At 50.2% G+C, this 57671-nt stretch carries 54 protein-coding genes, 2 pseudogenes and 2 riboswitches (2 of these 58 only partly in view); of the genes and pseudogenes, 48 read left to right on the top strand and 8 right to left on the bottom strand.

All coding sequences use genetic code 11. The features are described 5' to 3' along the window. Nucleotides 1–169, top strand: the 3' portion of a protein-coding gene (locus tag BLR64_RS09205; RefSeq protein WP_090713829.1) for an aspartyl-phosphate phosphatase Spo0E family protein. Its footprint begins 74 nt before the window's first position; 169 of the gene's 243 nt are visible here — the last part of the coding sequence; its start codon lies off the left edge, out of view; the stop codon is at nt 167–169. Nucleotides 170–309: 140 nt separating this feature from the next. Here the strand turns inward: BLR64_RS09205 and BLR64_RS09200 are convergent, their stop codons facing one another. Continuing rightward, nucleotides 310–753: a hypothetical protein gene (locus BLR64_RS09200; protein ID WP_090713828.1), complete on the bottom strand. Its 444-nt coding sequence runs from the start codon at nt 751–753 to the stop codon at nt 310–312. Between the two features lie 272 nt (nt 754–1025). Here BLR64_RS09200 and BLR64_RS09195 point away from each other — a divergent pair, with 272 nt between their 5' ends. From BLR64_RS09195 to BLR64_RS09180, 4 genes are all read left to right on the top strand, one after another. Continuing rightward, on the top strand, nt 1026–1589 hold the full coding sequence (locus BLR64_RS09195; RefSeq protein ID WP_090713827.1) for a cob(I)yrinic acid a,c-diamide adenosyltransferase: 564 nt from the start codon (nt 1026–1028) through the stop codon (nt 1587–1589). Between the two features lies 1 nt (nt 1590). Next, complete coding sequence (locus BLR64_RS09190) at nt 1591–2667, top strand: RluA family pseudouridine synthase (protein ID WP_090713826.1); 1077 nt, start codon at nt 1591–1593, stop codon at nt 2665–2667. 315 nt (nt 2668–2982) lie between these two features. Next, a complete protein-coding gene (locus BLR64_RS09185) occupies nt 2983–3348 on the top strand; it encodes an arsenate reductase family protein (RefSeq protein ID WP_090713825.1) in 366 nt (121 codons plus the stop codon). Between the two features lie 28 nt (nt 3349–3376). Beyond that, nucleotides 3377–4312: a 5'-3' exonuclease gene (locus BLR64_RS09180; RefSeq protein WP_090713824.1), complete on the top strand. Its 936-nt coding sequence runs from the start codon at nt 3377–3379 to the stop codon at nt 4310–4312. 66 nt (nt 4313–4378) lie between these two features. Here the strand turns inward: BLR64_RS09180 and BLR64_RS09175 are convergent, their stop codons facing one another. Next, nucleotides 4379–4789, bottom strand: coding sequence for a peptide deformylase (locus BLR64_RS09175; protein ID WP_090713823.1), 411 nt, complete (start codon nt 4787–4789; stop codon nt 4379–4381). A 184-nt stretch (nt 4790–4973) separates the two neighbouring features. Here BLR64_RS09175 and BLR64_RS09170 point away from each other — a divergent pair, with 184 nt between their 5' ends. Further along, nucleotides 4974–6470, top strand: a complete 1497-nt coding sequence (locus BLR64_RS09170) for an alpha-N-arabinofuranosidase (RefSeq protein WP_090713822.1) — start codon at nt 4974–4976, stop codon at nt 6468–6470. Nucleotides 6471–6486: 16 nt separating this feature from the next. After that, nucleotides 6487–6774, top strand: a complete 288-nt coding sequence (locus BLR64_RS09165) for a DUF6171 family protein (protein ID WP_090713821.1) — start codon at nt 6487–6489, stop codon at nt 6772–6774. A 201-nt stretch (nt 6775–6975) separates the two neighbouring features. Here the strand turns inward: BLR64_RS09165 and BLR64_RS09160 are convergent, their stop codons facing one another. Further along, nucleotides 6976–7908 (bottom strand): ArsR/SmtB family transcription factor, encoded by a 933-nt coding sequence (locus BLR64_RS09160; RefSeq protein WP_090713820.1) that lies wholly within the window; start codon nt 7906–7908, stop codon nt 6976–6978. 137 nt (nt 7909–8045) lie between these two features. Further along, nucleotides 8046–8234: riboswitch (cobalamin riboswitch) on the top strand. Between the two features lie 179 nt (nt 8235–8413). On the opposite strand from BLR64_RS09160, the gene BLR64_RS09155 reads away from it, so the two are divergent. The 15 genes from BLR64_RS09155 (at nt 8414) to BLR64_RS09085 (ending at nt 24310) form a co-directional block, all read left to right on the top strand. Continuing rightward, on the top strand, nt 8414–9178 hold the full coding sequence (locus BLR64_RS09155) for an energy-coupling factor ABC transporter permease (protein ID WP_090713819.1): 765 nt from the start codon (nt 8414–8416) through the stop codon (nt 9176–9178). Next, nucleotides 9178–9474, top strand: a complete 297-nt coding sequence (locus BLR64_RS09150) for an energy-coupling factor ABC transporter substrate-binding protein (protein ID WP_090713818.1) — start codon at nt 9178–9180, stop codon at nt 9472–9474. The genes BLR64_RS09155 and BLR64_RS09150 overlap by 1 nt, the downstream gene beginning before the upstream one ends. Then, nucleotides 9458–10240, top strand: coding sequence for a cobalt ECF transporter T component CbiQ (cbiQ, locus tag BLR64_RS09145; protein ID WP_090713817.1), 783 nt, complete (start codon nt 9458–9460; stop codon nt 10238–10240). The genes BLR64_RS09150 and cbiQ overlap by 17 nt, the downstream gene beginning before the upstream one ends. Before the next feature lie 76 nt (nt 10241–10316). Then, the gene (locus tag BLR64_RS09140; RefSeq protein WP_244157649.1) at nt 10317–11192 is read left to right on the top strand and encodes an energy-coupling factor ABC transporter ATP-binding protein; all 876 of its coding nucleotides are present in this window, start codon (nt 10317–10319) and stop codon (nt 11190–11192) included. Between the two features lie 30 nt (nt 11193–11222). Beyond that, nucleotides 11223–13886, top strand: a complete 2664-nt coding sequence (cobJ, locus tag BLR64_RS30535) for a precorrin-3B C(17)-methyltransferase (protein WP_090713816.1) — start codon at nt 11223–11225, stop codon at nt 13884–13886. Between the two features lie 5 nt (nt 13887–13891). After that, on the top strand, nt 13892–14713 hold the full coding sequence (cobK, locus tag BLR64_RS09130; RefSeq protein ID WP_090713815.1) for a precorrin-6A reductase: 822 nt from the start codon (nt 13892–13894) through the stop codon (nt 14711–14713). Nucleotides 14714–14715: 2 nt separating this feature from the next. After that, a complete protein-coding gene (locus BLR64_RS09125) occupies nt 14716–15393 on the top strand; it encodes a precorrin-8X methylmutase (RefSeq protein ID WP_090713814.1) in 678 nt (225 codons plus the stop codon). After that, on the top strand, nt 15390–16502 hold the full coding sequence (locus BLR64_RS09120; RefSeq protein ID WP_090713813.1) for a cobalt-precorrin-5B (C(1))-methyltransferase: 1113 nt from the start codon (nt 15390–15392) through the stop codon (nt 16500–16502). The genes BLR64_RS09125 and BLR64_RS09120 overlap by 4 nt, the downstream gene beginning before the upstream one ends. Further along, nucleotides 16495–17757 (top strand): precorrin-6y C5,15-methyltransferase (decarboxylating) subunit CbiE, encoded by a 1263-nt coding sequence (gene cbiE / locus BLR64_RS09115; RefSeq protein ID WP_090713812.1) that lies wholly within the window; start codon nt 16495–16497, stop codon nt 17755–17757. Before BLR64_RS09120 ends, cbiE begins: the two co-directional genes overlap by 8 nt. After that, the gene (gene cobI / locus BLR64_RS09110; RefSeq protein ID WP_244157648.1) at nt 17758–18510 is read left to right on the top strand and encodes a precorrin-2 C(20)-methyltransferase; all 753 of its coding nucleotides are present in this window, start codon (nt 17758–17760) and stop codon (nt 18508–18510) included. A 5-nt stretch (nt 18511–18515) separates the two neighbouring features. Beyond that, the gene (cobM, locus tag BLR64_RS09105; RefSeq protein WP_090713842.1) at nt 18516–19310 is read left to right on the top strand and encodes a precorrin-4 C(11)-methyltransferase; all 795 of its coding nucleotides are present in this window, start codon (nt 18516–18518) and stop codon (nt 19308–19310) included. Beyond that, nucleotides 19303–20424 (top strand): cobalt-precorrin 5A hydrolase, encoded by a 1122-nt coding sequence (locus BLR64_RS09100; RefSeq protein WP_090713811.1) that lies wholly within the window; start codon nt 19303–19305, stop codon nt 20422–20424. The genes cobM and BLR64_RS09100 overlap by 8 nt, the downstream gene beginning before the upstream one ends. After that, nucleotides 20417–21931, top strand: a complete 1515-nt coding sequence (locus BLR64_RS09095; protein WP_090713810.1) for a cobyrinic acid a,c-diamide synthase CobB — start codon at nt 20417–20419, stop codon at nt 21929–21931. Before BLR64_RS09100 ends, BLR64_RS09095 begins: the two co-directional genes overlap by 8 nt. A gap of 229 nt (nt 21932–22160) precedes the next feature. After that, entirely contained in the window at nt 22161–23042 is an 882-nt protein-coding gene (locus BLR64_RS09090) for an ROK family protein (RefSeq protein ID WP_090713809.1), read from the top strand. A 248-nt stretch (nt 23043–23290) separates the two neighbouring features. After that, on the top strand, nt 23291–24310 hold the full coding sequence (locus BLR64_RS09085) for an HRDC domain-containing protein (RefSeq protein ID WP_090713808.1): 1020 nt from the start codon (nt 23291–23293) through the stop codon (nt 24308–24310). A gap of 76 nt (nt 24311–24386) precedes the next feature. Here BLR64_RS09085 and corA read toward each other — a convergent pair whose 3' ends face one another. After that, nucleotides 24387–25322 (bottom strand): magnesium/cobalt transporter CorA, encoded by a 936-nt coding sequence (corA, locus tag BLR64_RS09080; RefSeq protein WP_090713807.1) that lies wholly within the window; start codon nt 25320–25322, stop codon nt 24387–24389. Nucleotides 25323–25723: 401 nt separating this feature from the next. Beyond that, nucleotides 25724–25852: riboswitch (SAM riboswitch) on the top strand. Nucleotides 25853–25961: 109 nt separating this feature from the next. Between corA and metA the strand changes: the two genes are divergently transcribed. The 7 genes from metA to BLR64_RS09045 all read left to right on the top strand — a co-directional run bounded on the left by metA (nt 25962) and on the right by BLR64_RS09045 (nt 34252). Further along, nucleotides 25962–26879: a homoserine O-acetyltransferase MetA gene (gene metA / locus BLR64_RS09075; protein ID WP_068728976.1), complete on the top strand. Its 918-nt coding sequence runs from the start codon at nt 25962–25964 to the stop codon at nt 26877–26879. Between the two features lie 43 nt (nt 26880–26922). Continuing rightward, nucleotides 26923–28107: an aminotransferase class I/II-fold pyridoxal phosphate-dependent enzyme gene (locus BLR64_RS09070; protein WP_090713806.1), complete on the top strand. Its 1185-nt coding sequence runs from the start codon at nt 26923–26925 to the stop codon at nt 28105–28107. Between the two features lie 189 nt (nt 28108–28296). After that, nucleotides 28297–29433, top strand: a complete 1137-nt coding sequence (gene mqnC / locus BLR64_RS09065) for a cyclic dehypoxanthinyl futalosine synthase (protein WP_090713805.1) — start codon at nt 28297–28299, stop codon at nt 29431–29433. A 155-nt stretch (nt 29434–29588) separates the two neighbouring features. Further along, the gene (locus BLR64_RS09060; RefSeq protein WP_090713804.1) at nt 29589–30638 is read left to right on the top strand and encodes a tyrosine-type recombinase/integrase; all 1050 of its coding nucleotides are present in this window, start codon (nt 29589–29591) and stop codon (nt 30636–30638) included. Between the two features lie 159 nt (nt 30639–30797). Beyond that, a complete protein-coding gene (locus BLR64_RS09055) occupies nt 30798–31013 on the top strand; it encodes a hypothetical protein (protein ID WP_090713803.1) in 216 nt (71 codons plus the stop codon). Between the two features lie 359 nt (nt 31014–31372). Continuing rightward, nucleotides 31373–33238, top strand: a complete 1866-nt coding sequence (locus BLR64_RS09050; RefSeq protein ID WP_090713802.1) for a DEAD/DEAH box helicase family protein — start codon at nt 31373–31375, stop codon at nt 33236–33238. Nucleotides 33239–33313: 75 nt separating this feature from the next. Continuing rightward, nucleotides 33314–34252, top strand: a complete 939-nt coding sequence (locus tag BLR64_RS09045) for a DUF3991 and TOPRIM domain-containing protein (protein WP_139171937.1) — start codon at nt 33314–33316, stop codon at nt 34250–34252. A 24-nt stretch (nt 34253–34276) separates the two neighbouring features. Here BLR64_RS09045 and BLR64_RS09040 read toward each other — a convergent pair whose 3' ends face one another. Beyond that, on the bottom strand, nt 34277–34816 hold the full coding sequence (locus BLR64_RS09040) for a hypothetical protein (protein ID WP_090713800.1): 540 nt from the start codon (nt 34814–34816) through the stop codon (nt 34277–34279). Between the two features lie 154 nt (nt 34817–34970). Between BLR64_RS09040 and BLR64_RS09035 the strand changes: the two genes are divergently transcribed. Together BLR64_RS09035 and BLR64_RS31215 are read left to right on the top strand one after the other, a co-directional pair. Beyond that, on the top strand, nt 34971–35366 hold the full coding sequence (locus BLR64_RS09035; RefSeq protein ID WP_090713799.1) for a DUF6979 family protein: 396 nt from the start codon (nt 34971–34973) through the stop codon (nt 35364–35366). Nucleotides 35367–35584: 218 nt separating this feature from the next. Beyond that, a pseudogene (locus BLR64_RS31215) lies at nt 35585–35901 on the top strand (Rha family transcriptional regulator). A gap of 52 nt (nt 35902–35953) precedes the next feature. Here BLR64_RS31215 and BLR64_RS09025 read toward each other — a convergent pair. Then, nucleotides 35954–36268 (bottom strand): hypothetical protein, encoded by a 315-nt coding sequence (locus tag BLR64_RS09025; protein WP_090713798.1) that lies wholly within the window; start codon nt 36266–36268, stop codon nt 35954–35956. 148 nt (nt 36269–36416) lie between these two features. Here BLR64_RS09025 and BLR64_RS09020 point away from each other — a divergent pair, with 148 nt between their 5' ends. From BLR64_RS09020 to BLR64_RS09000, 5 genes are all read left to right on the top strand, one after another. Beyond that, complete coding sequence (locus BLR64_RS09020) at nt 36417–36632, top strand: helix-turn-helix domain-containing protein (protein WP_090713797.1); 216 nt, start codon at nt 36417–36419, stop codon at nt 36630–36632. 775 nt (nt 36633–37407) lie between these two features. Beyond that, on the top strand, nt 37408–38361 hold the full coding sequence (locus BLR64_RS09015) for a DUF4062 domain-containing protein (RefSeq protein WP_090713796.1): 954 nt from the start codon (nt 37408–37410) through the stop codon (nt 38359–38361). Between the two features lie 428 nt (nt 38362–38789). Then, on the top strand, nt 38790–39401 hold the full coding sequence (locus BLR64_RS09010) for a recombinase family protein (RefSeq protein WP_090713795.1): 612 nt from the start codon (nt 38790–38792) through the stop codon (nt 39399–39401). A 223-nt stretch (nt 39402–39624) separates the two neighbouring features. Beyond that, a complete protein-coding gene (locus BLR64_RS09005; protein WP_090713794.1) occupies nt 39625–40881 on the top strand; it encodes a DNA cytosine methyltransferase in 1257 nt (418 codons plus the stop codon). Nucleotides 40882–41034: 153 nt separating this feature from the next. Beyond that, complete coding sequence (locus tag BLR64_RS09000) at nt 41035–41979, top strand: HaeIII family restriction endonuclease (protein ID WP_090713793.1); 945 nt, start codon at nt 41035–41037, stop codon at nt 41977–41979. Between the two features lie 186 nt (nt 41980–42165). Here BLR64_RS09000 and BLR64_RS08995 read toward each other — a convergent pair whose 3' ends face one another. Then, nucleotides 42166–42504, bottom strand: a complete 339-nt coding sequence (locus BLR64_RS08995) for a helix-turn-helix domain-containing protein (RefSeq protein ID WP_090713792.1) — start codon at nt 42502–42504, stop codon at nt 42166–42168. 227 nt (nt 42505–42731) lie between these two features. Between BLR64_RS08995 and BLR64_RS08990 the strand changes: the two genes are divergently transcribed. The 3 genes and pseudogenes from BLR64_RS08990 to BLR64_RS08980 all read left to right on the top strand — a co-directional run bounded on the left by BLR64_RS08990 (nt 42732) and on the right by BLR64_RS08980 (nt 48779). After that, nucleotides 42732–43454, top strand: a complete 723-nt coding sequence (locus BLR64_RS08990; protein ID WP_090713791.1) for a zinc-ribbon domain-containing protein — start codon at nt 42732–42734, stop codon at nt 43452–43454. A gap of 287 nt (nt 43455–43741) precedes the next feature. Further along, a pseudogene (locus BLR64_RS08985) lies at nt 43742–43927 on the top strand (dehypoxanthine futalosine cyclase); the annotation flags it as partial. A 532-nt stretch (nt 43928–44459) separates the two neighbouring features. After that, nucleotides 44460–48779 (top strand): bifunctional 2',3'-cyclic-nucleotide 2'-phosphodiesterase/3'-nucleotidase, encoded by a 4320-nt coding sequence (locus BLR64_RS08980; RefSeq protein WP_090713790.1) that lies wholly within the window; start codon nt 44460–44462, stop codon nt 48777–48779. A gap of 147 nt (nt 48780–48926) precedes the next feature. Here BLR64_RS08980 and BLR64_RS08975 read toward each other — a convergent pair whose 3' ends face one another. Further along, nucleotides 48927–49109, bottom strand: a complete 183-nt coding sequence (locus BLR64_RS08975; protein ID WP_068728968.1) for a transcriptional regulator — start codon at nt 49107–49109, stop codon at nt 48927–48929. A 187-nt stretch (nt 49110–49296) separates the two neighbouring features. On the opposite strand from BLR64_RS08975, the gene BLR64_RS08970 reads away from it, so the two are divergent. From BLR64_RS08970 to BLR64_RS08935, 9 genes are all read left to right on the top strand, one after another. Next, nucleotides 49297–50139 (top strand): SPFH domain-containing protein, encoded by an 843-nt coding sequence (locus BLR64_RS08970; RefSeq protein WP_090713789.1) that lies wholly within the window; start codon nt 49297–49299, stop codon nt 50137–50139. Between the two features lie 13 nt (nt 50140–50152). Next, entirely contained in the window at nt 50153–50326 is a 174-nt protein-coding gene (locus BLR64_RS08965) for a type II toxin-antitoxin system antitoxin (RefSeq protein WP_039303331.1), read from the top strand. Between the two features lie 423 nt (nt 50327–50749). After that, nucleotides 50750–52687, top strand: coding sequence for a threonine--tRNA ligase (gene thrS, locus BLR64_RS08960; RefSeq protein ID WP_090713788.1), 1938 nt, complete (start codon nt 50750–50752; stop codon nt 52685–52687). A 371-nt stretch (nt 52688–53058) separates the two neighbouring features. Then, complete coding sequence (locus BLR64_RS08955; protein WP_415841142.1) at nt 53059–53676, top strand: 3D domain-containing protein; 618 nt, start codon at nt 53059–53061, stop codon at nt 53674–53676. Between the two features lie 133 nt (nt 53677–53809). Then, nucleotides 53810–53944 (top strand): hypothetical protein, encoded by a 135-nt coding sequence (locus BLR64_RS30985; RefSeq protein WP_279615457.1) that lies wholly within the window; start codon nt 53810–53812, stop codon nt 53942–53944. Nucleotides 53945–54209: 265 nt separating this feature from the next. Continuing rightward, a complete protein-coding gene (gene liaF, locus BLR64_RS08950; protein ID WP_090713787.1) occupies nt 54210–55301 on the top strand; it encodes a cell wall-active antibiotics response protein LiaF in 1092 nt (363 codons plus the stop codon). Between the two features lie 3 nt (nt 55302–55304). Then, nucleotides 55305–56342: a sensor histidine kinase gene (locus BLR64_RS08945; protein WP_090713786.1), complete on the top strand. Its 1038-nt coding sequence runs from the start codon at nt 55305–55307 to the stop codon at nt 56340–56342. 2 nt (nt 56343–56344) lie between these two features. Continuing rightward, entirely contained in the window at nt 56345–56998 is a 654-nt protein-coding gene (locus BLR64_RS08940; RefSeq protein WP_090713785.1) for a response regulator, read from the top strand. Nucleotides 56999–57216: 218 nt separating this feature from the next. After that, nucleotides 57217–57671, top strand: the 5' portion of a protein-coding gene (locus BLR64_RS08935; RefSeq protein ID WP_090713784.1) for a S1C family serine protease. The gene runs 1183 nt beyond the window's last position; 455 of the gene's 1638 nt are visible here — the first part of the coding sequence; it begins with the start codon at nt 57217–57219; its stop codon lies off the right edge, out of view.

The following is a 57671-nucleotide window of genomic DNA, read 5'->3' as shown; positions in this document are numbered from 1 at the left end:
GGATGCTGCTGCGCGCAAGCGGACTCTGGAAGATGAAATTTTGGTTCTCCGCAGTAGAATGGAGCAGATATTTGTACAGGAGAAATCCTTTACCTCTGAGCTCGTCATTGAGATCAGCTGCCTCTTGGACCTCAAAATCAATGAATATATGAGAGGGGCATCCCACTGAGCGTGGCTCAGGTGGAAATCCTCGTATCAGAGAGCCTTCGGGCTCTTTTTTTATGTTAATCATGAGCGCAGGAGCGCGTGCACCGTGAAATGGTTGATTTTCTCCAAAAAGACCCGGTGTGACCGTTCAAGCCCTGGAGCTTATTGTCCGTTTCTGCGTGCAGCCCTGCGTCTTCCGGTATAAATCGCCACCCCGGAGCTCACAAGCGTCAGGATAAAGAACAGAAAATAATCAATTAGCTCCCGTCCCGGGTTGCTGTAATAATTAAAAAGATTGGCCGCGATGAATAGCAGCACCAGTAGCACGTCATTCCTCCGCTGTTTGCGCCGGTTATCGCCGGATATTTTGTCGCTAAAGCTCTTATAGCCGTTATAATCCTCGATGAACGCTGCGTCCGCCCGCGAGGTGTTCTCTTCACTGTACTTATACAAAAGGGAGTGCAGCAGCGTCGCATCCTTGTATTGGCTGCCTATGATGATTCTCGGATGCTGTGGACTGTATACGTAAAATGCCCCTTCGAGCAGCTCGACATAGATCTGGTCCAGATCAAGGGTAACGATTTTTCTGTATTCGCGGTAACGCATAACGGATGGGGCTGATTTCCCGTTTCGACAGGCTCAATCTTTGGATTTATTCTAACATGCAATACAGTCAGCCTCCTTCAGCGCTTGTTTACCGCTTTATTAACCGAAAAATTCCTTTCTAATCCGGATTGTAATAGGAATGGATGTACAACCAAAAATACTGAGGCAGTTATTTACATGGCAGAAATGCCGCACTTTATTTGCCTAATCTGTACAGATGCGATTACACTATAATTATGTGATTTATTGTGCTGAGGGGGAGGAAGATTACGATGGCGATTTATACGCGTACGGGGGATAAAGGAGAGACCTCAGTGATCGGCGGCCGGGTAGGCAAGGATGATGTCCGTGTCGAGGCCTATGGAACGATAGATGAGCTTAACTGCTTTGTCGGGCAGGCCCGCAGCCTGATGGAGGATGAAAGATTCAGCGATGTGCGGGAGCAGCTGCTGGAGATTCAGCATGAGCTGTTCGACTGCGGCTCGGATCTGGCTTTTGTGAAGCTGAGCGAGAATAAGTATAAGGTGAAAAGCGAGATGGCTGTCCGCCTGGAAGGCTGGATTGACCAGCTGCAGGCGGAGAATCCGGTGCTGGAGCGCTTCATCCTGCCGGGAGGCAGCCAGCTGTCCTCGGTGCTGCATGTCTGCCGTACGGTCTGCCGGCGGGCGGAACGGCGCGCGGTTACGCTCGGCCGCAGCGCAGACATTAATCCGGAGGCGGTTATCTATCTGAACCGGCTGTCGGATTATTTCTTTGCGCTCGCACGGGCGGCAAATACAAGGCTGGGGATTGCTGACGTTGAATATGTGCGCAGCAAAAAGGTGTTCCGTAACTAAGATGAGCAGCTATTACCCGCCGATCACCTATATTGTGCCGCCGTCCGAGGACGGCTGGCTGCTCAAAACCATCCTCCAGAAGCGGATGGATGTCTCCCGCAAGCTGCTGTCCCGGCTCAAAATGACCGAGCAGGGCATTATGCTGAACGGGGAACGCGTGTATATCAGTGTGAAGGTTGCCGGCGGTGACCGGGTGGAGATCCGGATGGAGCAGGAGACGTCAGCGGACATCCTGCCGCAGGATATCCCCTTCGATATTCTGTATGAAGACGAGCATCTGCTGGTGGTCAACAAAGCTGCCGGGATCATTGTCCACCCGACACACGGTCATTACACAGATACACTGGCTAACGGAGTAGTACACTACTGGGCAGCCAAAGGGGAGCAGTACCGCTTCCGGCCGGTCCACCGGCTGGATCAGGAGACCTCGGGCGTGCTGGTGATTGCCAAGAACCCGTACAGCCACCAGCATATCTCCGAGCAGATGATTGCCGGCACCGTGGACAAGCGTTATTCCGCTTTTGTGCACGGAGTGCCTGCTTCACCTGCCGGCGATATCGATGGTCCCATCGACCGCGACCCCGCAGAGCCGCACCGGCGGATTGTGACACCGGACGGCTATCCCTCCCTGACCCGCTACGAGGTCAAGGAGGTCTATGGAGACCGCGCGGCGCGGGTCGAGCTGAAGCTGGAGACCGGCCGCACCCACCAGATCCGGGTGCACATGAGCTCGATCGGCTGTCCGCTGATCGGCGACGGCATGTACCGGCACCCGCTGTATGGGCGGGGGCCGGCTGCGGAGCGGCTTGCGGGCGCCGCCGGTCAGGCAGACGCTGTGCTGACGGCCGCAGCCTATGAGCCGGCTGAACCGGAGCCGCCTGCCCCGCAGAAGCTGTCAGCAGAGGAAGCAGAGCAGCTCGCGGGCATAGCGGAGCTGGATGCAGCGATACCGCGCCAGGCGCTGCATGCGGTGCGGCTGTCGTTCAAGCATCCGCTCGGGCTGGAAGAGCTGGTTTTTGAGGCGCCGCTGCCGCCGGATATGGCACTGCTGGAGCACAAGCTGCGGCACGATGCTTGAAGCCGGCAGGTTCGCCTCGCGGCTGAACAGTATGGCGGAATGCCGTCACTGTGTGAGGCCGAATTAGGTGGATTTCCGACAACTAATTTGGGATTATTAAGCATCCGTTATCGATTAGGTGGAAAAAGGTAACCTAATTGTTCCGAATAGAGCCATTTATTGAGACAGAGCAGGAATCAAGTAACAAATTTCCACCTAATTTCGTTATTACGTGAGTTTCCGGAGAAATAGATGACGATTTTCCAACTAAATTTTGTTTATGAGGGGCGATTCGGTTTAAGGTCCCGGACATAACAGTCACCGAAGGAGTCATATATGAGTCACTTAAAAGTCTATCAATACCCGAAATGCAGTACCTGCCGCAGCGCGGTGAAATGGCTTAAGGAGCAGGGGCATGAGCTTGAGCTTCAGCATATCGCCGAACAGCCGCCGACAGTGGAGGAGCTTCGCGTGCTGGTGGCGGACAGCGGCCTGCCGCTGAAGAAGTTTTTTAATACGAGCGGTGAGGTATACAAGGAATTGGGCCTGAAGGACAAGCTGGCCGGCCTCAGTGAGGATGAGCAGCTTGAGCTGCTGGCAGGTCATGGGATGCTGATTAAGCGTCCGGTCGTTACTGACGGCAAGAAAGTCACAGTCGGCTATAAAGAAGAGCAATATAAAGAAGCCTGGAGCAGAACCTAATTAAAGCGAAAATAAGGAGAGGTTACACATGAGTTCAGAAACAACGGGCCGGGTAATGATCGTCGATGGAATGGCTCTGCTGTTCCGGGCCTTTTATGCGACCTCTTATGGAGGATATATCCGCAAAACCAAGGCCGGGCTTCCGACCAATGCGGTGTACGGATTTTTACAGTATTTTTTCGATGCGGTGAGCACGTTTGAGCCTTCCCATGTGGTCTGCTGCTGGGATATGGGCAAGGGCACCTTCCGCACGGAGAAGTACGACGGATACAAGTCGAACCGGATCGATGCGCCGCTGGAGCTGATTCCGCAGTTTGACCTGGTAAAAGAAGTGGTAGCGGAGCTTGGTGTGCCGAATATCGGGCTGGCCGGCTACGAGGCCGACGATTGCATTGGTACACTGGCCGCGTGCTATGGCGCAGAGTCCGAGGTGTACATTCTGACCGGTGACCATGATATGCTGCAGCTGGTTACGGACAACGTCAAGGTCGTTATTATGAAAAAAGGCCGCTCCAACTATAAAGTATATGATCCGGCAGAGCTGCTGGAGGAAAAGGGCCTTACGCCAAGGCAGGTCATCGACCTCAAGGGCTTCATGGGGGATACGAGCGACAACTATCCAGGCGTCAAGGGTATCGGCGAAAAAACAGCCCTGAAGCTGCTGACCGAATACGGCAGCGTAGAGGGTGTAATCGAGAACCTGGAGGCTCTGCCCAAGGGCGTACGCTCCAAGATCGAAGCGGATCTGGATATGCTGCATCTGTCGCGCGAGCTGGCGGAAATCCGCTGTGATGTGCCGGTGGTCTGCACTTTGGCGGAGTGCCTCTGGGAGCTGCAGCGCGACACGGCGGCCCGCAAATTCCAGGAGCTGGAGTTCGGCAGCCTGATGCATCTGATCGGCGGGATCACCGAGGCCCGTGATGAGCGCGGGATCGTGCAGATCGAGCTGGGGGATTTGGGGTAAATTGTTCTGACAAAAAAGCGCTTTGGGACCGTTAATGGTCTCAAGGCGCTTTTTGATGATACCGGTCTAAATGATAATGCCCTCGCAGTGATCGACCTCATGCTGAATGATCTGGGCTGTAAAATCGCTAAAGACCTGCTTCTGCTGCTTGAAGTTGCGGTCCAGGAACTCGACCTCAATGGAATTGTAGCGTACCGTATGCCGTACGCCTTCCAGGGAAAGACAGCCTTCCTCTGTTTCATAGGGGCCGCTACGCTTGGTGATGACCGGATTAATCATACCTACATGCACCGGCCCGATGCTGAAGGCAATAATTCGCTTGTTGATACCAATCATGTTGGCTGCCAAGCCGACACACCGGTCCGCATTGGCCCGCAGCGTGTCCAGAAGGTCATCCAGCACCTGGAGATCCTCCTCAGTTGCCGGAACGGACTTCTGGCTTAAGATAATCATATCTTTACAAATCGGTCTAATCATAATGTTCTCCATGTCTGCTTTATTTGGCTGTAAGCCGCCACTGCTATAATAGCACTTCAAGATTAGCCGGAACAGTCGGAGCCTGGATTTATAGATTGACGGAAGGAACTGGCAGTGCTTATAATATTAATATATGAGTTTAATAATTAATAAATATATTAACTAATGAGAGGTGGCATTTTTAATGGCTCAGCGTGCAGTACTGAATGCAGACATCCGCAAAGGCACGATTAACCGCAATATTTACGGGCATTTTTCCGAGCATCTGGGACGCTGTATCTATGAAGGGATTTGGGTAGGGGAGGATTCGCCGATTCCCAATACGAAGGGTATCCGCAACGATGTTGTGGAAGCGCTTAAGGAAATTAAGATTCCGGTGCTCCGCTGGCCGGGCGGCTGTTTTGCCGACGAGTACCACTGGAAGGACGGCATCGGTCCGCGTGAAGGCCGCAAACGGATGATCAACACACACTGGGGCGGCACGGTGGAGAACAACCATTTTGGTACCCACGAATTCATGGAGCTGTGCACCATGCTGGAGTGTGAGCCTTACATCAACGGCAATGTGGGCAGCGGCACCGTTCAGGAAATGTCCGAGTGGGTGGAGTATTTAACCTTTAACGGTGTCTCCCCGATGGCGGAGCTGCGTAAGGAGAACGGCCGTGAGGAGCCTTGGAGCGTATCCTATTTTGGCGTGGGGAATGAGAACTGGGGCTGCGGCGGCAACATGCGCCCTGAATATTATGCCGATCTGTACCGCCGTTACCAGACTTATGTGCGCAACTACGGTGACAACAAGATTCACCGGATTGCCTGCGGCGCGAATGCGGAAGACTACAACTGGACGGAAGTGCTCATGCGTGAAGCAACCCGGTTTATGGATTCACTGACCCTGCATTATTACACGATTCCGACCGGTGAATGGAATAACAAGGGTGCGGCCACCGGATTTGAAGCCAAGGAGTGGTTCTCCACTCTGAAAGCGGCGCTTCGCATGGATGAGCTGGTTACCCGCCACAGCGTTATTATGGATAAGTATGATCCGGAGAAGCGTGTCGGCCTGATCGTCGATGAATGGGGGACCTGGTATGATGTGGAGCCGGGCACGAATCCGGGCTTCCTGTATCAGCAGAACTCGATTCGCGATGCGCTGGTTGCCGGGCTGACCCTGAATATTTTCCACAAGCACAGCGACCGGGTGCGGATGGCGAACATCGCCCAGACGATCAACGTTCTGCAGGCTGTCATTCTTACCGAAGGTGATAAAATGCTCCTGACCCCTACGTACCATGTATTCAACATGTACAAGGTGCATCAGGATGCGCAGCTGCTGGATCTGGCTCTGGAGAGCGGAGTATACAGCTTCGAGGGCAGCGAAATTCCGGAAGTGTCCGCATCCGCTTCTGTCAACGCTGAGGGCGTGATTCATGTGAGCCTGTGCAACCTGAATCATGCAGCAGCAGCCAAGCTGCCGCTGGAGCTGCGCGGACTGGCCGGCCAGGAGTTAGAAATTACCGGCACAACGCTGGCCGGAGCCTCAATTGATGCACACAATACCTTCAGTGATCCGGAAGCGGTAGCTCCGCAGACGTTTACGGCCTTCAGCCTGGAGGACGGCATACTCAGCGTGGAGCTGGCCCCGATGTCAGTCACCGTACTGGCCATTAAGCCGAAAGCCTGAAGAAGGTGATCCTGGGATGAGCACAGCTTCTGCCTGCAAGGGCTGCCGGGAAGAATACAAGGTTACGGAGGCGCAGATTGCCCGGATTCTGGCGTCCTCCATGTTCAATCCGGACAATACCGCTCCGGAGGAGGTATATGCCGAACGTTACGCGATCTGCACAGCATGTCCCAAGCTGCAGGACGGCGTAACCTGTACAGCCTGCGGCTGCATCATCCCGGTCGTCGCCCGCCTGAAGGCGCGCGGCTGCCCTCTGCCGGGGGGCGGGCTGTGGCAGCCAATGCCTGCGCCTGCGGGGGTATAAGCGGCCGAGCCGGCTAACGTTCTCACGGGCAAAGACCTAAACATTCGGGCGGCAATCCGCATAATGCAAAGCAGCGGCAGTCATGGACGAGGAGATACGTCCGCGGCTGCCGCTGTTTTTATGTTGTATTGTTGCAGAGGTCCCGCTGCTGACGGGGTGCAGCGGACAGATGCCGCTGTGATGTATGGCTTACCGGTGATGTTACCCGGCAGGTTCAGCAAGGGGCGCCCCATCCGTATAGAACAGCTCAACAATCAGATCGTCGTTGTAATTGCCGAAGCCTTTGCCGAACAGGGTGAGTCCTCCGATATGCTCGGCATCCTCCTCAACCGAGAGGCGGAAGGTCCATTGCTTGTCACGGATGCCGACTTGATCGAGTGTAATATCCGAGAGCTTGAGGCCGTCCATGAAGGTTCCCTTCGGCGTTATGCGCAGCTGTTTCAGCAGCCCGTACTGGTTGGTAAGCGCAGGCCACCAGGAGGGGGTATACTTGCCGCGGCTGTCGCCGTAGTCACCTGGACTCGTCCAGAAGCCGAGCTCGGTGCCGTTCAGGGTAAAGGTGATGTCCGAAGGCCAGTTATTATTGATCGACGGCGCCTCGGAGGCAATTTCCATTGTAATCACCAGCTCCTCCGGCTGCTGGCTGGATAACAGGAAATTGGGGATTTTGTATTCGACAAAGCCTTTGCCGAACCAGAGAATGCCGGCATTCATCCGCTCCATATCCCAGAAGTAGCGCGGATCGTCGAAGCTGCCGATCACCTGTGTAGTGGTTGCAAGACCGCAGGTCGGTTCAATCTGGAAGTCGGAGTAATGTCCGACAGGAATCTCCTTGCGGTGGGCTTTGCGCTCTGTTTTGTCCGCGGCCGGGAAGAGAATCTCAGCCCGCTCGGCCGCAAGGGAGCAAATCTTCTGCAGTCCGCTCTTTCCGGGAGCCATATGGGTAGTAATCAGTCCGGCCGCCTCCAGCTTGCGCACATGCATCGTCATGATGGCACTGCTGAGATTCACTGCACCGGCCAGCTCCTTGACGTTCATCGGCTGTACCGCAAGGAGCCGGAGCATGTGCAGGCGTACTGCACTGGACAAGGCTTCATAGACCGGCAGAGAGTCTTCGGTAAGATCAAGTTTCATGGTGAACCTCCGTTACATATTAATTAATTAATAATTATATTAGTTAAAAGGATTTTACACAAGCCAAATCAAAGAAAGCTTCCTGTTCACTTTTATCACAGACAAGCTTGTCTGCAGACTAATATAATGTACTCGATAAAATAGCAAGCGAACAAGGTGCCCTTGCCAGAGCAAGGGGTAACAGGGAATCGGGTGCAACTCCCGAGCGGTCCCGCCACTGTAAGAAAGAGTCCAGCTCCAGCATGTCACTCGGGTATATACCGGGGAAGACGGGGCAGGGCGTTATGATTTCGAGCCAGGAGACCTACCTTGTAAACGCACACCACGACTCTACGCGGATAGGAGCGGTGTACGAATAGGTTCAGGAATTGAGGACGTCCGGCACTGCTGCAGGCAGAGGGCTCTCTTTTGCATACCTGATGACGTACATATACTCCCGCCCCTCAAAGGGCGGGAGTTTTTGGTCTGCAAATGTACAAAAAAGTGAATTTGGAAGGGGAAAGGTATGGGGAAAAGCGGAATTTGGCGTTTTGCAGCGCTGATTGCGGGATTTACCGTCTATTTTTTGCTGAATGAACCGGGCACGGCGGCAGCGATGCACATCATGGAGGGATTTTTACCTGTAGGCTGGGCTGTCTTCTGGTGGGCAGTGTTTATCCCGTTTTTTGTGCTGGGCATTGTCAGGCTGAACCAAATGACCAGGAATAACCCGGAGCTGAAGCTGCTGCTCGGCTTGTCCGGGGCATTCACCTTTGTGCTGTCGGCGCTCAAAATGCCCTCCGTCACCGGCAGCAGCTCCCACCCGACCGGGACAGGACTCGGCGCAATCATGCTGGGGCCGCTGCCCATGAGTGTAATCGGCTCGGTAGTGCTGCTGTTCCAGGCGTTATTGCTGGCGCACGGCGGCATAACGACACTCGGGGCAAATGCCTTTTCGATGGCGGTGGCCGGACCGTTTGCCGGCTATGCGGTATACAGTCTGATCATGAAATCCGGTGACCGTGAAAAGCTGGCCGTATTCTGTGCCGCTGCGGCCGCAGATCTGATGACCTATGTGGTGACAGCGTTCCAGCTGGCGGTTGCTTTCCCGGCGGCGGACGGCGGTGTGGTTGTTTCATTGATGAAATTCGGCGGGGTTTTTGCTATAACCCAGATTCCGCTGGCGGTAAGTGAAGGGCTGCTGACGGTGCTGCTGTGGAACTGGCTGAAGTCATACAGTCCGAATGAGCTGTCACTGCTCAAACGGCAGACCAAAGGGGGAAGCCTCTAATGAAAAGCATATGGAAAAACGGACTGATGCTGCTTGCGGTTGTCCTTCTGGTTGTGCTGCCGCTGCTGTTTGTGAACGGGGAGTTCGGCGGGGCCGATGATGCTGCGGAGGGAATAATCACCGAGATTGCCCCGGACTATAAGCCCTGGTTCGGGCCGCTGACGGAGCTGCCGGGCGAAACGGAAAGCATGCTGTTTGCGCTGCAGGCGGCAATCGGAGCCGGAGTGATCGGGTACACAATTGGACTGCTGAGAGGCAGGCAGGACCGGCAGATGCTGAATGATCAGAAGAATTGATGCCTGTGTATCCATGAATGCATTGCGCCCACTGTCTCCGATGTGGAAAAGCTTATATGCCGCGCTGATGTTCGTCCTTGCCAGCACACTGCATCCGGTACTGCAGGCCGGCATTACGGTGTGGATGATGGTATGGTGTATAGTCTATGCCCGAATTCCGCTGCGTGTCTACGGGCTGTTGTCCGGTACGGCGCTGCTGTTCTGCGTTCTGGGCATGCCGGCGCTGCTGCTGGAATTCGGGCATTCTGCAGGCGGCGGGCCAGCGGGGCTTGTACAGCTTCCGGTACTGCCGGTGTACATCACGGCGGAAGGGCTGCAGCGTGCCGGATATCTGCTGGCGAGGGTGGCCGCCTGCACGAGCTGCTTCCTGTTCATTATCTTTACAACACCGTTCTATGAGCTTCTCCAAGTGCTCCGCAGGCTGCGGATGCCGCAGATTGTGCTGGAGCTGATGCTCATTATGTACCGTTTTCTGTTCATACTCGGGGACACGGCACAGGGCATGCTGCTGGCACGGACACTGCGCGGCGGTAAAAGGGGCTTCCGGGCCAGGCTGCGTGAGACTGCTGAAATGGCAGGAGCCTTGTTTGCCGGTACGATGCGCCGTTATTACGGGCTGTCGCAGGGGCTGACAGCCCGCGGGTTTACCGGAGAGATCATGCTGCCGCCTTATGTACCGCGGCAGGTACCGCTTAAATATTCTTTACAGGTCTATGCTGGCATAGTGCTGCTGCTGCTGGCTCAGTGGTGGATTGTAAGGCATTAGAAGACGGCGCGGGCGGAGTGCTGAAAGGCCCGGAGGATTCCGCACAGGAAAATCATTCAGCCGGGATAGGCCCGGAATGAAGGAGATTACAACAGAAATGGAATACAGTCTGTCTTTTGACGGTGTCGTGTTCCGTTATCCGGACACGGCGGAGCCGGCCCTCAAGGAGCTAAGCTTTAAGGTTCCGAAGGGGAGCAGAACGGCAGTGCTTGGCCATAACGGCTCAGGCAAATCTACGCTGTTCCTGCAGGCCGTCGGCGTGCTGCGTCCGCAGCAGGGCGGCATCACAGTATCGGGAAGACCGCTCGTCTATTCGCGCAAGGAGCTGGCGAGGCTGCGGCGCACTGCGGGTCTGGTATTCCAGGACCCTGAGCAGCAGCTGATCCTGAGTACCCCGCAGGATGATATTTCTTTCGGGCTGCGGGGGATCGGGATGGATGAAAGAGAGATCCGCCTGCGCTGCAGCGAAGTGGTTGAGCTGCTCAGGCTGGAGGAATTCAAAGACAAGCCGATCCATCAGCTCAGCCTGGGCCAGAAAAAGCGGACCGCGCTTGCAGGTGTGCTGGCGATGGAGCCGGAGCTGATTCTGCTCGATGAGCCGACAGCCTATCTGGACCCGATGTCTGAAGCGCAGCTGCTCTCCGGTCTGGAGAACATCCATGCAGCGGGAACCACAGTTGTGATCGCAACGCACGATATGAACCTGGCTTACCGCTGGGCGGACTGGATTATTGTGCTGGACCGCGGAAGCTGTCTGGCAGAGGGGACGGCCGGGGAGATATTTGGCGGTCACACTGCGCTGCAGGAAGCCGGGCTCGGCCTGCCGCTTCTGGCAGAGCTGTGGTACAGCCTGCCAGAAGGTCTGACGGCGGGATACCCTGCTCCCCGGACGGCGGGGGATTTCAAGGCTGCCCTGCAGCAGCTGCTCGGCAGTACCGGGAGCGGCGTTTAACAGATCTACTTTAGAACGGGGGAGACAGGAATGGACAAGCAAGGCAAGCTGCTGATTATCGGCTTTGGCCCCGGTGCCCTGGAGCAGATTACCGGGCGCGCGCTGGCGGCTATTGAGGAGAGCGAGGCTGTGATCGGCTATAACACCTACGTCGAGCTGATCAGACCGCTGCTGAAGCATCAGGAAGTTGTCGGCACCGGTATGACCGAGGAGGTCAGCCGGGCCCGGGAAGCGGTGCGCCGGGCCGAGGCAGGCCAGACGATTGCTGTTATTTCCAGCGGGGATGCCGGTGTATACGGAATGGCCGGACTGGTCTATGAGGTGCTGATGGAACAGGGCTGGAGCCCTTCAAGCGGAGTTGAAGTCGAGGTCATTCCGGGAATCTCGGCCATCCAGTCCTGCGCTTCACTTCTCGGGGCGCCGGTTATGCATGATTCCTGTACGATCAGCCTGAGCGACCATCTTACACCGTGGGACAGCATCGCGGCGCGTGTTGAGGCGGCGGCAGCGGCGGATTTTGTCATCGCCTTCTATAATCCGCGCAGCGGCCGGCGGACCCGGCAGATTGAGGAAGCGCGCAGCATTTTGCTCCGTTACCGCGCTCCTTCCACGCCGGTCGGTATTGTAAGGAATGCCTACCGGGAGCGGCAGGAGGTCATTATAACCACTCTGGAGGAGATGCCACTGCAGGAAATCGGCATGCTCTCCACAGTCATTGTCGGCAATTCGTCGACCGCAGTCTACGAAGGCCTGATGGTTACGCCGCGCGGTTACGGGCGCAAGTATAATCTCGGCGCCGACGCGCAGGCGCTGAAGCCGCATGAGCGGCTCCGGCCGGCGGCGGAGCCGTGGTCGCTGGCTGCCGGACAGGGCTCCGGCAGCGTCGGCAGTCAGCCGGGCGGCGGCGCGCCGGCAGATGCCGGGAAAGAGCAGGCGGCTGCCCGCGCCGCCTTAGACTTCGGCGCGGCGGTGCTCGCGCGAGCCGGCATTGAGGTATCTCCGGAGCTTGGCAGCCGGAGATATAGCGGCGCCCAGATGCGCCTGCTGGCGGAGCTGGCCGGCGATGACGGCCAGCTCGTGTACTCGCGGGACGGGCATTTCCTGCTGCACAGCAGCCAGGCTGAGCAGGCGGAGCTGGCTGCCCGGCTGTCGGCCTCCGGTCTGTATGTCAGCCTGCCCGGAGATGCGGTCAGGGTAATCTCCTGCGACTTCTGCGAGCTGAGGAAGGACCAGGGCCGGGAAACGGCAGTCAGACTGCACAAGCTGCTGCACGGCCAGCCGGTTCCCCGGGAGCTGCACATCAGTGTTGCGGGCTGCGGCATGGCCTGCAGCTCGGCTGTGCTGGAGGATATCGGCGTTGTGTATACCCGGGGCAGCTATGAACTGTACCTCGGGGGCAAGAAAACCGGGCGGGGGGCTCATGCCGGAACACGGGTCCGCTCAGGCATGAATGAGGACGAAGCCGTTGCCGCTGTAGCTGAGGTTGTCGGACAATACCGGGAACACGGCCGGCCGGGCGAGAGGTTTCACGCCTATTTTGCGGACAAATACGGGGATATGTCACGGGCAGAGGTTATTGAACAGACGGGCCGCACAGCCCGCAGCGAAGAGGAGAACAGCATGAATAAGAAATCAATACTGCTTGTAGGCCACGGCAGCCGGGTGGAAGCGGGCAATGAGGAATTGCGGAGCTTTACAGCCGGAATTGCTGCCGGCATGCCGGAGCTGAACATAGAAACCTGTTTTATTGAGCTGGCAGCGCCTTCGATTGCCGGTGGAATTGAACGCTGTGTGACCGGGGGGGCGACAACCGTTTATGTGGTACCGGTAATTCTGTTCGCCGCCGGCCATTCCAAGCTGGATATCCCCATGGCCATCGACGAGGCCAGAAAGAGATATCCCGGAGTAGAATTTGTGTACGGGCGGCCGGTCGGGGTACAGGAGCGGGCGGTGGATATTTTGCTGGACCGGATTACGGAGGCTGCTCCAGTACAGGAGCAGGCAGAGATGCAGGACACTCAGGTTCCGGCCGGAGATACTGTAGTGCTTATGATGGGCCGCGGGGGAAGTGATCCGGACGCCAACAGTGACTTTTACAAGCTGTCCAGGCTGCTCTGGGAAAGAACGGCATACAAGAGTGTAGAGAGCTGCTTTATTGCGATTGCGGGTCCATCCCTTGACGAAGGGCTGGAACGCTGTCTGGCGCTGGGCGCACGAAAAATAATCGTCCTGCCGTACCTGCTGTTTACAGGTGTGCTGATGCAGCAGTTTACGCAGCGCGTGACCGCCTTTGCGGCTGCTCATCCGGAGATCCTGGTGGAGTTAGGCAGCAGCATTGGCAGCCATCCGCTGATGGCAAAAATGCTGAAGGAGCGGATCGGGGAGACGCTGGGCGGCCGGGCTTTTGCCAACTGCGATACCTGCAAATACCGCGCTGAAGCCGCAGCCCATCACCACCATCACCATCATCACGTTGACGGGCATGGGCATCACCATGGTCATCATCACGGACATCATCATGAGCATGAGGGCTCTCATGGGCACGGGCACAGTCATGAGCATCACCGCCAAGAGCCTGACCATCAGCTTGACCGCCAGCCTGCACCTTCTGTTGCTCCGGCAACCGGCCGCAGGCAGAAGTCCGGAACCGCAGCAGCGGAGACAGCTGAGGCAGGCAGTCCCGGGGAGCTGTAGCAGCGATGATATTGATGCTCTGCGGAACAGGTGATGCACGGAAGCTGGCGGTATTCCTGATAGGCCGCGGCCTGCCGCTGACGGCTTCGGTCGTTACTGCGAGTGCAGCGGAACGGCTGGAGGAGGCCGGGATCAGCACCAGAACCGGCAGGCTGGACCGGGAGGCGATGATTGCTCTTTTGCAGCAGGAGGGTTATCGGGCTGTCGTGGACGCCAGCCATCCCTTTGCACTTGAAGCCCATGCCAATGCGATGCAGGCAGCTGCAGCACTCGGATTGCCGTACTTCCGCTATGAGCGCCCGGGTCTGGCTTTTGACAAGCATCCGCGGCTGATTAAGGTGCACTCCTACGAGGAGGCGGCCCTTGCCGCGAAGAGGATCAAGGGCTCTGTTATGCTGACAACCGGGGGCAAGACGCTGGAGATTTTTGCAGAGCAGCTGCTGGGTGATCCGGAGATCCGCCTGACGGTCAGGCTGCTGCCTTGCCTGGAAAATATGGAAAAGTGCAGCAGGCTGGGAATTGAACAGCGCAATGTGATTGCGCTGCAGGGGCCTTTTTCACGGGAGATGAATGAAGCGCTGTTCCGCCACTATGGCACGCAGGTGATGATCACCAAGGAGAGCGGCGCGGAGGGCTCGGTCGAACAAAAGCTGCAGGCAGCGCTCGATATGGGGCTGTACGTCATACTGATCGTTCGTCCGCAGCTGCATTGTGCCGGGAAGGGAAAAATCTTCGATTCCTTTGCAGGGCTGGCGCAGGCGGTCGGGGCTGAGCTGGCAGCGGACTGCGGCAGGAAGAATGAGACAGCAGAGAAAAGGGAGGGATGATCATGGATTTCGGGACAGAGTTTAAACCGCTGACCGTTCAGCCGCAGGAGATTGAACAGTTAAGCTTTCAGATGATTACTGAGGAGCTGGGCAGCCATGATTTCAGTACTGAGCAGTATCCGGTTGTGCAGCGGATCATCCATGCTTCGGCTGATTTCGAACTGGGACGGAGTCTGGTGTTCCATGAGCAGGCTATGGAAGCAGGGATTCAGGCCATTCTCGCGGGACAGCCGGTTATCGCCGATGTGCGGATGGTGGAAGCTGGCATAGCCAAAGAGCGTTTACAGCGCTACGGCGGAGAGGTCCGTGTCTATATCTCCGACCCGGATGTAATTGAGGCAGCCAGGGAACAGGGGCTTACCAGAGCTATTGTGGCGACGCGCAAGGCCTGTGCGGAGGCTCCGGGCGGCATCTACGTCATCGGCAATGCGCCTACTGCACTGCTGGAGCTGATCCGTCTGATCCAAGCAGGCGAGGCCCGGCCGGGGCTGGTTATCGGCATGCCGGTCGGCTTCGTGTCCGCCGCTGAATCGAAGGAGGAGCTGCGCAGGCTGGATGTTCCTTATATTACGAACATCGGACGTAAGGGCGGCAGCACTGTCGTTGTTGCTGCCGTCAATGCGCTGAGCCTGCTGGCGGTCCGCCGGGCTGAAACGGATGCCGCTCATGTGCGGCCATGACCGGGAATAAGGAAGCTGCAGGGAGTACGCCGGCGATGCGCCGTGGGTACACCACGGGAGCCTGTGCAGCCGCAGCTGCCAAAGGAGCAGCACACCTGCTGATAACAGGCGAGGAGCTGGCAAGTGTGGAGCTGTACCTGCCGGCCGGCTTCAGCCATACCTTCGAATTGACCGGATGGCAGCTTGGCGGGGAGGGGACTGCAGTCTGCGCAACCCTAAAGGATGCCGGGGATGACCCGGATGCCACGCACCGGGCCAGAATTGAAGCGGCGGTCAGCTGGCTGGAGCATCCCGGTGTGGAGATTGACGGCGGGCTCGGAGTCGGCCGGGTAACTAAGCCCGGGCTGCCGGTAGCCGTAGGTGAAGCCGCCATCAATCCGGTACCGCGGCGGATGATCCGCGAGGCTGTCTCGGAGGTGCTTGAAGAGCATGGCGCGGCACGCGGGCTGCGGGTTGTCATCAGTGTGCCGGAAGGTGAAGCGATTGCGCTGAAGACACTCAATCCGCGGCTTGGCATTCTGGGCGGCATCTCCATCCTCGGTACGCGGGGTGTGGTTACCCCGTTCTCTACCGAGGCCTACCAGGCAAGCATCGTCCAGGCGATTTCGGTTGCCGCTGCTGCCGGGAGCAGCCGGCTGGTCCTGACCACCGGCGGCAGCAGTGAAAAATACGCGATGGCGATGTTCCCGGAGCTTCCGGAGGAAGCTTTTATCCAGATGGGGGAATACGTGGGCTTCTCGCTCGGCCATGCCAAAGCTTGCGGATTCCAAAAGGTTACACTTGTCGGCATGGCCGGCAAATATTCTAAGGTCGCACAGGGTGCGATGCTGATTCATTCGAAGAATGCGCCGGTCGATTTCGGCTTCCTCTCGGCAGTTGCAGCGGAGGCGGGGGCGGATTCACAGCTGGTGCAGCAGATTGCCGGTGCCAACACCGCTTCTCAGGTTGTGGATCTGATGACGGAGGCTGGGAATACTGCTTTTTTTGAGCTGCTGTGCCGTTACGGCTGTAAGCATTGTATCAGACAGACGGACGGGGGGATGACAGTGGAAATGGTGCTGATTACGATGAAGGGCCGGGTGCTGGGGAGGGCGGAAGTCTGTGGATAACGTTATATATGTCATAGGCATCGGCGAAGACGGTGCCGGGGGGCTGACCGCGCAGAGCCTGCGCAGAATTGAGGAAAGTGAGGTGCTCTGCGGCGGGGAGCGGCAGCTGTCCTTCTTCCCGCGGTACAGCGGACAAAAGCTTGTCCTGCAGGGCGGTCTGGAGGCCTTTGCCGAAAGGCTGGACGGTATATACAGGGAGTGTCGGGCCGTTGTGCTGGCTTCGGGTGATCCGCTGTTTTTCGGGATTGCCGGCTACCTGGTGCGCCGGTTCGGTTCGCAGCGTGTGGAGGTCATCCCCCATTACAGCAGCGTGCAGCTTGCCTTTGCCCGGCTGGGTGACAGCTGGCAGGATGCGGAGCTGGTCAGCCTGCACGGCCGTCCTATAACGGGACTGGCCCAGCGGATCGACGGCAGAGCGAAGCTGGCGCTGCTTACGGATGGGGTCAACACTCCGGCGCGCATTGCGGCTTATCTGCTGGAGTTCGAAATGCTGGAGTACGAAGCTTTTGTCTGCGAACGGCTGGGCGGTCCGGATGAGCACTGCGGCTTTTGGGAGCTGGAGGCCATGTCCCGGCATGAATTTGCTGCACTCAATGTAGTTATTCTGCGCAGAAAATGGGGAAGCGCAGGGGGCAGCAGGCGGGGGTTTGCTTATCCGGATGAGGCCTTTGCCCAGCGCAAGCCGGAAAAAGGGCTGATCACCAAGCGCGAGGTCCGCGCACTGGTGCTGTCCGAGCTGAACCTGGCGGAGAATGCAGTCGTGTGGGACATCGGCTCCGGCTCGGGGGCGGTTGCTGCGGAGTGTGCGCGGATTGCCCGGCTTGGCCGCGTATATGCTGTGGAAAAAGAAGCTGTCAACCTGCCGAATATGGAGGCCAACCGCCGCAAGTTCCGCGCCGATTATACCATTATTCACAGCAGGGCTCCGGAAGGCCTGGAGCAGCTTCCCGAACCGGATGCAGTGTTCATCGGGGGCAGCGGCGGGGAGCTTGCAGATATTATTGCCCATGCTGCGGCAAGGCTGCGTCCGGGAGGAGTCATCGTCATCGCGGCAATTACCGTGGAGACGCTGTACGGAAGCATGACCGCGCTGGCGGCGGCGGGGCTGAGAACAGAGGTTACGCAGCTGCAGGCATCGCGGGGCAGGCCAATTCTCGGCATGACCCGGTTCGAGGGGATGAATCCCGTTTTCGTAATCAGTGCCACTGCCGGTCATCTGGAAGATCACTATTCATACTATAAGGAGGAATCATAGATGAGCTTAAAGGAAGATCTGCTTCCTGAGGATGAACCCTCCCTGCTTGCTATGGGTACACTGTATGGGGTTGGTGTCGGCCCGGGTGACCCGGAGCTGATTACGGTGAAGGCCTGCCGGCTGCTCAGGGAATGTCCGGTCATTGCTTACCCGGAAGCCCGCCAAGGCGGCAAGTCTTACGCCCACGAAATCGTGGACATGTATGTGGATGCTGAGCAGAAAACGATGCTCGGCCTTGTCTTTCCCATGACCAAGGACCCGGTACAGCTGGCAAACGGCTGGCGCTGGACGGTTGAGCTGTGCTGGAATGAGCTGCGGCACGGGAATGATGTGGCTTTTGTGACAGAGGGTGACCCGAATCTGTACAGCACCTTCATCCATCTGGCCCGGCTTATGCAGGAGCTCCATCCCAGTGTGAGGGTAGTGTCGGTACCAGGGATTTCCTCGGTGCTCGGCGCCGCCGCCGCCCTTGAACAGCCGCTCGCCGACGGCGATCAGCGGGTAGGCATCATCCCGGCGACCGGGGACCGGGAGGCGCTGAAGGAGGCGCTGCTGCACCACGACACCGTCGTATTTTTGAAGGTTGCCAAGGTGCTCGATACCGTGCTTGATGTGCTGGACGAGCTCGGTCTTGGAGGAAAAGCTTCTGTGGTGACCAAAGTGACCTCCCCGTATGAGACGGTCTGGCGGGATGCCCGCGAGCTGCGCGGCCGTGAGCTGGAGTATCTGAGCCTGATGGTGGTGAGCAAATGAGCGGACTGCTGCTTGAGCCGAAGGTATATATTGTCGGTGCAGGGCCAGGCGACCCGGAGCTGATTACGGTCAAAGGCAGCCGGATTCTGCGCTCGGCCGATCTGGTCCTTTACGCCGATTCGCTGGTCAGCGGGGAGCTGATTCTCAGTGCGAAGCCCGGTGCGCAGGTTGTGCAGAGCTCGGGCCTCGATCTGGAGCAGCAGGTGGAGCTGATGGCCCGGACGGTTAAGGAAGGCGGGAGTGTGGCGCGCGTGCATACCGGTGATCCGTCCATGTACGGGGCCATCCTCGAGCAGATGTCGCTGCTGAAGCTGTGCGGCGTCAGCTGTGAGATTATTCCCGGCGTCAGCTCCGTATTTGCTTCGGCAGCTGCGCTCGGTGCCGAGCTGACCGTACCGGAGCTGACCCAGACGGTCATTCTGACCCGCGGCGGAGGGCGCACCCCGGTGCCGGAGCGTGAGCAGCTGCGCGCCCTGGCCGCTCACCACTGCACAGTGGCGCTGTTTCTGAGCGCAGCGCTTGCCGGACAGGCCGCCGCTGAATTTCTTGCCGCCGGCTGGAGCCCTGATACGCCGGTAGCCGTCGTTAAGAGAGCTACATGGCCGGACCAGCAGATTGTGCGGACGACCGTGCAGCATCTGGAACGGGATCTGCAGGAGGCCGGCATTGCCATGCATGCGATGATCCTGGCCGGGTGGGCGCTGGACCCGGAGCTGGTGAACCGCGATGCCCACCGCTCGAAGCTCTATGACCGCTCCTTTACCCACGGCTTCCGGCAGGGGAGCGGCCAGGATGGCTAGTAAGATTGCGGCTGTAGCCATTACCCGCAACGGAATCAGGCTGGCTCTGAAGCTGGGCGGCCTGCTGGCGGATACCGAGGTGTACTGCTATGCCAAATACAGCGGGGAGCTGGGGGAGATACCGGGGGAGCGGCGGATTTTTGACGGGCCGGTCAAGGAGCTGCTGCCCGGATTATTCCGCAGGTATGAGGCGGTCGTCCTGTTCTTCTCTCTCGGAGCCGCCGTCCGGCTGATGGCCCCGCTGCTGGAGGATAAACGGCATGATCCTGCCGTCATAGTGATCGACGAGAGCGGGAAGCATGTCATCAGCGTGCTGTCCGGCCATCTGGGCGGAGCGAACAGGCTGACCCTGCACATTGCCCGGCTGCTGGACAGCCGCCCGGTCATTACGACGGCCTCCGATGTGCAGGGCATTTTTGCCGCGGATCTGCTGGGCCGGGAGTTCGGCTGGCAGGCGGAGAGCTTTGCCCCGATGAAAGGCGTCAGCGCTGCGCTGGTCAACGGCGAGCCGGTAGCCGTGCTGCAGGAAGCGGGCGAAATGGGCTGGCTGCCTGCGGGAGCTGTGCTGCCGGAGCATGTCCGGCTCTGCGGCAGCATGGCTGAGCTGCAGCAGCAGCCTTGCCGTGCAGCGGTTGTCATCACCGACCGGCTGCTGGATGAGGCTGATGCTGCAGCGCTCCGCGGACTGCCGGCTGCCGTGTACCGGCCCCGCAGCCTGGTGCTGGGGCTGGGCTGCAACCGCGGGACGGCGGCGGCTGAGCTGGAGGCCGTCGTCATGGAGACGCTGGCAGAGCTGCGGCTGTCCCCGTTAAGCGTCCGGGGCGCCGCCACCATAACGATTAAAGGCGATGAAGCCGGACTGCTGGAGCTCTGCCGCAAATTCGGCTGGGAGCTTAACCTGTTTACACCGGAGCAGCTGAATACGGTGCCGCTTAAGCAGCCTTCTGCCGTTGTATTCAAGGCAACCGGAGCCTATGGCGTTTGTGAACCGGCTGCCCTGCTGGCCTCAGGAGGCGGCGAGCTGCTGCTGGCCAAGAAAAAGAGCGGCAATGTAACTATTGCTGTAGCCAGAATATCTTTCGGTGGCGGCAGGGAGGAGACCGAAAATGAATGAAGCAGTTTCATTCCGGGAGAGTGAGCGTTCGCTGCCGCAATACCGCCCGCGTATTATTGTCGCCGGCACCGGCAGCGGTTCAGGCAAGACAACCGTGACACTGGGGCTGATGCGGGCGTTTGCCCGGCGCGGACTCAGGGTCCAGGGCTTCAAATGCGGCCCCGATTATATTGATCCCGCCTATCACGCTGCGGTAACGGGGCGCCCTGCCCGTAACCTCGACTCCTGGATGACTTCACACCCGTATCTTCTGGAGTATTTTGCGGATTCCTCCGAAGACGCAGAGCTGTCTGTTGTGGAGGGCGTTATGGGACTGTATGACGGTAAGGAGGCGGACGGGCTGACGGGCTCCACCGCAGAACTTGCCATTATTACAGACAGCCCTGTGGTGCTGGTCGTGGATGTGCGCAGCATGGGCCGCAGCGCGGCCGCGGTTGTGCTCGGCTTCCGGCAGCTGGAGCCGCGGGTGCGGATTGCTGCGGTTATTGTGAACCGCTGCGGAAGCGAGAGTCATTACCTGACGGTAAAGACGGCCATCGAAGCCGCCTGCGGCATTCCTGTTATCGGCGGCCTGATGCGTGATGCAGCGCTGGACATCCCGGAGCGGCATCTGGGCCTGCTGCCTGCTGTGGAGCGGGGTGAGCTGGAGTCGCTGTTCGGGCATGCCGCTGATGCGCTTGCGGCAGGCGTGGATCTGGAGCAGCTGCTGCAGATCGCGCAGTCTGCCCCTCCGCTGCCGCCCTGCCCGGCGGTTACCGCTGCGGACGCATCCGATGCTGCGTCCGCCGGACCAAGGGAGGCAGCGCGGTCCGTCCCGGCCGCTGCAGATTCGGCTATGCCGGTTCAAAGCCCGGTCATCGCCGTTGCCCAAGATGCGGCATTCAATTTCTATTATGCCGACAATCTGGAGCTGCTGGGCCGTGCCGGTGCCCGGCTGATCCCGTTCAGCCCGCTGCGCGGCGATCAGATTCCGCCGGAGGCGGACGGCATCTATCTCGGCGGCGGCTTCCCCGAGGAATTCGCTGCAGAAATCTCCGCCAATACAGGCTTTATTGGCGGTCTGCTTGCAGCGGCTGAAGCCGGCATGCCGCTGTATGCGGAATGCGGCGGCTACATGGTGCTGGCCCGGACGCTTACCGACCGTGCCGGAGCTGTGCACAGGATGGCCGGGGTCATCCCTGCCCGCGCCGTAATGCAGGAGCGACGTGCCGCACTTGGCTACCGTGAGGTTACAGCGCTGCAGGACAGCCTGCTGCTGAAGCGGGGCGAGCGGCTGCGCGGCCATGAATTTCATTACTCGGTAATGCATTACGATGAACTGGAAAACCGGCAGTATGCCTACGAGAGCAAGGGGCGGGGCGGCAGCCGGCCGGAAGGCTATCTCCGGGGGAATGTCATGGCCGCGTACGCACATGTTCATCTGGCCTCCCATTTCCCGGCAGCAGAGCGTTTCGTCTCAGCCTGCCGATTCTACAGAGAGCGCAAAACCGCTCAATTCCCGCAATGAATGGCCGGCATGTCCCTATGCGGGCTTATAAGAACTAGTCACTTTTTCCAGAGGTAATGGAGGAGAGACTTGTTCTTTTTTATTTTACCGAGAGTATGTCAACCGCTTGTCATACTCTCGCATGGCACGTATAATCATTATAAGAGAGCGTTTTATTTTGATATGCGGACTATACATTGACCGGGCCTGAAGCGGGGCCTGCGCTCATTTTAGAAGGGAGAATGCTGCTGTGAGAGTGCTTGGAGCTATTGAAGCCGGGGGAACCAAATTTGTATGCGGAATCGGACAGGAGGACGGGTCGGTTATCGACCGGGTCAGCTTCCCGACGACAACGCCGCAGGAGACGATGGGACTGGTGCTGGACTACTTTTCCGGAAAAAAAGCAGAAGCCATCGGGATCGGCTCGTTCGGGCCGATTGACCCGGTATTGGGCAGCCCTACATACGGCCATATTACCACTACACCTAAGCCTCACTGGGGAGGATTTAATCTGGTGGGCGCAGTTGCGGAGCATTTTGACGTGCCCATCGGCTTTGATACCGATGTGAACGGGGCTGCGCTCGGTGAGTATACCTGGGGAGCTGCGCAGGGTCTGGATAGCTGTCTGTATATTACTGTAGGTACAGGTATCGGAGCAGGTGCGGTTATAGGCGGTCAGCTGATTCACGGCCTGTCCCATCCGGAGATGGGACATATTCTGGTTCCGCGCCATCCTGAGGATACCTACAGCGGATTCTGCCCTTACCATGGGGATTGCCTGGAGGGTCTGGCTGCAGGGCCGGCTATCGGCAGCCGCTGGGGCAAGCCTGCCGGCGAGCTGGCTGCGGATCATCCGGCCTGGGCGATGGAGGCCCATTACCTGGCTCATGCACTGATGAATTATGTGCTAGTGCTGTCGCCGCAGAAGATTGTCATGGGCGGCGGAGTCATGAAGCAGAGCCAGCTGTTCCCGCTGATTCATGCCAAGCTGCAGGAGCTGCTCGGCGGATATGTCCAGCACCCTGCACTGAATCAGGAGATCGGCAGCTACATCGTGCCGCCGCAGCTGGGCGACAACGCCGGACTTGCCGGGGCGCTTGGCCTGGCCAGGCTGGCGCTCGCCGGGGCCTGATTCAAAAAGGGATTGACTGTACGGAAATATATGGTATTGTAGTTTCTAACAGTATAGCATTTACGAGGAAGCACCTCTTTCACGATTGTTCGTGGGAGAGGTGCTTTTTTGCGTAAAGATAAGAAAGTACAGGTTTCACCAATCCTTTATCCTTATCTTTCCCGCCGAACCGGATACCGTCCTGTTTAGGACGATCTAGCCGTTTCTACTTGTATGCATGCTGTAAGACAACGAAAGTAGGGATTCCAATGCAGATTGTATTTTTGAACCGGTTGTCCAGAATGTCCGGAGCGGATCAGGAGGTATTTGCCCAGCTCTGGATCGGCGAAGAGGAAGGAATCTGGCGGATCGGATGGCGGGATTTTTCCGGCAGCCATGAGATTGATGAGCATATCTGGTATGAGGGCGGCTCATGGAATGAGATGCTCTGTGTCTACCGGCATGAACTGGCAGTGAAGATGGGGGACGGCTACCGTCCGCTGATAGACGGTGCCTTTCACGAGGAAGAGACGCTGGCAGGGCGCAACCGGGAGCAGCTGAAGCTGCAGTATTACAGTGAGCAATACGGCAATCAGGCTGTCTATGAGGAGCTCTGCGCCTGGCGGCGCGGCAAAGCCTCCAGCGAGCGGAAGGCACCGTATATTCTGGCCAGCAACCGTCTGCTGCGCATGCTCAGCGCCTATCTGCCGCGCACGGAGGAGGAGCTGCTGCAGATTCCGGGAGTCGGCGAGGGCAAGGCCGCGCAGCATGGCAGCGACTGGCTGGGCATTACGGCGGGGATTCCGCGTGAGCACAGCTATCCGCTGGGCTGGGTGCATGAGGCTGTAGAGGAGGAAGGATTCTCGTCCTGGCTGTACAAGCAGAAGGAGATCAAGTACAAGAAGCAGCTTGAACGCCTGCGGCTGCGGCGGGTTCTGCTGCAGGGGATCGAGAACGGGCTTGGCATGGAGCAGCTGCAGGCCACCGGAGGAATCAGCCGCCGTGAAGTGCTGGAAGCGGTTGAAGAGCTGGAGAAGGAGGGCTACTCCGTTGAGAAGCTGATCGAGAATGAGCTGAAGGAGGTCTCGGCGGAGGAGCAGAACAGGATCTGGACAGCCTATGAGCTGATGGGCGATACTTTTCTGAAGCCTGCGCTGTATAAGGCATACGGCGATCAATTCTCGCCGGCAGAAGGGCTGGATCTCTATTATGAGCGCCTGCGGCTCATCCGCATCCGCTTCCGGCGGACCCGCGAGTCCCAGTTCACGGGAGAAGCGGTAAGCTATTAGAATATGCAAAAGGCGAAGGTTCCCCATACTTTGCAGTAGCGGTAGCCTTCGCCTCAGCGTAATCGTCCGTTAACGTTCATAGCCAATCCTTTTTGCGGAAAATAACAAGCATCCCGCAGCCTAGCGTTACCATCACAGCAATTACGCCATAGTAGCCGTACTGCGAATGGGTCTCGGGTATATTGTCAAAGTTCATCCCGTATATACCGGTAATGACGGTCAGCGGCATGAATATTGTAGTTATTGCAGTGAACACTCTCATGATTTCATTGGCGCGGTTAGCAATACTCGACTGGTAGGCTTCACGCAAGTTGCCCATGAGATCGCGGTAGGTCTCAAAGGTTTCAGAGATTTTGACCGCATTTTCATAAATGTCGCTGAAATATTTCTGCAGCTGGTCGTCGATCAGACGCAGGTCCTTTTTGTTCAGGGTGTTGATGACTTCCTTCTGCGGCCCAAGCATCTTCTTCAGCCAGAGAATTTCACTGCGCAGACCGATAATCTCGCTCAGATGCGTTTTCTTGGTATGCATCAGAATATCTTCCTCAAGCTTCTCAATCCGCGCTTCAATCCGGTCGCCGACAGAGAAGTAGTTGTCTACAACGATGTCGATCAGATGGTAGAGGAAGCGGTCAGGCTCGCTGACCTCCTGCTCCCACAGAATGGGCTTCAGGACACGCAGCTCGTGAATCTTTTGTTTGGTGACAGTAATAATGTAATGTCTGCCCAGGAATACATTCAGCGCCCGGAGGAAAATTTCCTCATCATCAAACCGGATGCTGTTTACTACAATAAAATAATGGCTCTCATAAATTTCAATCTTCGGACGCTGCTCCTCTTCGCTGAGGCAGTCCTCCACGGCAAGATCATGCAGATTGAACAGGGGCTGAAGCAGCTCCAGGTCCTCATCATCAGCGTCGATCCAGTAGAAACCTTCAGCGGGTGCAGTCAGTGTTACTTCAATATCATCGATCGGGGTAAAAACCCCTGCGTTTACCAGCCGGATTTTCATCTGATTTCACTCCTTATGTCCCCGGTCTTCTCCAGGGTTATGCTAATTAAAGCACACGGAAAAAATCAGCTTAGCCGGCAGTACAATCAATGAGTCGGGCTAGAATGACGTCTCGAGAGCATGAAGAAGTAGTGCTCCCGCCGCCGGCAAGCTGATGTTAATCCTGTGTGGTTGCTCACTTTGCACGCTTAACTGCGTACCCGGGTCGCCTTCCATTCTTCTCTCACCTCTGCTCCTCGTCATTTGTGCCGTTGAAACACTTGTCTAGTATAACGCCGGGGTATGCCTCTTTCAAGCAAAATTCTTTACATTTCAAGGGCTCTTCAGCATTGTATGGACTTGACGAAAAGCAGGTTCATGATTTAAAGTGAATTTTAAGAAAAATAACTGAATACAGCTAAATCTTATCAAGAGCAGGTGGAGGGACTGGCCCGATGAAACCCGGCAACCGGCGTATATACGCACGGTGCTAATTCTTGCGGAAGCTATGCGGGGGATCTAACCCCGGCGTTGGTTCTGGCAGATGAGAGAGGCGCATATGACTGAACCTATATGACCTTTCTCGTGCGAGAAGGGTCATTTTTGCATGCAATTCAGTTTAAGATCAGGTACTAATTCGATTAAGGAGTGGACACAGCAATGCCAATCAAAATTCCTGACAGTTTACCGGCCAAAGAAGTATTATCCGGAGAAAATATCTTTGTAATGGATGAAAGCCAGGCTTTCCATCAGGATATCCGTCCGCTGCGGATCGCCATCCTGAATCTGATGCCAACCAAGGAAACGACCGAAACGCAGCTGCTGCGCCTGATCGGAAACTCTCCGCTCCAGGTCGATGTAGTCCTGCTTCATCCGAGCTCCCATACCTCCAAGAATACTTCAGCGGAGCATTTGAAGAGCTTCTATACAACCTTTGATGAAATCAGCCACCGCCGGTTTGACGGCCTGATTGTGACCGGGGCTCCGGTAGAGCAGCTGGAGTTCGAGGACGTGAATTACTGGGAAGAGCTGAAACGGATTTTTGAATGGAGCAAGCATAACGTTACATCGACCATGCATATCTGTTGGGCCGCCCAGGCGGGACTGTATCATCACTTTGGTGTACGCAAGGTCAGCTTAGAAGAAAAATGCTTTGGAGTGTTCCCCCACACCTTGAGCCATAATAATGTGAAGCTGCTGCGCGGCTTTGACGAGGTATTCCATGTGCCGCACTCCCGCCATACAGACGTATCGCGTGAAGATATCGAAGCTAACCCGGAGCTGCAGATTCTGGCCGAATCGGAGGAAGCCGGAGTTTACCTTGTAGCGACACATGACGGCAGACAGATATTTGTTACCGGACATTCCGAATATGACCCGTTCTCGCTGAAATGGGAATATGACCGTGATGTTGCCAAGGGAATGGATATTGCGCTGCCGAAACATTATTATCCCAAGGATGATCCGCAGCGTACACCGCCGGCCGTATGGCGCGCCCATGCCAACTTATTGTTCGCCAATTGGCTCAATTACTATGTATACCAGGAGACACCCTACGATATTGGCCCTATTATTTAATATAGAAGCAACTGTACAATAACCCCACATTAGGAGGCTCACGATGGACGAGAAACTGAGGATTGAAAGCAGACTTGCACAAATAGGCTCACAGGAAGATCCCGCTACCGGGGCAGTTAATTATCCGATTTACAATGCAACGGCATTCCGTCACCCGAGACTTGGACAAAGCACGGGCTTTGATTATATCCGTACCAAAAACCCGACCCGTTCCGTACTGGAAACGGCTGCGGCTGAGCTGGAGTCCGGCGATGCCGGCTTTGCCTGCAGCTCCGGCATGGCTGCCCTGACGACCGTGTTCGCTTTATTCGGACAGGGTGATCATCTGGTCGTTTCTCTTGATCTATATGGTGGAACCTACCGTCTTCTGGAACGGATTCTGTCCAAGTACGGAATCACAGCCTCCTATGTGGATACCAATGATCTTGACGGGCTGGAGGCAGCCCGCCGTCCGGAGACGAAGGCTGTCTTTATCGAGACGCCGACCAATCCGCTGATGATGATTACCGATATAGAAGCAGTGTGTACCTGGGCCCGCCATCACGGGCTGCTGACCATTGTGGACAATACGCTGCTTACCCCGTTCTTCCAGCGTCCGCTTGAGCTTGGTGCGGATATCATCGTTCATAGCGCGACCAAATATTTGGGCGGCCACAACGATGTACTTGCCGGACTGATTGTGACCAAGGGAGCCGAGCTGTCTGCTGAAATGGCTGTTCTGCACAATTCGCTGGGCGCCGTTCTTGCACCGAACGACAGCTATCAGCTGATGAAGGGCATGAAGACGCTGGCCCTGCGCATGGAACGGCATGAGAGCAACGCCCTGGCGATTGCCCGTTATCTGCTGGAGCATCCGGCTGTTGACGAGGTGTTCCATCCGGGGCTGCCGGATCATCCGGGGTATGAAATCCAGAACCGCCAATCCTCCGGCAACACCGGGATTTTCTCCTTTAAAGTAAAGGATGCCCGGTATGTTGAGCCGCTGCTCCGCCACATCCGCCTGATCGCCTTTGCCGAGAGCCTGGGCGGTGTTGAATCGCTGATGACCTATCCGGCGGTACAGACTCATGCCGACATTCCGGTGGAAATCCGTGATGCAGTCGGGGTAGATGACCGGCTGCTGCGCTTCTCCGTCGGCATTGAGCACGTGAACGACCTGATCGCTGATCTTGGCCAGGCGCTGGAAGCAGCGCGTCTGGAGCTGGAGCAGACAATAACAGCTGAATAAATATACAGGAAGGACGGCAGCGCACCTTAAAGCGCTGCCGTCCTTTTTGCCGGGAAAACAGAAGGGTAGCACCAAAAGAATTCTCAACCAGCCGGGATTGTGTTACGATGGAAGGACGAATGCTTATCTATGTTTATTTTTAAAATTTAATCAACCATAAGATATGGACTTTGAAGGAGGCTGCGAACGATGAGTGCGATAGATCTTATTCTGGATAAGACGCTGAAAGGCGAACGCCTCGGGCTGGAAGATACGATCCGGTTGTTCGAGAGCAACGAAATTGAAAAAATGGGCGCAGCTGCAGATGTTATCATGAAGCGCTGGCACCCGGATCCGCTGGCTACGTTCGTCATTGGGCGCAATATTAACTATACCAATGTATGTGATGTGTACTGCCGTTTCTGCGCATTTTACCGCAGACCCGGATCAGAGGAAGGTTATGTGCTCCCTGATGAAACCATCTACCAGAAGATTGCTGAGACGATTGCTGTAAATGGTACAGAAATTCTAATGCAGGGCGGAACGAATCCGAATCTGCCGTTCAGCTACTATACGGATATTCTCCGCGGGATCAAACAACGTTTCCCTGAAATCACGATGCATTCCTTCTCTCCGGCAGAGATCATGAAGATGGTCGAAGTATCCGGATTGCCGCTGGAGCAGGTGATGCGCGAGATTCATGCTGCCGGCCTTGACTCACTGCCGGGCGGCGGGGCAGAGATCCTCGACGACCGTACCCGCCGCAAGATCAGCCGGCTTAAAGGCTCCTGGGTGGACTGGATGAACGTCATGAAGACCGCACACAAGATCGGCATGAATACAACCGCTACGATGGTTATCGGACTCGGCGAAAGCATGGAGGAGCGGGCGCTGCATCTTCTGCGGGTACGAGAGGCGCAGGATGAATGCTTGGCGAATAAATATGACTCCGAAGGCTTCCTGGCGTTTATCTCCTGGACGTTCCAGCCGGATAATACCAACCTCAAGCTGGACAGACAGACTCCGGAAGAGTACCTGAAGACGGTAGCGATCAGCCGGCTGGTGCTCGACAACATCAAGAACTTCCAGTCCTCATGGGTAACGATGGGACCTGAGGTCGGCAAGCTGTCCCTGCGGTACGGGTGCAATGACTTTGGCAGCACGATGATCGAAGAGAATGTTGTATCCTCTGCCGGCGCTACACATAAAGTCAACATCGAGCAGATTCTTCAGCTGATCCGCGAAGCCGGCAAGATTCCGGCACAGCGCAATACACGTTACGATATCCTGCGGGTGTTCGATGATGTGAATGCGAAGATTGACAATGATTTTGTAATGCAGAACTAGAGGGCATTTTATGGTGTACTGGGGCATAATAGGGTAAACACTTCATAGTTGAAATAGCGGGTATGTACTACACAAAATGGAGTACTTACCCCATTATTTTGATAAAAACAACTACAACGCTTGTTCAATATTAATCCGAATGGAGAGGATTAGTTATGGATAGGCGTTCTTTGTCGTCCGGTAGAGATATTCGCGGAAAAAAGAGAGCGGTAATCTCAGACGAAGTCGATGGTTTTGAAGTTAAAAATTATTCAAAGGTGACAATTCATGAACTCTTTAAAAAGTTCATTGATATCAAAAGATCGGAAGGAATATCGGAACGGCGCAAAAATGACTTGCTTAGAGATAAAGAATATTTTGTGAATTTCTTGAAATCTAAAGGTTATTCGGAACTCATGGAAGATATCTCAACAAGCATTATACGTGAATGGTCAGTTGAAATGCAGGAACAATACGTGGTTTATCAAACACATGTACGTGGAGGAAAGCGAAAAGGGCTTGCTCCAGTCACTATTAATGATCGGTTAAAAACACTGAAACACTTTTACAATGTAATATTGGCGAATGGACTTTGGGAACGGAACGAAGCTGCTCCGGTTAAATTACTTAAGCAACCTATTGATACTGTTGAAGGACTTACGGAAGAACAAGTAAGAGCATTGCTTAGAGCTTGCAAGAAAAGTACCTATACAGGGTTTAGGGATTTCACTTTAATTATGCTTGGTATTGATTGCGGATTACGGGCAGGAGAATTAGTGGCACTGAATGAAAAAAACTTTGATTTTGAAATCGGAGTTGTCAAAGTGGATGATGAGATTGCAAAGAATGGAAAGGCGCGAATTGTACCTGTTTCACGAAAGGTCTTAAACTTGATTCAAAAGCTTCTGACAGAGAACAAAATCAATTTTGGATCGGATCACGTATTCATGACGGCATATGGTCAAACAATGACTACCAAAGGAATAGTACGTCAATTCGGCACAATTCGGAAAAATGCAGGATTAAATGGAGTCAAAGCATCTTGCCATGTACTTCGACATACTTTCGCAAAATTCTATATTCAGAATGGCGGCGATGCTTTTACCCTACAAAAGCTGCTAGGTCATTCAAGGATGGATATTGTAAGAACGTATATACAAATGAATGCTGTCGATATTGCCGAAGCTCATAGACGGTTCTCTCCGGCAAACAAGTTTAGAGTATGAAAGTTATTAGCACCTAGGGATGCCTCAGGTGCTTTTTTGATGTTATAGCATAAAACTGTTAATCCATTTGGCGAAAATCCGATAGAGGAGCAGCTAGGGGCTTCAGAGCTTGAATTAACTTCATACCAGCAAACATTTTTTTGTGAAGGGGAATGTCATATGGGCGATATCGAAAATGAACGAGATTCTGAGGGTGAGTTAGATTTTGACGACATGGAATGGCAGCGTAAGACTTGTCAACATATCATTAGAATGATTAAGGATGAGCAAGTGCTGCTGGATGAGGCATTACATCCAAAGGTTGTTAAAGCTACACTTGAAGTCATTCATTTATTATTAATAATGGCGAAAGAAGAAGGAGCAGAAACCCAATAAATTGTTAGGATTTAGAGGGCTAATTCTCGGATGTAAATCATAGATCAATGCGAAAGTCAATAGGTTTATCTTGACATTTGACAGAACAAATGCTATAATACTCGTATAATCATTGAACGGAAGCTTTTAGGTAACATACCGAACAAGGCTTTGGAATTGAGCCTTGTTTTAATTTTCTCCTCTACATACATACACAAATTCATAAATAACAAATGCTTTAACAGACGTGTTAATTGTATTTGTTGTAGGGGAGATAAATAGACGTCTATATTCAGCTGGTATAGCTTTGTTTAATCCTTCCCGTTTGTGGAAGGGTTTTTTTATCTCCCTGTATATCAAAATACAGAGGAGAAATGTAAATGAGCAATGTTAATTTAATTAGTGAAGTAGGAAGTAATCTGCATCCCCAGGCTTACGAGGACACATTAAATATACTCAATAGTTTTGTGAGGGAATGTGAGAAGCGTAATGAGATTCATTGGGTGTGTAATTCTGCTCCTGGACAAGGTAAGACGACTGCATTAAAAGAACTGACAAAGGAAATGGCTTCGAAGCGAATGGCAAGCCCGATGCTTATAGTGTTTAACAACAAAGACACAATGAATAGCTATTACGAGGAGATTAGTGAATATGCGCTCGAACATTACCGACCATTCCTGATTCAATATTTGAATGAGGATAATTTCACCAAGGTTTATGATGAAGTCGATCAATATCAAGTTCTCTGCATCACTCAGCAACGATTACGTGATCTTCGCCTTGGTTATGGTGATTTTAACAAGATCATGTATGAGGAGAAAGAAGGACAACGAGCTAGAGAACGACTGATTATCATTGATGAAATGCCTATTTTCGTGAACGATGCTGACTTTGATATCTCAAGTAAAGATAATGCTGTTGATTGGTTTGACCACTTGGGAGAAGTTAGTTCTTTGGATGAAGAGGATATGCAGTTCGGGAGAATTCTCATTAACAAACTTATTGCAAGGGAAATGGAAGTCGGAGAGCACGTTACGAAGAACTTATTTAGATATATCCAGGGGGGAGAGTCTGGAGATAAGCTAAATGAGATATTGAAAAAGCTTAAAGTGGATACGGCAAATCGTGAACATGTTGATAAGTACAAATGGTTTCTGAAGTTATTGCGAAAAGATAACGTAGGAGTACTCGACAGATCGAAGTATGGTACTAAGATTATGTGTGCAGAGGCTATAGATTATAAACCAATGGGCAATATTCTTATTTTAGATGGTACGAGTGATCTTATGCCTAGCTTCTATAGCGGCTACATTATGAAAGGGGTTAAGAACTACCATAATTACAAGGGTAGACTCAATCTTCATCACAGGGCGATAAGTACATCAGCTTCAAGTAGAACTCCTGACACCATAGAATTGATCTCCGAAGATATGTTTAAGCTTCGTACGAAATATGGTGAGATTCTGCCCTTGATGGCTAAAAGTGACGTTCAAAGATACATTGATATGAAGGTCATTACTGAGAATCAAATCTCGCTTTTTGAGACAAAGACGGTTGGTGATGTTGCCGAGTCTCACAGTGAAATGCCTATTAATATTTTTAATACGGTAGGCAAAAATGTGTTGAGCGACTTTGATTCGCTTGCCTTATTGAATTTGCCTATAAGACATCCATCATCTTATAAGAAATATGCAATAGCTTTGTTCGGAACTGAAACCAACATTAGAATCAATGATGGGAATTTTTCAAATTGGTTTGAAGATGAAGCGGTTCAAAGGCTGTACGAGGAAGTATTCATGGCAGATATCGTACAGCTCATTCATCGTTGTGCATTACGAAATATAAATGCAACTACACCAGTTCATATCTTTTTGTACACTAATCAAAAAAGATGGATTGAACGATTACAAGAGCATTTTGGATTACCGAATCGTAACATGACGAAGGTTCAACTTAGAAGTAATGGACAAGGAAGATTCATGAACGATTGTGAGACATGGGCTGTAAAAAGTCTTGAGTATTGCAGAGCGGAAATGAAAAGGATTAATAATCCACTTGGAGTTAGTGTTTACTCATCCACAATAGGTGGAGCTAAATTTAAGGAGTGGCTGAAACGGCACTGGAGCGATGAGATGAAGAGAGAGAAAATCATTGAGGTTTTCGAGAAGAAAGAATTGACGATAAGAGTAACTAGCAATGGATATAAAATGATTGAGTTTAATGGGGGATTACTATATCTTGAGTGAATTTAAAAGTGGGGTGCTTTATTACTATTACAGGGAAAAAACACCCCACTTTGATTTTAAGTCAATTTTAAAGGAGTGATTGGGATTTATACAAAAGAACAGAAGAAACGAGCAAGACTGTCCAATTTAATTGATTTGTGTGAGCGTCAGGGAATCGGGATTCAAGATGAAGGTAATGGCAACTATAGAGTGCTGAATTATGGTGGCTTGATAATTAAAGACAATTTTTATTACTGGAATGCAACAGGAGAAACGGGTAGTGCCATAGATTTTTGTGTTGAGATCTTGAAGATGCGTTTTGCCAATGCTATGGAGGAGTTGCTCAAGTGTTCTGAGGTTAATGTTGATGAACAACGAGTCACCCGCCTTCGGCGTGTGAAAGCGGAACAGGAAAAAAGGTTTAATTCGCCAAATAAGGCTAGTATAGGCGCTAGCGTTGTATATCTGACTAAGCATAGGAAAATTCCCATGAAGATTGTAAGAGAAGTGATTGATCATAAGCTACTATACCAGGATGAACATGCGAATTGCGTATTTCCATGTTACGACAAGACAGGTGAGGCAAGAGGGGCAATCATCAGGGGAACAAACAAAGACAAGATTTACAAAGGGAAAGCGGAAGGAAGCAATGGGAAATATGGCTGGGTCATACGTCCGGTCAAATCATCTAACAAAGTGATTGTTTTTGAGGCTCCGATTGATGCTATGTCCTTCTTACAACTCTATCCGAAAGTCAGATCACATTACATCCTTGCTTTAGGTGGGTTAGATATGGAAACATTAGAGACTTTCTTAGAGGAGAACAGAGAGGTTACAGATATATGGATGGCTTTGGACAACGATGAACCTGCAAGAAAGGCTGTTGCTGGTTTTATTGAAACAAAAGATGTGAATTACACAGTTCATGCATTCTATCCCACAGATGATTTTAAGGATTGGAATGAACAATTGGTGCGTCAAGGTGCCTTAACATTCTTTCCAGTTCCGCTTGCCTGCCGTAAGGCAGGCAAATGAATTCAATGGCAATATGGTTTTTTATTAAATATTCAAACCAAATAATCTTACTGCATTGTTTCTAAATTCCTCTTCGCTAAGCTTTTTATTGATAAAGTCAGCTAACTCATCATCATTGAGATGATTATATTCTTCTTCATCTACCCCAAGGAAAGATAAAAATACGCTAGGCATTAGTCTGAATTTGAATCTTAGGAGACGAACAAGAGTAATAGGTTCTTCCTCATTATATAGGGTTCTTAATTCCTGAACTTCCTCTAGATCGTATTCATCATTTGCTCTTTCTATTTCATCAAGTAATACATCTAAATATTTTAAATCTTTTCGTCCGTGAGCTTTGAAAAAAGCTGTCGTAACATAACTTTTGATAATCTCCATAACTTCCTCCCAATTCAAACTTTTATTATGGAAATTTTTTTCAGTGAATTCAACGCAGTACCGTAGTAAAGCTGATAGATTTAATTCATTATGAGCATCTTTGGAAATATAATCCTTTATGTTTTCTAAGCTTTTTGAGGTTGCTCTATCAATTCGGAAGCTTATAGTTTTTGATTGATTATTCATTTTATTTCCTTCTTTCGTGTTTAGGTTATTGACTAATTGTATTACACGTATTACAATTAGTCAATAATATATAAAAAATAAAATATTATATTACATGTATTAACTTGGAGTGCTTGAAATCACATATATTATCAGAATTCGAGGGGAGCCATATATGAACAAGTATGGAGTTGTCACAATTAAGGCTGTGGAGTTGCTAAGTATGGTTGAACAGTCTGAACCGCTTACTGCTTGGAATGCGGCTGCTTCAGACGTATTTGTTGAAGGAACTTGGACACAACGTAAAGGATGCCCCAAGAATGCATTTCTTGGTTTGTGTGAAGATGGATTAGTCAGAGGCATTCCAAAGGGGAATTATACGTATAGATCGGATAGCTTAAACAAGGCATACGCCGTTCAAGCTGTAAAGCTGCTGAAAGCTAATCCGGAATTAGCAAGTGATAGAAATGTATTATGGAAAGAAGTGATGAAAGACGTAAAGAAATCACATAACTCCCAAATGGATGTTGTACTTGCGTTGTGGAAGAGTGGACTGATTGTAGCAGATTAGTTTAATTTGCATATTCCAGAGAAGCGATAACATAACCACATTAGAATCGGGGATGGTGTGGTTTGAAACCACATTAGCGTCAAGTCTAGCTTTTACATCACTTGGATTGCCAATCCCAACACCTTACACACATCATTCAACACAAACCATGGTTCATTATCAATTGTTTGTGTTCATTGTAAGAGAATACACTGGATAATATTTCTGTGTTGATACTGATGGAAAGTGTTCAATTGGTAATCAAGCAAGAAGGCAAAGCAGTAACGGATAGTTTGAAGATAGCGGAAGTGTTTGGGAAAAGACATGCAGATGTAATACGTAGTATCAAATCCCTTGAATGTAGTGAGGAATTTAGAGAACGCAATTTTGCGTTATCCTCTTATTTTAGTAAACAAAACAAGGAAATGCCGAAGTGCTACATTACACAGGATGGCTTCTCCTTGTCATGGGCTACACAGGTAAGGATGCTGCTATGTTTAAGGAGAGTTATATCAGAGAGTTTAATCGTATGCGTGATAGGCTTGAGCATACATGAAGGATAGCCCAATCATACTGTAACATATGGAGTGGGCTATTTGTCGTTTGGGTTATATTTTAAACAACACACTCTCAACAATGTCATATCCAGGCTCGATCCATTGAAAGAGTCCATCTGCACATTCTATTATCTTCGGCATCTCACAATCACTTGCACCAAGCCACCATAAAAGCTCTTTGCTACTCGCCAAACGATAATTATCGTATTGTACCGCTTCCTGTTTATCGAATGTGATAGTTAGCTTCTTAGCCATGATCCAAGATTCATTGTGGCATGTAAGCTCGCCAGCTCCTTCGTATGCATAAGCAGTATTAGGGCTATAGTATTTGAGCGTCATCTTTGTCATTGCTTCATTGTTAATCAATTCAATTCCTCCAATATAGTGTGGTTAGCCGGTATAAAATATTTTTTACCTTTATTTTGAATATTTTATATTAAATGTTATACTCGGGCTGCAATGCAGCTTATACCGATATCGTTATAAAGTCAACTATAATTTTGGAGGGATAGTAGTGCGGAAAATACATATTAAGCTTGGAACAATACTCAAAGAGAGAAAAATGACTCAGATGCAATTGTCTGAGTTGTCAGGAGTGGCACAAGCTAAGATATCAAATCTATGTAACAACAAATTGAAGGAGTTGAATATGGGGATTTTGGAGCGGATAGCGGCTGCGTTGGAGATAAATGATATTTCGGTGTTGATGCAATTAGAGGAAGTTGATTAGTGAAGAGCGTTTTCGAGAGATAGGTTAGGAATGAATTATGGTTGAAATTGAAAAATAGTGGTGTTGCATCCGGCGATCGTTGTTATAGAACTCCGTTAACAAAAAATTGAAGTGAATATAAGTAGGAGCGATAAAATTTCAAAAAAATGAATTGTCGTGATTTTAACGTGGTTACGACCTAGCATTCATAATGCTTCATTTTGGGCAACATAGCCGGTTTTATCTCGTCATGTCGTAGAACCCTAATTATGCGACACCCAAGGGGGGTGACTTAAAACCAAAATAATCGGTTTTTATCTGTGAGACCCCCTGGGCACTACAATTTAGCGCGGCTTCGATTTTTCAAATATGTACTACAATAGCTCCGTATAAATGAACCTCGAAGGGATCACTCAGATTCTTTAACGATTAAATCCTCCGACATTTGCCGTAACGTTTTCGCTCCTATGCGTCAACGATAATTATGTTCTATTTCTTATGAAAAGAAAGCAGTATTACCTATTGAATTTCTCAATGTTCTAGAATTTTCAGAGAAATCAGTCATATAATATAACGCTTTTACGTTAAACCAACAATACGGGAGTCATCAACTTTTGTAAGGGTTTTGACAAACGGAAAGATAAGTTTCCCTGTAAAATCAAATCCAGCGAACAATAAGGGATTAAGAGCTGCAGATGAATAGATAAAATTCGGGTTTTATCTACAATGCAAACTAAGGCGGGAATTGTTATTTGTTGTATAATAAATAGGTGATATCATTCAAAGGGGAGCATATATGAAGAAGAAGCTGCAGGTTTTTATATCGTCTACATATGCTGACATGATTGAGGAACGACAAGCGGCTGTCTCAGCGGTTCTAAATGCTGGTCATATTCCTGCTGGTATGGAGTTGTTTAAGTCTGGTGACAAGTCTCAGAAGGTGACTATTCAGAAGTGGATACAAGAATCTGATGTGTACATGCTTCTCCTGGGTGGGCGCTATGGAAGCATGGACGAAGAATCAGGCAAGAGCTACACGCACTGGGAATATGACTATGCTGGTGAAATGGGTAAGCGTAGATTTGCAATTGTTATAACTGAAAAGAAGCTTGATGAGAAGACCAAAGAAGACCCTAAAAATAGGGAATATGAGCATTATAACGAATATCAAGATTTTAAGAAAGTTGTGCTGAGTAACATTTGTAAGTTCTATGAAGACGTAAAGGATATAAGACAAGTAACAACTGAATCTTTAAAAGAATTTGAGTCAGATTATGAATTATTAGGGTGGGTCAAGGCTGGTGTTATAGTTAGTACTGAGGAGTTACGTAGAGAAAATGAGGCGTTGTTAGAAGAAAATACAAAATTAAAAGATGATTTAAATAAGGGAAACAAGCAGCAACAGAAAACGAAAGTAATGATTGGTGAATGGGAGTATGAGGAGCTAAAAGATGCATTATCATCTATTAAAATTAAAGTAGATGTAACCTTGTTTCCGAATAAACCAGATAATGGTGAAGCTAGTTTATTATTGTATTTCATGGTCTTTTCCAATTATTTTACAATAGGTCTTGAAAGTAATAGTCCAGATGATGACAAAATGGTACTATATTATGATGTCGCCCCGCAGCTTATCCCTTTTGGACTTTTGGAGAAGCGTGCTAGTAAAAGAATCCAAACAACACAAGCAGGGTTGAAATTTTTAGCGAAAATTAAAGTGGAACTATCTAAAAGGAATATTTTATTGTAAACAATTATTAGTAAAATTGAATAAATGATATTAGCAAGCTGTTTTATTTGGAAATATGTCTTCTACTCCGCGATTAATGTTATTCATAAGATGAGTGTAAAGGTAAAAGCCTTGATAGATAAGGCTTTTTTTATTTGTGCATATTAAATTCGAAAAAAATGCATAAAAATTTACAAGTTGTCTTGTAATTTGCCTAGTTGGTCTCACTGTGTTTAGATACGATGTGGATTCATATGAGAATACGAAGTTGACTTCGCTTTTGTAAAGGTGTCCTTGCTTATGATTTTAGCGTGTCATAAAGCATACTTTTTGAACCGTCTTGCATTACTATTCAGAAGTGTTTCAAAACATATAAAAACAACATTTGAAACATTTCATTGATATGGTATACTTTTTGACATGCAACTTATGTCAAGGAGGATGATGAAATGAAGATTGGCTACGTCCGAGTATCCACCAAAGACCAAAACACCCAACGTCAAATTAATAAGATGAAGGAGTTAGGTATTGAGGAGCGGTATACATTCGTTGATAAGGCAAGTGGTAAAGATTTTGACCGACCTCAATATCAAGCGTTGCGGCTTGTGATCCGTGAGGGCGATCTTATATACATAGACGCATTGGATAGGTTAGGAAGGGACTACGAAGGAATCATTCGGGAATGGAAATACATTACACGTGAAGTAAATGCGGATATTGTTGTGCTTGAGAATGAAACGCTTTTTGATAGTCGTAAATTTAAAACTATGGGTGACTTGGGACGACTAATGGAAGATCAATTTTTAAGCTTACTTAGTTATGTAGCGGAGCAAGAACGGAAGAAGTCTAAGCAAAGACAAGCGGAAGGAATCGAAGTAGCTATTAGCCAAGGAATAAAATTTGGAAGACCTAGGCAAGAAATTAATGGTGAATTTATAGAAGTATATTTTAAATGGAAAAAGGGTGAAATTAAAGCTGTTGAAGCCATGAGAAAAGTTAAGATGAAGCCTAACACGTTCTATAGAAGAGTGAGTGATTATGAAAAGACAATGGATTTATAACGAGGTTAAAAGTTTTTATTCCATGTTACCTAAAAAAGTAAATTTAAGTACACTGTACTTATTATATTTCAATATAGTATTATAAGTTTTAACTACTGGTTTAATAATGATTCAGGAACGTATGTACGGTTTTTTTGAAGGGATTAAAGGATTTTAAAGAATAGTGTCGAATTAATTTGTGACATACAAATATTCATTTAGTTTATATGGGAGATGGGGAAAAATGGAAGTGATATCAAGAGGGCGGGGTAAAGCAAAACCTGCACCTAATATGAGTAAAGATGAAGTAAAGAAAATTCTTATTGAAAAAATATATCAAGAAAGTAATCACATTATCAATGATGAAGATGATTTGTTTTATGAGTACCTAGACTACAAAGATGATAAAATGAATTTGGTTAGTTTATTCTCGGGTTGCGGAGGACTTGATTTAGGATTCGAATTAGCAGGTTTATATGCGAGTATTGGAAAAGAGAGAGCTCTAAGAGCTTATAAATCAAAAGAAACTTACAATGAAATTAGGAAAGAGAGTATTTTTCATACTATTTATACAAATGATCTTTTTGAAGAAGCAAACGACACCTATAGAGCGAATTCTCCTGTAGGAATTATTCAGCATAGGAAGGATATTCGAAAAGTTAAGAGATTTCCTAAGTCTGATATCGTAATTGGTGGGTTTCCATGTCCTGGATTTTCAGAAGCGGGTCCTAGATTGATAGATGATGAAAGAAACTTTCTTTATATACATTTCATAAGATGCCTTATGCAAACTAAGCCTGCTTTTTTTGTAGCGGAAAATGTAAAAGGGATGCTTACACTTGGTAATGGAGAGGTTATTAAACAAATAATTGAGGATTTTTCCTCAGCTGGATATAATGTGACTCATAAATTACTCAATGCTAGGGATTATGGCGCACCGCAAACAAGACAAAGAGTTATCCTCGTGGGAACGCGAGTTGATATTAATTATAAATATGTGTTTCCTGAACCTACACATGGAAGTGGTAAGCTGCCATACGTTACGCTTAAAGATGCAATTGGTGATTTATCTGAGAATCCTGGTCCTTACTTCACTGGTTCATTCTCAAGTATGTATTTATCAAGAAACCGAAAGAAAGAATGGACTGATCAGAGCTTTACAATACAAGCTTCAGGAAGACAAGCTCCATTACATCCTAGTGGTCCTAAAATGGTTAAATTGAGTAAAGATAAGTGGGAATTACCTGGTATGGAAGACTTGAATAGAAGATTATCTGTAAAGGAAATAGCTCGTATTCAGACATTCCCAGATTGGTACTCCTTTAAGACGAGTGAGAAACCCATAAATGAAAGTGCTAAATTAGACTTGATTTATAAGCAAATCGGGAATGCGGTCCCTGTATTATTAGCCAGAGCGATAGCACAACCTATTGCAGATTGGGTAATAAATAATCTAAATGAAGCAAAGGGTACCGATAATATTAGTTTAAGCTTGGTTTAAAATCAATTAACATGAGTCGAAAGTTATGCTTTCGACTCTTTTTTTCGTACTTAGCGATAACAAAAGAAACTAGTTCTTAATCAAATATCTAAAGCAGGACTTTGAACTATTATGTGGAATATATCCAGATAGAAGACATCTGGAGGGATTATTGTGGCTAAAAATACAGATAGAGGTTATGGCTTTGAGTATGTTAATATTTTGGTTGCGCATAAAGTATTAGGTACTAAAGTACATACTAATACACTTTCTTGGATGCAAAATGAAGGGAGAAATAAATTACATTCGCTAACCACCAAAGAACAAAATGAGATGGTGAGCGCATCGACCGAACTGATGAAATTCTTAAAGACTAGTGAGTCATGGTTAACTATCCCAGGGGTAACAGTTGAGAGAGTTAGGGGTAAGGTAGGGTCTACCGATGTTTCAGACATACTATTCAAAAAAGTCAATGCACTTGGTGAAATTGATAAGGAGTTGGGTATTTCACTTAAATCAAATCATGAAGCTGTGAAACATCAAAGAATAAGTGATAGAATAGATATTGGTGAGAAATGGTTAGGTGTTCCATCAGGAAAACAATTTATGAAGGACGTAAATAAAATTTTCACTGATTTTAGAACATACTGCTCAATTAACAGGATTGAAAGATATGATCAGTTGGGGGATCAGTTAAAAGATTCTTTGCTATATCGTCCCATATGTACAATTGTAAAAAAGTTGCTTGACGACACATTTTCTTCTCCAATGGGCTCCTCTGCTGTTTCGCATTTCATGAATTATCTAATAGGCTCTAAAGATTTTTACAAAGCAGTAGCGAGTTTCAAGGAAAAAGAGTTAAAGATCATTTCATTCAATTTGAGAGGCGGACTTGGAAAAGGGAAAATATTAAGAAGTCCTCAAAGATGTCTTGATATTAAAATTCAATCAAGTAGTGACAAGGGATTTCCAAACAGAGTGCATATTATACTAGATAATGGATGGGAAGTGAATTTGCGAGTGCATAATGCAAGCTCGAGAATTGAGAGTTCTCTAAAATGGGACTCGCAACTTGTTGGAATACCAAGTGATGCATGGCAAACTAGAATTGGTTTTTGAAATTGCATTAGTATACTAATCACATGCCTTCTAACCGAAGGCTTTTTTATTATATATTTTAACTAAAAATATTAACTTCGAACCTCAAAAGTTTTTAACACTATATCCTCTCGGAGAGAAGGGTGGGTGGTGGTGCATCATTTTTATATTAAGTACTTTTTAATTCCAATTTGACCATTAGTTTAATCAGTTACTTTTAAAGACTTCTTTCAATATTGTCTTAGCTCTTTTCAATTCTTTACTGTCTAATGATAGCAACATATCAAGAACATCATCAAATTCGTCTAGCTTTTTAGAAAGTTGCCTTTCAGCCTTTAGGTCAATAAAGAATTCATATAACTCTACGTTCAAAGCGTTAGCTATCTTCTCTAAATTCTTAATGGATACGTTATTCTCAGCTCTTTCGATTCCACCAATATATGAGAAGGTAAAGCCACATTTCTCTCCCAACGCCTCTTGTGAGAGTCCACGAGCTTTCCGAATTTCCCTTATGCGTTTACCAATCTTGTTTAAAGCGTCTGGCATTGTCTACACCTCTTTAATAAAGTGTAGACAAGAAAACACTCATAAAACATATATATTTATCGGTCAAAAATCATAAAAAATGATACATATATTAGTCATTTTGTGGTACTATTTGGCTATCTTTATATAAAAGGAGAGGGGGGAAGTCATAACACTGTCAGGGAAAGAATATGGATATGATTAAAACCTTTTAGAGGAATAAAGCAAATAATTTGGAGGTATTATTAATGGAGTATTGTCGAAACTGTGGAAATGCAGTAATTGAAGGAAGTAAATTTTGTAATGCATGTGGTGAAGCAATACAAAATGTGAACACTGCACCAGACAATTCACAAATTGATAATGGAAATGTATCTGCTACTACATATACGAAATCTGATGATAACAAAAAAATAATAAGGTTCCTTAAATCCAAATGGGTAATCTCCATTGTTGTTTTGCTTATCTTGGGCTTTGGTTCTCTATACGTCTATAATAGGTATTTCACTCTTGAAGGAGAAGCCAAATCAGTGGTGGCAAATTACATAAAGGCTATTCAAAATGGAGATGCCACATATGATTTTAGGTCGAGTGATGTGGCTGATTTTTACAATATTACTGACTATAAATTCATTAAAGCTTCGAAGGCGAAAGTTGATACTGTCATTCATTTAGATAGAGATGACTGGGACAAAGACTTTTTCGTTGGACGTACCATTGAGAAAACATATGAAAAAGAGAAAGAATATTATCGACATGCATACGAAGCGGCGGGAGTAGGGGGAAAAGTAATTGCTGAAGACGATGATACAATGACCATAAAAACTGGAATGCAACATGATGAGCTAACGTTGCTATATGATCTACAAGCAATCAATGGGATTGGTGAAAATGTAATGAAGAGAGTATACTTCACTTTAGAAAATGATGATTACGGTAAAGATATGAAAATCACTAAAGTAACTTATTGATACTCTTGGTGATGCATAAGAGTCATGGGGTCTTCCTATGGCTCTTTATTATGAAGTGAGGTGATAAGTTTATATTAGGGAAAAACTGCACCGCTTTAATCGAGTTTGGAAAAGTGTGGTGAATAAGTTATATAGATCGGCTCATTAACTAAGACTGGATAAATAATACACATTATTGTACAATATCCTCAAACAAGCTTGTGGTTGCTACACATTGAAGTGTTTACCCTAGTGCTCATATATATTTCTATTGAAAAAGCCTTATAAATCAAAGGATTCCCGATCTTTCAATGATCGAAGAGAATGTTGTATCCTCTGCCGGCGCTACACATAAAGTCAACATCGAGCAGATTCTTCAGCTGATCCGCGAAGCCGGCAAGATTCCGGCACAGCGCAATACACGTTACGATATCCTGCGGGTGTTCGATGATGTGAATGCGAAGATTGACAATGATTTTGTAATGCAGAACTAATCCTATTATTAAACCATAACCCCCGTGAAGCAGTTCTGTACTGTCTCGCGGGGGTTATTTTCGTCTATAATGTGCTGTCCTGGATCTGGCTGAGGATGATTTGGTGGCTGGATGTGAACAAAACAGGCTGCTCGTTCACAAAGATTAAGGCAAGGTTCTGCTCCTGTCACCGATGTTCGTGTCAGTATTTATGCCACTTAATAAGGTCTAGGTTTATTGATTTTTTTGTATAAATATAGAATGATGTAGTTTTGTCTAGTGGGAATGAATTGTTTGGTGTAACAGGAAATATTATAATGAATATCTTACTCGGTAATGTATCTAAATCTAACATGTCTTTTTCGCGTTTCCTTGTATATTATGTAAGGTTTTGGGTTGGGAATAAGGCGTTATGACTAAATTTACACCAAAATATATGATATTTTACACAACTATTGACTCTATTTAATGCTTTTTGCTAGATTCATATATTTGCTTATGGTACAATTCTCCTCGGTCACTAATAGAGAAAAACTGGGAGGATTAATCACTTATGGGAGAAAGACGATGGAACAAGCCGGTAGCTTCAATTCTGGCAACCACAGTTCTGACTGCACAGGTTTTTGGGGGTGTGCTTGTTGGTTCAGTTCTTGGAGCTGATACAGCAAAGGCCGCTCCGGCATCCGGTGTGACAGTAGATCTGCGTCTGATGAGCACTACTGATGTGCACACCAATGTCTATGGCTGGGATTATTTCAAGAATGCCCCTTCAGCGACAGTGGGTCTCGACAAAACAGCTACTCTGGTTACTGAAGCCAGAAAGGTGAATGAAAACAATCTATTGCTAGATAACGGTGATTTGATTCAAGGAACTCCGCTGGGTACGTATATGGCAACCAAGTCGGATATCAGAACCAATAATGACCGGATTCATCCTATGATCGCTGCAATGAACGTTATGGGCTACGACGCGGCAACCTTCGGAAATCATGAATTCAACTATGGCCTGGAATATTTGGACCGTACAATCAACGGAAGTGCCAGCAATAAAACCAATACTGATGCAAACTTCAAGTATGTTAATGCTAACATTTATAATATTGACGGTGTAACAAACGCGTATAAGCCATATGAAATTATTGAAAAACAGGTTAAAGGCTCCGACGGTCAGATGCATACCGTAAAAGTAGGCTTGCTGGGTCTTGTTACTCCGCAGATTATGGAGTGGGATAAGGTCAACCTCGAAGGCAGGTTTGTGGTAAAAGATATCAGCGAAACGGCTGCGAAATTTGTACCTGTTATGAAGAATGCTGGTGCACAAGTTATCGTGGCAATGGCTCACACCGGCTTTGATGCATCTGCCGCCTCAAACCTGACAGGTGCAGAAAACGACATTAATCAACTGAGTAAGGTAGAAGGCATTGATGCCATCACATTCTCACATACTCATAAAGTATTCCCTACAAATGGCGTGGATTCCTCGCTTGATGCATCCTTTAAAGATCCGGCCACCAAAGCTCCATACAATAGTGATGTTGCCAAAATTGACAACGTAAACGGCCATATTAATGATACTCCTGCTGTTCAAGCAGGTTATGGCGGCGGCTATCTGGGGCTGATCGATCTGAAGATCGTACAGGACGGAAACGGCTGGAAGGTTGATAAAGCTGCTTCCAAAGCATCCACCGTCTCCATTTCCGGTAAAGCAGCTGATCCGGCAGTAGATGCCGTAGTGGGCGCTGACCACGCCGCAACCATCGAATACACCGGCCAGAAGCTGGGCGAAACGACCGCTCCGATGAACAGCTTCTTCGCTATGGTGCAGGACGATCCGACGGTTCAGATCGTAACATACGCACAACAGCGTTATGTGTCGAATCTGATTAATACTGATCCGGCGCTTGCAGATTATAAGAATTATCCGATCCTCAGCGTCGGCGCGCCATTCAAGGCAGGCCGCAACGGATTTGAAGAATACACCGAGATCAGCAAGGGTGACCTGACGATCCGCAGTGCCAGCGACCTATATCTGTATGACAACACGCTGAAGGCGATTGTTGTAAAGGGCTCGACCGTAAAAGAATGGATTGAAATGAGCGCAGGCGCATTCAACCGGATTAAGCCGGGCATTTCGACAGCGCAATCCCTGCTGAATCCTGCATTTGCAGTATATAACTTCGATGTTATTGACGGTGTTCAGTACACGATCGACGTAACGAAGAATGCCAAATACAAGCCGGACGGTTCTATTAATGATGCTTCCTCCAGCCGTGTAACCAGCGTTACTTACGGCGGACAGCCGCTTGATCTGAACCAGGAATTTGTCGTGGTTACCAACAACTACCGTGCAAGCGGCGGCGGTAACTTCCCGGGCGTAAAAGCCGGAAAAATGATTATCGACTCCCAGATGGAAAACCGTCAGGTGCTGATGGATTATATCAGTGAAGCCGGTGTAGTAGATCCAACTGCTGACGGCAACTGGTCGATTGCTCCAATCAAAGGCAACGTAACTGTAACCTTCCCGTCTTCACCAAAAGCGGCTGAAGTTTTACCGGCCAACATTAAGGATACTAAAACCAAAGATGTTAAAGGCTTCAGCATTTACAGCCTTGACCTGAAACAACAGACACCTAAGCCAACAGCCGATGTTGAAGTTCACCTGATCGGCATTAACGACTTCCACGGCCAGCTGGATACTACTTCTGTAGTAAGCGGCAAGAATGCAGGTACTGCGGCGATTCTCGCAACATACCTGAAACAGGCGCGTGCCAAGTATGAAAACTCCCTGCTCTTCCATAACGGGGACTCCGTAGGCGCATCTGCTCCGGTATCTTCACTTGAGCGTGATGAGCCGACACATGAATGGATGAACCTGATGAAATTCGATGTCGGAACACTGGGTAACCATGAATTTGACCAGGGTGTTGCAGCACTGAAAACACAGATTTTCGGCGGTGTCGATCCTAAGAACAGCAGCGTAAATCATGCTGGCGCAGACTTTGATTACATCAATGCCAACGTGGTTGACAGTGTGTACAAGAATCCAATCATCAACCCTTATGTTATAAAAGAAGTAGGCGGCGTGAAAATTGGATTTATCGGTGTGGTAACTAAAGCTACGCCAAGCAAAGTAGCTCCATCCGGTCTGGTAGGCGTTGAATTCCTGACAGCCGATGAAGAAGTGGCAGCGATCGAGAAATACGCTAAAGAACTGCAGGCCCAGGGTGTTGAAACGATCATCGTGCTGGCACATGATCCTGCTACAACGAAAGGTGATGCAAATACCGGTTATGTAACGACAGGCGAAGCAGCGGATCTCGCCAAAGCCCTGCCGGCTAACTCACCGGTTGACGTCATCGTTGCCGGGGATAACCACGGCTACGCAAATGACATCGTAAACGGCAAGCTGGTTGTTCAGGCTTATTCTTACGGTACTGCGTTTGAAGATATTAAACTGGTCATTGACCATCAGACAGGCGATGTAAAAACCAAGTCTGCAACAGTTACATCTACCTTCCAGGAAGGAGTAACCCCTGATCCTGAAACGGTTGCTCTGGTTAACAAATATTTGGCTAAGCATCCGGAGCTGACACAGCCAGTAGGTACTACTGACGGGACAATTACCCGTACAGATGCCTACAACAATGAAGCGGCTCTCGGCAATCTGATTACTGATGCTATGCGTGCGGCTGATTTCGGAGACGGGGCAGCAGCAGCAGATTTCGCCTTCATGAACCCGGGCGGTATCCGTGCTGACCTTCCTAAGGGCAATGTATCCTTTGGAGATCTGGCCAAGATCCAGCCTTTCGGCAATACCCTGGTGAAGCTGACCCTGACCGGTGAGCAGATCAAAACCCTGCTGCAGCAGCAATGGGGCGTGAAAGCAGACGGAACAGCTGATACAAAGACTCTGCAGATTTCCGGTTTGAAATATACAGCTGATATGTATCTGCCGGTCAAGGACCGTATCTCCAGCCTGACCAAAGCTGACGGTACTCCGATTGATATGAACAAGAGCTATACTGCGGTCGTGAACAACTTCATGTCTGCAGGCGGTGATAACTACACTGTACTGACCAAAGCCAGCGCTTCTGTACCTGGCCCGATTGATCTGGATGTATTCTACGATTACATTGTAGACACGTTCAAAGGCGGAGCAATTACAGCCAAGGTTGAAGGCCGTATTACTAACAACACTAAGGCTCCGGCCGCAATTCCTGGCGGTGTTCCGGCTCCGGCGGCAACACCTGCACCATCGGCAACACCGGCTCCATCCGCAACACCTGCACCATCGGCAACGCCGGCTCCTTCGGCAGCACCAGGCACTTTCAGTGATCTGGGCAAAGTAGCCTGGGCTCAGGAAGCCATTACCTCCCTGGCAGCCCAAGGCATTGTGAAGGGTCTGGAAAACGGCCAGTTCGCTCCAACTAAAACAGTAACCCGTGCTGAATTCGTAACGATGCTCGTACGTGCTTTGAACCTGAGTGCGCCAGCATCCGCTACAGCTTTTAACGATGTGAAGCAGGGTGTATGGTATACCGATTCGATCGCTGCTGCTGTCAGCGCAGGTATTGTGAAGGGCAGCGGCAACGGCAAATTCGAACCGGGCCGTGAAATTACCCGCGAGGAAATGGCAATCATGATCGTGAATGCCCTTGCTGGTCAATTGGAGCCCGTTAATGCCTCTGCAGCGCTCGGCGAATTTGCTGATAAAAATTCCATCGCTCCTTATGCTCAGGAAGCTGTTGCACAGCTGACTCAGCTGGGAATCGTGAATGGGGTAGACGGCGGTAAATTTGCACCAAAGGCTATGGCCAACCGCGCTCAGGCTGCAGTAATTATCTACCGCATGCTTGAGAATAAAGCTTCCTGATTCAGCTTCGATGATAAAGATGCCCCCTTCATCTCCGGATGACGCGGGGCATCTTTTCGTTCCTTTATAACTATTCAAACGCTCTATTCTCCAACATAAACAGGCCTATGCGAATCCCGCATGGGCCTGTCCGATGGAACCGGTTATTTATTTTACTGCAGCTTCCCACTTGCAGCGGACCGGGGAGACAATGGCATTTTCTTTCTTCAGCTCAGTAAAAGCCTTGTCTACGGCCTTGCGCTCAAGGCCCGAGAGCTTCTCTACCTCACCGGCGGTGAGGGGAGTTGCAGAAGCCTTGATAATATCCAGCACCTGTTCTTTTACGCTCATGAAGGACACATCCTTGTTCAATATATTTGAAAGAATGACTACTTAGATTTGTAGTATAGGAGAGGATTAGAAGAAATGCAGTGACTTTTATCGAATGGGCTTTTTACTTATCAAAAAACAGATTTACAATTGTATCCAAAAGTGATATCATAATTATATCAAATACATATCTTCTGGAGGTGCTTTTATGAAGGAGAAGGTTTTACGTCCAGTTAGCGGATTTTGGGTTATTGCGCTGATTGCGGTTTGTCTGGCAGGCGGGATCTACGGGGGAGCCCACGAATACGTTGCGGTGCCGGTCGTCCTGTTTTTAGTTGCCGCTGTTCTGTGCACAAGCATCACGATCGTCCAGCCTAACAAGTCTGTTGTAGTCACCTTTTTCGGGCAATATGTCGGAACAATTGTGAAGAGCGGGATGTATGCGGTTATTCCGTTCAGTATCCGTAAAACCGTGTCACTGCGGGTACGTAACTTCAACAGTGTCAAGCTTAAGGTTAATGATGTGGAAGGGAACCCGATTGAAATTGCAGCAGTCATTGTTTTCAAAGTCATTAATTCTGCCAAAGCGCTGTTTGATGTAGATAAATACATGGCTTTTGTCGAGATTCAGAGCGAAACCGCGCTTCGTCATGTAGCGAGCAAATATCCGTATGATAACTTTAATGAATCCGGCATGTCACTGCGGGCCAATGCCGACGAGATTGCCAAGGAGCTGGCTTCGGAATTGCAGGAGCGTTTGTCCTTGTCCGGGGTAGAGGTAATTGAGGCGCGTCTGACGCATCTGGCTTACTCTACAGAGATTGCCAGCACGATGCTGCAGCGCCAGCAGGCCTCGGCCATTCTTTCGGCACGGCAGATCATTGTGGAAGGTGCTGTCGGCATGGTAGATATGGCGATCCGCCAGCTCAAAGAGAATGGTGTGGTTGAGCTTGATGAAGAGCGTAAGGCGGCAATGATCAACAACCTGATGGTGGCGATTGTATCTGAGCGCGGAGCGAGCCCGGTGATCAATGCCGGTTCGTTGTACTAGGGGATGATGAATTATGGCGGCCAAAAAGAGCTTTCCGCTGCGGATTGATCCGGAGCTGCATGAAGCGCTGGAGCGTTGGGCGGGAGAGGAATTTCGCAGCGTAAACGGACACATTGAATATTTGCTGCGTGAGTCTTTAAAGCGCGCGGGCCGCTTGCCGGGAAAAAAACGCCGGGAAGAGGAGTAAGCAATAACAGGAAAAGCTGCCCTGTACGCTTGACTGAAGCGACGGACAGCTTTATAATTACTGCATAATTCACGTTAACAGCGTCGACAAAGACATGGATCGCTTGTGTCAGGACCGCTTCAGAGAGAGGGAACCCAGGCTGCAATTTCCTCCGGTATCCGGCTTCCGATCTACCCCTTTGTAGCTGCGGTTATGAACTCCCGGAGGCCTCTGCACTCCTTGTCACGGGATAGTAAGAACCGCCGGTTCATGGCCGTTATTCCCATGCTGATGAAGGATTCTTGTATAGAATCGAATTTGGGTGGAACCACGGGTGCAATCACTCGTCCCTTTACGGGACGGGTGTTTTTTGTTGCGTGGATTTTCCGTACCGCCACTTAATGCCCGCAGAGGGCCAGCTACCAACCACTAGGAGGAACAACAATGTCAGTAAGTATTAAGCTTCCGGACGGATCGGTCCGGGAATATGAGAACGGCAGCACTATCGACGATGTAGCCGCTTCAATCAGCAGCGGCCTGCGCAAGAATGCAGCTGCAGGCAAGCTGAACGGGATTGTCGTTGACCTGTCAACACCGCTTGAAGAAGGCGCACTTATTGAGATCGTTACGCTGGATTCACCGGAGGGTCTGGAGGTTATGCGTCATAGTACAGCCCACCTGATGGCCCAGGCAACCAGACGCTTGTTCGGGGCGAAGGAAGTCAAGCTTGGTGTCGGTCCGGTTATTGAAGACGGCTTCTACTATGATATGGACCTTGAGCATCCGCTCAATCCGGAGGATCTGCTCAAGATCGAGAAGGAAATGGAACGCATCGTTAACGAAAATCTGCCGATTGTACGCAAGGAAGTCAGCCGCAAGGAAGCGCTGGAACTTTTCGGTGAGCTTGGCGATCCGTACAAGCTGGAGCTGATTGAGGCGCTGCCGGAAGACAGCGTGATTTCGATCTATGAGCAGGGTGAATTCTTTGACCTGTGCCGCGGACCGCACGTGCCGTCCACTTCTAAGATCAAAGTATTCAAGCTGATGAATGTAGCCGGCGCTTACTGGCGCGGCGACAGCAAGAATAAAATGCTGCAGCGCGTATACGGAACGGCCTGGATCAAAAAAGCCCAGCTCGATGAGCATCTGCGCCTGCTGGAGGAAGCCAAGAAACGTGACCACCGCAAGCTGGGTAAAGAGCTGGAAATCTTCACCTTCAACCAGCTGGTCGGACAGGGCCTGCCGATCTGGCTGCCTAAGGGCGCCAAGCTGCGCAGCATTCTGGAGCGTTATATCGTCGATCTGGAAGCCAGCCTCGGCTACCAGCATGTATACACTCCAGTGCTTGGTAACGTAGAGCTATACAAAACTTCCGGACACTGGGAGCACTACCAGGAGGACATGTTCCCTAAGATGGTTATTGATACCGAGGAGTTCGTGCTACGTCCGATGAACTGCCCTCATCACATGATGATCTATAAGAGCTCGATGCACAGCTACCGTGACCTGCCGATCCGTATCGCCGAGCTGGGCACGATGCACCGCTATGAAATGTCCGGCGCGCTGACCGGCCTGCACCGTGTGCGCTCCATGACGCTGAATGATTCCCATATCTTCTGCCGTCTGGACCAGATCAAAAGCGAATTCAAACGCGTGCTTGAGCTGATCAAGCAGGTATACAGCGATTTCGGTATTCACGATTACCGTTTCCGTCTGTCCTACCGTGATCCGCAGGATACTGAAAAGTACTTCCAGAATGATGAAATGTGGGAGACTGCACAGCGTATGCTGCGCGAGGTAGCGGAAGAAGCCGGTCTGCCGTTCTTTGAAGCGGAAGGCGAAGCGGCCTTCTACGGACCTAAGCTTGATGTGCAGATCCGCACCGCGCTTGGCAAGGAAGAAACCCTGTCCACTGTACAGATCGACTTCCTGCTGCCTGAGCGCTTCGAGCTGGAGTACGTCGGGGATGACGGCAACAAGCACCGTCCGGTTGTGCTTCACCGCGGTATTCTCGGAACAATGGAACGTTTCGTAGCCTTCCTGCTGGAGAACTTTGCCGGTTCACTTCCGCTGTGGCTGTCGCCGCAGCAGGTCAAGATTATTCCGGTATCCTCGGCCTTTGACGAATATGCCAAGGATGTTGAGGCGAAGCTGCAGAGAAACGGTATCCGTGCTGAAGTGGACCTGCGTAATGAGAAGCTCGGCTACAAGATCCGTGAAGCCCAGCTGGAGAAGCTTCCATATATGTTCGTTGTCGGTGAGAATGAGATGAATGCGGGCACCGTGTCCATCCGCAAACGCGGGGAAGGCGATATCGGTGCCAAGCCGCTTGAAGAAGTAATTGAAACACTGGGCAAGGAAATTTCCGGCCGCGTAATCTGATTTTGCCGGTAAGCCTGTTATCATAGCCTCTGTCATAATGCCTCGTGAAGCCGCATATCAGCGCTTCATGTATAAAATTTTGTGAAACGGGAAACCTTCGCTAATAGGGGGAGGTTTATCAAATGAACAAAATGGGCTTATGCCAGAGGCTTTGGTGTCTGATGGTTACGGTAGTGCTTATTCTTACGGCTGCAGGAGGTTATCCGGACAAGGGTACCGGGTACGCCCAGGCCAGAGGAACAGCGGACATTGCCGGCCGGTTGAACAGCGGTACTATAAAGGCAGATGATTTTCAAAATAGACAGGGTTCATCCTTCTTTACAAGCATTAGCGGAAACGTGCAGCCGGAGGTGCAGACAACCGGCCGCGCCATCGTATATTCACAGGAGGCTTTCTTTACAGGAGCGTCTCAGCTCGGGGGAACTTCCCGGTTGAAGCCGGCAGCAACAGAGGCACCAGAGGTACCAGAGGCACCACAGGCAACAGCGGCACCCGCCGACAAGAAGCCGGATACGGCTGTCAAGCAGCCGGCTTCCGTTCCCGTTGCTGCACCTGCGCCGGAGCAGATTATCACTTCAATGAAGGTTACGGCAACCGGCTATACTGCAGGTTATGAGTCTACAGGCAAGACATCCAAGCATCCGCAATACGGCATCACCTATTCGGGCGTCAAAGTACGCAGGGACAAAAATGCGGTATCCACCATTGCTGCCGACCCGAAGGTTCTGCCGCTGGGAAGTATTCTCTATATCCCGGGTTACGGTTATGCAATCGTTGCGGATACCGGCTCAGCAATCAAGGGACGCAAAATCGATTTGTATTTCGCTACCACCAAGCAGGTGTACAAGGAATGGGGCAAAAAGACGGTTGTTGTCCAGCTGATTAAGCGCGGTAACGGTAAATGCACTGAGAGCATGCTTAAGGATCTGGGCAAGGCGATTGAGACCTACAAAACGATTCCCCAGGACCTGCTGGAAGAGAGCATTTGAGGCGGAACCTGAGCCTCCGTAGTGTTTGATATGTTTTTCACTTGCATATGTATAAGACAGCCCTTGGCCCGCCATAATATCGACTGGGGTACATTGAGTGCCCTTAACGAGAACACTCAGGGGGTGAATTCCAGTGGCTAAAAAACCAAAAGTACAGGAAAACTACAAAACACCGAATGAAAAATACAATGCCGAGTTTGCTGTTGAAAATGACGGCGCAACAAAGCAGGGTACATTTGTTAAGCCGATGCAAAAACCGCAGCAGTAATGCTGTGAGTGCGTGGCTAACACCGAAATGCTAAAGCTGGATTGTTCCGGTACGCTCAGAGAATGGGCGCCGGGACAGTCCTTTTTCGTTTTTAGGGCATCTGCTGCTGCATGGACAAATATCCCTTATAATTCCAGGGGGCTCGGTCCCGGGACTGAGTCAGCTTTCCTTCTTACGCCGCTGTCCTCCGGTCTTCGAATGCTGTAGACTAAGTCTATAGGGTATGCATGAAGGCAAAAACGACATCATAAAGGGGAAATGAAGCATGAAAAGAAGGTTCACCAGCCAGGTTCTCGGCGGACTGATCCTGATTGGACTTGGCGGGATGTTTCTGCTGAGGCAGATGGGATATACCGATTTTAGTATAGGTTCCCTTATTTCGGATTACTGGCCGCTTGTCCTGATCTGGATGGGGCTGCAGAATTTTTTGTCCACGAATGATAATGGTTCAAAGGGTTCGTCGGCTTTCTGGGGATTTTTCTTCCTCGCACTCGGGGTTTATTTCCTGGGACGGAATCTGGACTGGTTTGATGTATCGCCAGGCGATTTCTTCAAGCTGCTCTTTCCGGTAATGCTGATCGGCGGCGGCCTGTATGTGATCTTCAGACCGCGCAGCCGCAATATTCCGCCGGTTCCTCCGGCACCATCGTCACCGCCTGACTTCTATCCGCCCGGACCGGGTACGCATGAGCCAGTAGCACCTCCAAAACCGCTGGAATCCACACTGGATGAACAGTTCGAGCAGAAATTCGGGAAGCCTGCTGGCGAACGCAACTGGGACGACTACCTCTCAAAGAATGAAGAGGATGCCCATGAGCAGGAGCAGGACCCGAAGGGATATTTTCAGTCGGCATCCGAAGCCCGCTGGAAGGAGAACCGGGACCGCCATGAACGCAGACGCCAGGAGCGCCAGGAACGCCATGCCCGCAGACACGGGGAGTGGCATGAGGACTTCCATGAAAAACAAAACCATAAGGAAACGACAAACCGTTCGGCCTTTATCGGGGACGTGCATATGGGCAAGGAGCATTTTCAGCTGAAGCACACCAACATCTCACAGTTCATTGGAGACACCGTGCTTGATCTGACCAATGCGCAGATTCCTTATGGTGAGACCAAAATCAACATATCCGCTTTTGTCGGCGACATTAAAGTCTATATTCCGGATGATATGGATCTTGGTGTTTCGGTCAACAGCAGTTCCTTTATCGGCGATATGCAGGTGCTGGAGCAGACGCGCAGCGGATTTATGAGCAGTGTGCAGTGCAAGACCCCTTATTACAAGGAAGCCGGCAAAAAAGTCCGGATTAACGTGAGCGCCTTCATCGGCGATATCAAGGTTAAAACGGTGGGCTAAAGGATGGGGACGATCTTCAGCAATACCAAATGGCTGCTGCTGCTCTATTTTCTCCTCAGCGGAGGCGTCGCTGCCGGTCTCGTCTATGCTGGGACATGCCTGGGCTACATTGAAGTTGTGGATTACCGCATGTGGCTGTATCTTATCCTCGGAATAGTGTTGTTTAACGTTGTAGTCGGCTATATGGCCGGACAGCGGATCCAGCGGCGGATCGACCATCTCGATCTGAACATGCTGCAGGTGGCCAAAGGCAACCTTTCTGTGCGGATGCCGGAGAGTGATGACCAGTCCTTTGCCAGAGTGTACCATGAGTTTAATATGATGATGGATACGGTTGAAAATAAAATGCAGATTCTGCAGCGTCTTGGCGAACAGGAAGTAATCGAGAAGGAAAAGGCGGCGGAGAGCGCGGTATTGGAGGAACGCCGGCGGATGGCCCGTGATTTGCATGACACGGTAAGCCAGCAGCTGTTCGCGATCCATATGTCCGCCTCTTCGCTGCCTAAAGTGCTTGAACGCAATGAGCAGCAGGGAATAACGGTCATGCATCAGCTGATTACGATGTCGCAAATGGCGCAGAAGCAGATGCGGGCGCTGATTGCCCAGCTGCGTCCAGTAGAGCTCGAGGGCAGGAATCTGTTCGAGGCGCTGGAGAAATGGTTTCCGGATTACTGCCGGCAGAACGGGCTCAAAGGGGTCAAGGAGCTGGAACTGCAGGGTGAGCTGTCGGAAGCGATTGAACACCAGCTGTTCCTGATTATCCAGGAGTCTATGGCTAATATTGTGAAGCATGCCGGAGCGCGCGTAGTCAGCCTGTCCCTGCGTGAAGCCCCGAGACAGGTCGTTCTGAGCATCAGCGATGATGGCCAGGGGTTTGAGCATGTGCAGCACAAGCAGGGGTCCTATGGGCTGACAACCATGCGTGAGCGCGCCGAAAAGCTGGGCGGGCAGGTGGAGATCATCAGCCGCAAAGGAGCGGGAACGACGATCCGCGTACATATACCAAAATTTGTTCAAGGCAATCAGGAACAGGAGGAATAGACATGAGTGTCATAAAAGTACTGCTGGTGGACGATCATGACATGGTGCGGATGGGACTCAAAACGTATCTGATGCTGGACCCGCTGTTTGAGGTCGTCGGCGAAGCGGGAAACGGGTCGGAAGCGCTGAATATGCTGCGTGACTGGGGCCACGAGAATCTGCCTGATCTGGTTCTTATGGATCTGATGATGCCGGTAATGAACGGTGCCGAAACGACGAGGGCTGTGCTGGCCGAGTTCCCGGGTCTCAAGATCGTCATCCTGACCAGCTTTCTGGAAGATGATCTGGTGGTTGATGCGATTGAAGCCGGTGCAGTCAGCTACGTGCTCAAAACAGTTTCAGCAGAGGAACTGATCTACGCCCTGCAGGGGGCTTACCGCGGTATGCCGGTCATGACCGGCGATGTGTCGCAGGCATTAACCCGCGGCATCCGCCAGCGGACGGTTCAGGGCGATTCATCCGGCCTCACCGAACGTGAGAAGGAGGTGCTGCTTCTTATCGCCGAGGGCAAGACCAACAAGGACATCGGCGAGGAGCTGCATATCAGCATCAAGACGGTTAAGACGCATGTCAGCAACCTGCTGATGAAATGCGAGCTGGATGACCGCACCCAGCTGGCCATTTACGCCCACCGCAAGGGCTGGGCCCAGGGATAAAGGGAAACATCATATTTGCATTTATCTTAAAACTCCAAATGAAGTCCCGGTGCAGATAAGCACCGGGACTTTTTGCTTTTTTAGCGTGGATTTCTATCATCTTTTATCTCTGATTAAATTGTTTTTAATGTGCAGTTAAGGTTTAAAGTACAAAATAAGAACAAGAAGAAAACACAATACTCCTTGTCAGACAGACAAGGCACGGGAGGAAAGTAAACATGGATAACAACAATAATAATTCTAACAACCTTAATCGTGATAACGAACCAGCTAACAGCACTAATAATAATGCAGACAGCAGCAACCAGGCTCAATCAACGGAATCCGGATCATCCTACTATTACTCGTACGGACCTTTTAAATCCATTAACAATGAGGACGGCAATCAGGATAACGGTCAGCATTACAACCGCCGTGAGCCTGAGCGTGTTGAGGTTACTGCTCCGCAGCCGGTCAAGCAGCTTCCTTACAGCACATCGCTCCGCACCACCGGCTATGATGGTAACGGCGGTCGCGGCGGAAACGGTGCGGATGGCGGAAACGGCTGGCAGTACAACAGCAAGCCTAAGAAGCCAGTAAAGGCAGTGCTGCTCTCCTTCCTGGCCGGGATGATCGTATTGTCCGGTTCAATGTTTGCGGCAGACCGGGGGAACTGGTTCACCGGTGGCCAGGA

Origin of the sequence: Paenibacillus typhae (genome assembly GCF_900099765.1) — a bacterium.
GTDB classification, from domain to species: Bacteria; Bacillota; Bacilli; order Paenibacillales; family Paenibacillaceae; genus Paenibacillus_AQ; species Paenibacillus_AQ typhae.
This window is presented reverse-complemented; position numbering and strand designations above follow the sequence as displayed.

Bases quoted from the DNA above. Each gene is read 5' to 3' on its own strand.
- BLR64_RS09200 (WP_090713828.1), bottom strand. From the start codon at position 753: ATGCGTTACCGCGAATACAGAAAAATCGTTACCCTTGATCTGGACCAG.
- BLR64_RS09195 (WP_090713827.1), top strand. From the start codon at position 1,026: ATGGCGATTTATACGCGTACGGGGGATAAAGGAGAGACCTCAGTGATC.
- BLR64_RS09190 (WP_090713826.1), top strand. From the start codon at position 1,591: ATGAGCAGCTATTACCCGCCGATCACCTATATTGTGCCGCCGTCCGAG.
- BLR64_RS09185 (WP_090713825.1), top strand. From the start codon at position 2,983: ATGAGTCACTTAAAAGTCTATCAATACCCGAAATGCAGTACCTGCCGC.
- BLR64_RS09180 (WP_090713824.1), top strand. From the start codon at position 3,377: ATGAGTTCAGAAACAACGGGCCGGGTAATGATCGTCGATGGAATGGCT.
- BLR64_RS09175 (WP_090713823.1), bottom strand. From the start codon at position 4,789: ATGATTAGACCGATTTGTAAAGATATGATTATCTTAAGCCAGAAGTCC.
- BLR64_RS09170 (WP_090713822.1), top strand. From the start codon at position 4,974: ATGGCTCAGCGTGCAGTACTGAATGCAGACATCCGCAAAGGCACGATT.
- BLR64_RS09165 (WP_090713821.1), top strand. From the start codon at position 6,487: ATGAGCACAGCTTCTGCCTGCAAGGGCTGCCGGGAAGAATACAAGGTT.
- BLR64_RS09160 (WP_090713820.1), bottom strand. From the start codon at position 7,908: ATGAAACTTGATCTTACCGAAGACTCTCTGCCGGTCTATGAAGCCTTG.
- BLR64_RS09155 (WP_090713819.1), top strand. From the start codon at position 8,414: ATGGGGAAAAGCGGAATTTGGCGTTTTGCAGCGCTGATTGCGGGATTT.
- BLR64_RS09150 (WP_090713818.1), top strand. From the start codon at position 9,178: ATGAAAAGCATATGGAAAAACGGACTGATGCTGCTTGCGGTTGTCCTT.
- cbiQ (WP_090713817.1), top strand. From the start codon at position 9,458: ATGATCAGAAGAATTGATGCCTGTGTATCCATGAATGCATTGCGCCCA.
- BLR64_RS09140 (WP_244157649.1), top strand. From the start codon at position 10,317: ATGAAGGAGATTACAACAGAAATGGAATACAGTCTGTCTTTTGACGGT.
- cobJ (WP_090713816.1), top strand. From the start codon at position 11,223: ATGGACAAGCAAGGCAAGCTGCTGATTATCGGCTTTGGCCCCGGTGCC.
- cobK (WP_090713815.1), top strand. From the start codon at position 13,892: ATGATATTGATGCTCTGCGGAACAGGTGATGCACGGAAGCTGGCGGTA.
- BLR64_RS09125 (WP_090713814.1), top strand. From the start codon at position 14,716: ATGGATTTCGGGACAGAGTTTAAACCGCTGACCGTTCAGCCGCAGGAG.
- BLR64_RS09120 (WP_090713813.1), top strand. From the start codon at position 15,390: ATGACCGGGAATAAGGAAGCTGCAGGGAGTACGCCGGCGATGCGCCGT.
- cobI (WP_244157648.1), top strand. From the start codon at position 17,758: ATGAGCTTAAAGGAAGATCTGCTTCCTGAGGATGAACCCTCCCTGCTT.
- BLR64_RS09100 (WP_090713811.1), top strand. From the start codon at position 19,303: ATGGCTAGTAAGATTGCGGCTGTAGCCATTACCCGCAACGGAATCAGG.
- BLR64_RS09095 (WP_090713810.1), top strand. From the start codon at position 20,417: ATGAATGAAGCAGTTTCATTCCGGGAGAGTGAGCGTTCGCTGCCGCAA.
- BLR64_RS09085 (WP_090713808.1), top strand. From the start codon at position 23,291: ATGCAGATTGTATTTTTGAACCGGTTGTCCAGAATGTCCGGAGCGGAT.
- corA (WP_090713807.1), bottom strand. From the start codon at position 25,322: ATGAAAATCCGGCTGGTAAACGCAGGGGTTTTTACCCCGATCGATGAT.
- metA (WP_068728976.1), top strand. From the start codon at position 25,962: ATGCCAATCAAAATTCCTGACAGTTTACCGGCCAAAGAAGTATTATCC.
- BLR64_RS09070 (WP_090713806.1), top strand. From the start codon at position 26,923: ATGGACGAGAAACTGAGGATTGAAAGCAGACTTGCACAAATAGGCTCA.
- mqnC (WP_090713805.1), top strand. From the start codon at position 28,297: ATGAGTGCGATAGATCTTATTCTGGATAAGACGCTGAAAGGCGAACGC.
- BLR64_RS09060 (WP_090713804.1), top strand. From the start codon at position 29,589: ATGGATAGGCGTTCTTTGTCGTCCGGTAGAGATATTCGCGGAAAAAAG.
- BLR64_RS09055 (WP_090713803.1), top strand. From the start codon at position 30,798: ATGGGCGATATCGAAAATGAACGAGATTCTGAGGGTGAGTTAGATTTT.
- BLR64_RS09050 (WP_090713802.1), top strand. From the start codon at position 31,373: ATGAGCAATGTTAATTTAATTAGTGAAGTAGGAAGTAATCTGCATCCC.
- BLR64_RS09040 (WP_090713800.1), bottom strand. From the start codon at position 34,816: ATGAATAATCAATCAAAAACTATAAGCTTCCGAATTGATAGAGCAACC.
- BLR64_RS09035 (WP_090713799.1), top strand. From the start codon at position 34,971: ATGAACAAGTATGGAGTTGTCACAATTAAGGCTGTGGAGTTGCTAAGT.
- BLR64_RS09015 (WP_090713796.1), top strand. From the start codon at position 37,408: ATGAAGAAGAAGCTGCAGGTTTTTATATCGTCTACATATGCTGACATG.
- BLR64_RS09010 (WP_090713795.1), top strand. From the start codon at position 38,790: ATGAAGATTGGCTACGTCCGAGTATCCACCAAAGACCAAAACACCCAA.
- BLR64_RS09005 (WP_090713794.1), top strand. From the start codon at position 39,625: ATGGAAGTGATATCAAGAGGGCGGGGTAAAGCAAAACCTGCACCTAAT.
- BLR64_RS08995 (WP_090713792.1), bottom strand. From the start codon at position 42,504: ATGCCAGACGCTTTAAACAAGATTGGTAAACGCATAAGGGAAATTCGG.
- BLR64_RS08990 (WP_090713791.1), top strand. From the start codon at position 42,732: ATGGAGTATTGTCGAAACTGTGGAAATGCAGTAATTGAAGGAAGTAAA.
- BLR64_RS08980 (WP_090713790.1), top strand. From the start codon at position 44,460: ATGGGAGAAAGACGATGGAACAAGCCGGTAGCTTCAATTCTGGCAACC.
- BLR64_RS08975 (WP_068728968.1), bottom strand. From the start codon at position 49,109: ATGAGCGTAAAAGAACAGGTGCTGGATATTATCAAGGCTTCTGCAACT.
- BLR64_RS08970 (WP_090713789.1), top strand. From the start codon at position 49,297: ATGAAGGAGAAGGTTTTACGTCCAGTTAGCGGATTTTGGGTTATTGCG.
- BLR64_RS08965 (WP_039303331.1), top strand. From the start codon at position 50,153: ATGGCGGCCAAAAAGAGCTTTCCGCTGCGGATTGATCCGGAGCTGCAT.
- thrS (WP_090713788.1), top strand. From the start codon at position 50,750: ATGTCAGTAAGTATTAAGCTTCCGGACGGATCGGTCCGGGAATATGAG.
- liaF (WP_090713787.1), top strand. From the start codon at position 54,210: ATGAAAAGAAGGTTCACCAGCCAGGTTCTCGGCGGACTGATCCTGATT.
- BLR64_RS08945 (WP_090713786.1), top strand. From the start codon at position 55,305: ATGGGGACGATCTTCAGCAATACCAAATGGCTGCTGCTGCTCTATTTT.
- BLR64_RS08940 (WP_090713785.1), top strand. From the start codon at position 56,345: ATGAGTGTCATAAAAGTACTGCTGGTGGACGATCATGACATGGTGCGG.